54 protein-coding genes (2 of these 54 cut by a window edge) are annotated in these 56,291 nt (G+C 71.5%); 24 read left to right on the top strand and 30 right to left on the bottom strand.

Annotated features, from left to right (window positions below):
* The 8 genes from AB0I59_RS21010 to AB0I59_RS21045 all read left to right on the top strand — a co-directional run.
* Positions 1-743 carry the 3' portion of an LLM class flavin-dependent oxidoreductase gene (locus tag AB0I59_RS21010; protein WP_061258940.1) on the top strand. It extends 178 nt beyond the left edge of the window, so only the last 743 of its 921 coding nucleotides appear in the window; its start codon lies off the left edge, out of view; its stop codon occupies positions 741-743.
* A 321-nt stretch (positions 744-1,064) separates the two neighbouring features.
* Positions 1,065-2,006: an ABC transporter permease gene (locus AB0I59_RS21015; protein ID WP_061258939.1), complete on the top strand. Its 942-nt coding sequence runs from the start codon at positions 1,065-1,067 to the stop codon at positions 2,004-2,006.
* Complete coding sequence (locus AB0I59_RS21020) at positions 2,003-2,917, top strand: ABC transporter permease (RefSeq protein ID WP_082777326.1); 915 nt, start codon at positions 2,003-2,005, stop codon at positions 2,915-2,917. Before AB0I59_RS21015 ends, AB0I59_RS21020 begins: the two co-directional genes overlap by 4 nt.
* 1 nt (position 2,918) lies before the next feature.
* On the top strand, positions 2,919-3,950 hold the full coding sequence (locus AB0I59_RS21025; RefSeq protein ID WP_358135090.1) for an ABC transporter ATP-binding protein: 1,032 nt from the start codon (positions 2,919-2,921) through the stop codon (positions 3,948-3,950).
* The gene (locus AB0I59_RS21030) at positions 3,947-4,810 is read left to right on the top strand and encodes an ATP-binding cassette domain-containing protein (protein WP_358135092.1); all 864 of its coding nucleotides are present in this window, start codon (positions 3,947-3,949) and stop codon (positions 4,808-4,810) included. Before AB0I59_RS21025 ends, AB0I59_RS21030 begins: the two co-directional genes overlap by 4 nt.
* Positions 4,807-5,649, top strand: a complete 843-nt coding sequence (locus AB0I59_RS21035; RefSeq protein WP_061258936.1) for a hypothetical protein — start codon at positions 4,807-4,809, stop codon at positions 5,647-5,649. The genes AB0I59_RS21030 and AB0I59_RS21035 overlap by 4 nt, the downstream gene beginning before the upstream one ends.
* Positions 5,650-5,710: 61 nt before the next feature.
* Positions 5,711-6,346: a TetR/AcrR family transcriptional regulator gene (locus AB0I59_RS21040; protein ID WP_061258935.1), complete on the top strand. Its 636-nt coding sequence runs from the start codon at positions 5,711-5,713 to the stop codon at positions 6,344-6,346.
* 60 nt (positions 6,347-6,406) lie between these two features.
* The gene (locus AB0I59_RS21045) at positions 6,407-7,198 is read left to right on the top strand and encodes a dienelactone hydrolase family protein (protein ID WP_358135096.1); all 792 of its coding nucleotides are present in this window, start codon (positions 6,407-6,409) and stop codon (positions 7,196-7,198) included.
* A 44-nt stretch (positions 7,199-7,242) separates the two neighbouring features.
* On the opposite strand, the gene AB0I59_RS21050 is transcribed toward AB0I59_RS21045, so the two are convergent.
* Positions 7,243-7,959 (bottom strand): DUF4328 domain-containing protein, encoded by a 717-nt coding sequence (locus tag AB0I59_RS21050; RefSeq protein WP_358135099.1) that lies wholly within the window; start codon positions 7,957-7,959, stop codon positions 7,243-7,245.
* Positions 7,960-8,287: 328 nt separating this feature from the next.
* Between AB0I59_RS21050 and AB0I59_RS21055 the strand changes: the two genes are divergently transcribed.
* Positions 8,288-9,475: an alpha/beta fold hydrolase gene (locus AB0I59_RS21055; protein WP_358135102.1), complete on the top strand. Its 1,188-nt coding sequence runs from the start codon at positions 8,288-8,290 to the stop codon at positions 9,473-9,475.
* A gap of 241 nt (positions 9,476-9,716) precedes the next feature.
* Positions 9,717-10,388 (top strand): sensor histidine kinase, encoded by a 672-nt coding sequence (locus AB0I59_RS21060; protein ID WP_061258931.1) that lies wholly within the window; start codon positions 9,717-9,719, stop codon positions 10,386-10,388.
* Between the two features lie 57 nt (positions 10,389-10,445).
* Here AB0I59_RS21060 and AB0I59_RS21065 read toward each other — a convergent pair whose 3' ends face one another.
* A complete protein-coding gene (locus AB0I59_RS21065) occupies positions 10,446-12,314 on the bottom strand; it encodes a sensor histidine kinase (protein WP_358135106.1) in 1,869 nt (622 codons plus the stop codon).
* Between the two features lie 183 nt (positions 12,315-12,497).
* On the opposite strand from AB0I59_RS21065, the gene AB0I59_RS21070 reads away from it, so the two are divergent.
* Positions 12,498-13,157, top strand: coding sequence for a response regulator (locus AB0I59_RS21070; protein WP_061258930.1), 660 nt, complete (start codon positions 12,498-12,500; stop codon positions 13,155-13,157).
* Positions 13,158-13,170: 13 nt separating this feature from the next.
* Here the strand turns inward: AB0I59_RS21070 and AB0I59_RS21075 are convergent, their stop codons facing one another.
* The gene (locus AB0I59_RS21075; protein WP_358135108.1) at positions 13,171-13,581 is read right to left on the bottom strand and encodes a response regulator; all 411 of its coding nucleotides are present in this window, start codon (positions 13,579-13,581) and stop codon (positions 13,171-13,173) included.
* Between the two features lie 214 nt (positions 13,582-13,795).
* Here AB0I59_RS21075 and AB0I59_RS21080 point away from each other — a divergent pair, with 214 nt between their 5' ends.
* The 3 genes from AB0I59_RS21080 (at position 13,796) to AB0I59_RS21090 (ending at position 16,061) form a co-directional block, all read left to right on the top strand.
* The gene (locus AB0I59_RS21080) at positions 13,796-13,990 is read left to right on the top strand and encodes a DUF5999 family protein (RefSeq protein WP_061258996.1); all 195 of its coding nucleotides are present in this window, start codon (positions 13,796-13,798) and stop codon (positions 13,988-13,990) included.
* 185 nt (positions 13,991-14,175) lie between these two features.
* Positions 14,176-15,249, top strand: a complete 1,074-nt coding sequence (locus AB0I59_RS21085; RefSeq protein ID WP_061258928.1) for a Dyp-type peroxidase — start codon at positions 14,176-14,178, stop codon at positions 15,247-15,249.
* Positions 15,246-16,061, top strand: coding sequence for a family 1 encapsulin nanocompartment shell protein (locus tag AB0I59_RS21090; protein ID WP_358135112.1), 816 nt, complete (start codon positions 15,246-15,248; stop codon positions 16,059-16,061). The genes AB0I59_RS21085 and AB0I59_RS21090 overlap by 4 nt, the downstream gene beginning before the upstream one ends.
* On the opposite strand, the gene AB0I59_RS21095 is transcribed toward AB0I59_RS21090, so the two are convergent.
* The 3 genes from AB0I59_RS21095 to AB0I59_RS21105 form a co-directional block, all read right to left on the bottom strand.
* Positions 16,033-17,235: a PP2C family protein-serine/threonine phosphatase gene (locus AB0I59_RS21095; protein WP_358135114.1), complete on the bottom strand. Its 1,203-nt coding sequence runs from the start codon at positions 17,233-17,235 to the stop codon at positions 16,033-16,035. The genes AB0I59_RS21090 and AB0I59_RS21095 overlap by 29 nt on opposite strands.
* Positions 17,236-17,381: 146 nt before the next feature.
* Positions 17,382-18,668 (bottom strand): MFS transporter, encoded by a 1,287-nt coding sequence (locus AB0I59_RS21100; RefSeq protein ID WP_358135116.1) that lies wholly within the window; start codon positions 18,666-18,668, stop codon positions 17,382-17,384.
* 45 nt (positions 18,669-18,713) lie between these two features.
* Positions 18,714-19,391 carry a GntR family transcriptional regulator gene (locus tag AB0I59_RS21105; RefSeq protein ID WP_358135119.1) on the bottom strand — a complete coding sequence of 226 codons (678 nt, stop codon included), beginning with the start codon at positions 19,389-19,391 and terminating at the stop codon, positions 18,714-18,716.
* 110 nt (positions 19,392-19,501) lie between these two features.
* Here AB0I59_RS21105 and AB0I59_RS21110 point away from each other — a divergent pair, with 110 nt between their 5' ends.
* Positions 19,502-20,233, top strand: coding sequence for a FadR/GntR family transcriptional regulator (locus AB0I59_RS21110; protein WP_358135122.1), 732 nt, complete (start codon positions 19,502-19,504; stop codon positions 20,231-20,233).
* The gene (locus AB0I59_RS21115; protein WP_358135125.1) at positions 20,230-21,531 is read left to right on the top strand and encodes a CynX/NimT family MFS transporter; all 1,302 of its coding nucleotides are present in this window, start codon (positions 20,230-20,232) and stop codon (positions 21,529-21,531) included. The genes AB0I59_RS21110 and AB0I59_RS21115 overlap by 4 nt, the downstream gene beginning before the upstream one ends.
* A 180-nt stretch (positions 21,532-21,711) precedes the next feature.
* On the opposite strand, the gene AB0I59_RS21120 is transcribed toward AB0I59_RS21115, so the two are convergent.
* On the bottom strand, positions 21,712-22,761 hold the full coding sequence (locus tag AB0I59_RS21120) for a DNA alkylation repair protein (RefSeq protein WP_358135127.1): 1,050 nt from the start codon (positions 22,759-22,761) through the stop codon (positions 21,712-21,714).
* A 309-nt stretch (positions 22,762-23,070) separates the two neighbouring features.
* On the opposite strand from AB0I59_RS21120, the gene AB0I59_RS21125 reads away from it, so the two are divergent.
* From AB0I59_RS21125 to AB0I59_RS21135, 3 genes are all read left to right on the top strand, one after another.
* Positions 23,071-24,837: a sensor histidine kinase gene (locus AB0I59_RS21125; protein ID WP_358135130.1), complete on the top strand. Its 1,767-nt coding sequence runs from the start codon at positions 23,071-23,073 to the stop codon at positions 24,835-24,837.
* A 101-nt stretch (positions 24,838-24,938) separates the two neighbouring features.
* Positions 24,939-25,409 (top strand): ribonuclease E activity regulator RraA, encoded by a 471-nt coding sequence (rraA, locus tag AB0I59_RS21130; protein ID WP_061258993.1) that lies wholly within the window; start codon positions 24,939-24,941, stop codon positions 25,407-25,409.
* 547 nt (positions 25,410-25,956) lie between these two features.
* Positions 25,957-28,131, top strand: coding sequence for a M4 family metallopeptidase (locus AB0I59_RS21135; RefSeq protein WP_061258922.1), 2,175 nt, complete (start codon positions 25,957-25,959; stop codon positions 28,129-28,131).
* A 105-nt stretch (positions 28,132-28,236) separates the two neighbouring features.
* Here AB0I59_RS21135 and AB0I59_RS21140 read toward each other — a convergent pair whose 3' ends face one another.
* The 3 genes from AB0I59_RS21140 to AB0I59_RS21150 are packed head-to-tail and all read right to left on the bottom strand — an operon-like array spanning position 28,237 to position 31,372.
* A complete protein-coding gene (locus tag AB0I59_RS21140; protein WP_061258921.1) occupies positions 28,237-29,397 on the bottom strand; it encodes a sulfotransferase family protein in 1,161 nt (386 codons plus the stop codon).
* 20 nt (positions 29,398-29,417) lie between these two features.
* Positions 29,418-30,194, bottom strand: coding sequence for an SDR family oxidoreductase (locus tag AB0I59_RS21145; RefSeq protein WP_061258920.1), 777 nt, complete (start codon positions 30,192-30,194; stop codon positions 29,418-29,420).
* Complete coding sequence (locus AB0I59_RS21150; protein WP_061258919.1) at positions 30,194-31,372, bottom strand: hypothetical protein; 1,179 nt, start codon at positions 31,370-31,372, stop codon at positions 30,194-30,196. The genes AB0I59_RS21145 and AB0I59_RS21150 overlap by 1 nt, the downstream gene beginning before the upstream one ends.
* An 88-nt stretch (positions 31,373-31,460) precedes the next feature.
* Between AB0I59_RS21150 and AB0I59_RS21155 the strand changes: the two genes are divergently transcribed.
* The gene (locus tag AB0I59_RS21155) at positions 31,461-32,390 is read left to right on the top strand and encodes an IclR family transcriptional regulator (protein ID WP_358135133.1); all 930 of its coding nucleotides are present in this window, start codon (positions 31,461-31,463) and stop codon (positions 32,388-32,390) included.
* Here the strand turns inward: AB0I59_RS21155 and AB0I59_RS21160 are convergent.
* The gene (locus AB0I59_RS21160) at positions 32,347-32,829 is read right to left on the bottom strand and encodes a nuclear transport factor 2 family protein (RefSeq protein WP_358135136.1); all 483 of its coding nucleotides are present in this window, start codon (positions 32,827-32,829) and stop codon (positions 32,347-32,349) included. The genes AB0I59_RS21155 and AB0I59_RS21160 overlap by 44 nt on opposite strands.
* Positions 32,830-32,996: 167 nt before the next feature.
* Between AB0I59_RS21160 and AB0I59_RS21165 the strand changes: the two genes are divergently transcribed.
* The gene (locus AB0I59_RS21165) at positions 32,997-33,410 is read left to right on the top strand and encodes an SDR family NAD(P)-dependent oxidoreductase (RefSeq protein ID WP_435831026.1); all 414 of its coding nucleotides are present in this window, start codon (positions 32,997-32,999) and stop codon (positions 33,408-33,410) included.
* A 33-nt stretch (positions 33,411-33,443) separates the two neighbouring features.
* Here the strand turns inward: AB0I59_RS21165 and AB0I59_RS21170 are convergent, their stop codons facing one another.
* The 6 genes from AB0I59_RS21170 to AB0I59_RS21195 form a co-directional block, all read right to left on the bottom strand.
* A complete protein-coding gene (locus tag AB0I59_RS21170) occupies positions 33,444-34,448 on the bottom strand; it encodes a sporulation protein (RefSeq protein ID WP_358135137.1) in 1,005 nt (334 codons plus the stop codon).
* Between the two features lie 116 nt (positions 34,449-34,564).
* On the bottom strand, positions 34,565-35,221 hold the full coding sequence (locus tag AB0I59_RS21175) for a response regulator (RefSeq protein WP_358135139.1): 657 nt from the start codon (positions 35,219-35,221) through the stop codon (positions 34,565-34,567).
* Positions 35,218-36,582 (bottom strand): sensor histidine kinase, encoded by a 1,365-nt coding sequence (locus AB0I59_RS21180; protein ID WP_358135142.1) that lies wholly within the window; start codon positions 36,580-36,582, stop codon positions 35,218-35,220. Before AB0I59_RS21180 ends, AB0I59_RS21175 begins: the two co-directional genes overlap by 4 nt.
* Positions 36,583-36,770: 188 nt before the next feature.
* The gene (locus tag AB0I59_RS21185) at positions 36,771-38,189 is read right to left on the bottom strand and encodes a S41 family peptidase (protein ID WP_358135145.1); all 1,419 of its coding nucleotides are present in this window, start codon (positions 38,187-38,189) and stop codon (positions 36,771-36,773) included.
* A gap of 149 nt (positions 38,190-38,338) precedes the next feature.
* Positions 38,339-38,980, bottom strand: coding sequence for a response regulator (locus AB0I59_RS21190; RefSeq protein WP_061258913.1), 642 nt, complete (start codon positions 38,978-38,980; stop codon positions 38,339-38,341).
* Entirely contained in the window at positions 38,968-40,950 is a 1,983-nt protein-coding gene (locus tag AB0I59_RS21195; protein ID WP_358135148.1) for a sensor histidine kinase, read from the bottom strand. Before AB0I59_RS21195 ends, AB0I59_RS21190 begins: the two co-directional genes overlap by 13 nt.
* A 141-nt stretch (positions 40,951-41,091) precedes the next feature.
* Between AB0I59_RS21195 and AB0I59_RS21200 the strand changes: the two genes are divergently transcribed.
* A complete protein-coding gene (locus AB0I59_RS21200) occupies positions 41,092-41,454 on the top strand; it encodes a hypothetical protein (protein ID WP_061258911.1) in 363 nt (120 codons plus the stop codon).
* A gap of 60 nt (positions 41,455-41,514) precedes the next feature.
* Here AB0I59_RS21200 and AB0I59_RS21205 read toward each other — a convergent pair whose 3' ends face one another.
* From AB0I59_RS21205 to AB0I59_RS21240, 8 genes are all read right to left on the bottom strand, one after another.
* Entirely contained in the window at positions 41,515-41,928 is a 414-nt protein-coding gene (locus AB0I59_RS21205) for an aconitase X swivel domain-containing protein (protein ID WP_061258910.1), read from the bottom strand.
* Positions 41,925-43,223 (bottom strand): aconitase X, encoded by a 1,299-nt coding sequence (locus AB0I59_RS21210; RefSeq protein ID WP_061258909.1) that lies wholly within the window; start codon positions 43,221-43,223, stop codon positions 41,925-41,927. Before AB0I59_RS21210 ends, AB0I59_RS21205 begins: the two co-directional genes overlap by 4 nt.
* A gap of 15 nt (positions 43,224-43,238) precedes the next feature.
* Entirely contained in the window at positions 43,239-44,528 is a 1,290-nt protein-coding gene (locus tag AB0I59_RS21215; protein WP_061258908.1) for an FAD-dependent oxidoreductase, read from the bottom strand.
* Positions 44,529-44,552: 24 nt separating this feature from the next.
* Positions 44,553-46,235, bottom strand: a complete 1,683-nt coding sequence (locus tag AB0I59_RS21220) for a dihydroxy-acid dehydratase domain-containing protein (RefSeq protein WP_358135153.1) — start codon at positions 46,233-46,235, stop codon at positions 44,553-44,555.
* A 6-nt stretch (positions 46,236-46,241) separates the two neighbouring features.
* Entirely contained in the window at positions 46,242-47,033 is a 792-nt protein-coding gene (locus tag AB0I59_RS21225; RefSeq protein WP_061258906.1) for an ABC transporter permease, read from the bottom strand.
* A 3-nt stretch (positions 47,034-47,036) separates the two neighbouring features.
* On the bottom strand, positions 47,037-47,885 hold the full coding sequence (locus AB0I59_RS21230) for an ABC transporter ATP-binding protein (protein ID WP_358135156.1): 849 nt from the start codon (positions 47,883-47,885) through the stop codon (positions 47,037-47,039).
* 26 nt (positions 47,886-47,911) lie between these two features.
* Complete coding sequence (locus AB0I59_RS21235; RefSeq protein ID WP_358135159.1) at positions 47,912-48,997, bottom strand: ABC transporter substrate-binding protein; 1,086 nt, start codon at positions 48,995-48,997, stop codon at positions 47,912-47,914.
* Positions 48,998-49,176: 179 nt separating this feature from the next.
* Entirely contained in the window at positions 49,177-49,962 is a 786-nt protein-coding gene (locus tag AB0I59_RS21240; RefSeq protein WP_061258905.1) for an IclR family transcriptional regulator, read from the bottom strand.
* Positions 49,963-50,149: 187 nt separating this feature from the next.
* Here AB0I59_RS21240 and AB0I59_RS21245 point away from each other — a divergent pair, with 187 nt between their 5' ends.
* A complete protein-coding gene (locus AB0I59_RS21245) occupies positions 50,150-51,262 on the top strand; it encodes a CapA family protein (RefSeq protein WP_061258904.1) in 1,113 nt (370 codons plus the stop codon).
* 2 nt (positions 51,263-51,264) lie between these two features.
* Complete coding sequence (locus AB0I59_RS21250; RefSeq protein WP_358135164.1) at positions 51,265-51,900, top strand: protein-L-isoaspartate(D-aspartate) O-methyltransferase; 636 nt, start codon at positions 51,265-51,267, stop codon at positions 51,898-51,900.
* Here AB0I59_RS21250 and AB0I59_RS21255 read toward each other — a convergent pair.
* The 5 genes from AB0I59_RS21255 to AB0I59_RS21275 form a co-directional block, all read right to left on the bottom strand.
* On the bottom strand, positions 51,888-53,255 hold the full coding sequence (locus AB0I59_RS21255) for an acyltransferase family protein (protein WP_358135167.1): 1,368 nt from the start codon (positions 53,253-53,255) through the stop codon (positions 51,888-51,890). The genes AB0I59_RS21250 and AB0I59_RS21255 overlap by 13 nt on opposite strands.
* Positions 53,256-53,377: 122 nt before the next feature.
* A complete protein-coding gene (locus AB0I59_RS21260) occupies positions 53,378-54,223 on the bottom strand; it encodes an acyl-ACP desaturase (protein ID WP_358135170.1) in 846 nt (281 codons plus the stop codon).
* The gene (locus AB0I59_RS21265) at positions 54,220-55,005 is read right to left on the bottom strand and encodes a ferritin-like domain-containing protein (protein WP_358135173.1); all 786 of its coding nucleotides are present in this window, start codon (positions 55,003-55,005) and stop codon (positions 54,220-54,222) included. Before AB0I59_RS21265 ends, AB0I59_RS21260 begins: the two co-directional genes overlap by 4 nt.
* On the bottom strand, positions 55,002-55,481 hold the full coding sequence (locus AB0I59_RS21270; protein WP_358135176.1) for an acyl-CoA thioesterase: 480 nt from the start codon (positions 55,479-55,481) through the stop codon (positions 55,002-55,004). The genes AB0I59_RS21265 and AB0I59_RS21270 overlap by 4 nt, the downstream gene beginning before the upstream one ends.
* On the bottom strand, positions 55,474-56,291 hold the 3' portion of the coding sequence (locus AB0I59_RS21275; RefSeq protein ID WP_358135179.1) for an acyl-CoA dehydrogenase family protein. 910 nt of this gene lie beyond the right edge of the window; the window shows 818 of its 1,728 coding nt (coding positions 911-1,728); the start codon falls outside the window, past its right edge; the stop codon is at positions 55,474-55,476. The genes AB0I59_RS21270 and AB0I59_RS21275 overlap by 8 nt, the downstream gene beginning before the upstream one ends.

The following is a 56,291-nucleotide window of genomic DNA, read 5'->3' on the forward strand; positions in this document are numbered from 1 at the left end:
TCAGCTCGATCACGCTGCTCCCGCTCTACCCCGCCGCGCTCGCGGCGAAGCTCGCCGCCACGCTGGACCGGGTGTCCGGCGGGCGGTTCGAGCTCGGCGTCGGCGCGGGCGGGGAGTACCCGGCGGAGTTCGCCGCCGTCGGGGTGGACCCGGCGTCCCGCTTCCGCCGGCTGGACGAGGGGCTGCGGGTGATCCGGGCCCTGTTCAGCGGCGAGCGGGTCAGCATCGAGGGAGAGTCCTTCGCGCTGCGCGACGTGGCGCTGCGGCCCCCGCCGGTCCAGCCGGGAGGCCCGCCGATCTGGCTGGGCGGCCGCAAGGACGGAGCGATCCGCAGGGCCGGGCGGTACGCCGACGTGTGGATGCCGTACATGGTCGATCCGCGGATGTTGCGGGAGAGCCTGGCGCGGGTGCGGGACGCGGCCGACGCCGCCGGACGGCCCCGCGACGCGGTCTCGGGCGCCGTCTTCGCGTGGACGTGCGTCGACCCGGACGGCGAGTGGGCTCGTGAGACGGGGATCGCCGCGGTCAGCGCCACCTACGCGCAGGACTTCTCCCCGCTCGCTGATCGTTATCTGGTGCTCGGCACTCCGGATGACGTGGTGCGCAGGCTTCGGGAGTTCGCCGACGCCGGCGCTGAGCGCGTCCTCGTCCAGATCGCCGCCCCGGTGGCCGAACGCGAGCGCGTCATCGCCTCGCTCGCCCGTGACGTGTTACCCCGGCTGCGCTCCGGCTCCCCGGTGTGACGGCACGAACGGCGGCCATCGGCCGGGGGGCCGGGACCGTGCCCGCCGGTGTCGACCGGTGGGAGGGCTGGAGGGATCGTTTCGCGGGGGTTCCCGGCGAAAGGGTCTATTGACCAGCCATGGCCTCGCCTATATGGTTTTTCGACCAAGCTATTGCTTGTTTAAGTTCTGACCGAAATCCTCTCCGCGGCCGAGCGTCGTGACGCCGTGGCCGGGCCGACGGTCCAGGCGGAGGCGCGCGCCGGCCCCACGCCGAAGCCTCCCGAAGCCTCCCCGAACCCGCCCGGCAACCCGCTCCGTAACTCGTCGAAGGGACACAGCATGCTGCGCCACGCAGGCAAGCGACTGCTCGCAGCGATCCCACTGCTGCTCGTGGTGCCGCTCCTGGTCTTCCTCCTCATCGACCTCGCCCCCGGTGACCCGGCGGTCGTGCTGGCCGGTGAGGATCCGACCCCGGATCGCATCGCGGCGATCAGGGGAGAGCTGGGCCTGTCCGATCCGGTCGTGGAACGCTACCTGCGGTGGGTGGGCGCCGTGCTGCACGGAGACCTCGGCCAGTCGCTCATGTCCGACCAGTCGGTGACGGACATGATCGTCCGGCGGATGGGCACCACGATGTCCCTGGTGCTGTTCGCGATGGTGATGGCGGTCGTGCTGGGCACCCTCATGGCGATCCTGGCGTCGCTGCGGCCGGGCGGTGTCGTCGACCGCCTGGTGAACTGGCTGGCCTCGGTCGCGATCGCCATCCCGGCGTTCTGGTTCGGACTCGTCCTGGCATCGCTGTTCGCGGTGACCTTCCAGGTCTTCCCCGCCTTCGGGTTCGTGCCGCTGTCGGAGGGGCTGTGGCCGTGGATGTCCCACCTCGTCCTGCCCGGCATTGCCCTCGGCCTGCTTCCCGCCGCCGAGGTGACGCTGCAGCTGCGGTCGGCGCTCGGGCAGGAGCTGAAGTCGGACTACATCCTCAACGCGCAGGCGAAGGGGCTGAGCCGAAGCGCGGTCCTGTTCAAGCACGCGCTGAAGAACGCCTGCGTCCCCGTGGTGACGGTGCTCGGTTTCCGGGTCGCCGAGGTGCTCGCCGGCTCGGTCACCATCGAGATCATCTACAACATGCCCGGTCTCGGAAGCCTGGCGGTCGACAGCGTGCTCAGCAGGGACATCCCGGTCCTGCTCGGCTTCGTCCTCTTCTCCACCAGCGTGGTCGTAGTGGTGAACCTCCTGGTCGACATCTCCTACGGCTACTTCAATCCGAAGGTGCGCGCATGAAGAACGTCACCACCCCGCTGGACGACCCCGTCGACGCGCCCGGCGAGCCGTACGAGGAACCCGCGCAGGCGGGCATCGTGCGCGGCATCCTGCGCCGCAAGTCCACGATCGTGGCGGGCGGATTCCTGGCCCTGCTCGTCCTGGGCGCCGTCCTGGCCCCGCTGATCGCGCCGTACGACCCGAACGTCCAGAACGTGTTGCAGCGCCTGCGCCCGCCGAGCGCCGACCACCTGCTCGGCACCGACGACTACGGCAGGGACGTGCTGAGCCGCCTGATCTACAGCGCCAGGGTGTCGTTGCAGGCCTCGGCGCAGGCGGTGGCCGTGGCGCTGGTGATCGGCCTCCCGCCCGGCGTCGCCGCCGGATACCGGGGCGGCTGGCTGGACACGGTGCTGACCAGGATCATGGACACGCTGATGAGCGCGCCGTCGCTCGTGCTGGCCATCACCATCGTGGCGGTGCTCGGCCCCGGCATCACCAACGCGATGCTGGCCATCGGTGTGATCATGGCCCCCCGGTTCTTCCGGGTGGCCCGCGCCACCACGATGGACGTGCGGCACGAGACGTACATCGAGGCGTCCATCGCCCTCGGCTGCGGGAACCTGCGGACCGCGGTGCGGCACATCCTGCCCAACGTGATGCCGCCCATCGTGCTGGTGATCTCCGTGTCGCTGGGCGCCGCGGTCGCGGCGGAGGCGAGCCTGAGCTTCCTGGGCCTCGGCGTCCGGGCGCCGGCGTCGAGCTGGGGATCGATGCTGTCCACGGCGTCCTCGAACATGGGCCTGGCGCCGTATCTCGTGTGGCCACCCGGTGTGATGATCTTCCTCACCGTTCTGGCCTTCACCTACCTGGGAGACGGCGTGCGCAAGGGCATGACGCGCAGCCGGTCGGCACGTGGCAAGGGAGAGTGACGTGACGGAGCGACAGCAGGAGACGGAGGCCCCGCCGCTGCTCGAGACACGGGACCTGACGGTGGAGTTCCCGAACCCGGCGGGCGGATGGACACCGGTGGTGCAACAGGTGTCGTTCACCGTGGGCCAGGGCGAATCCGTCGCGCTGGTCGGCGAGTCGGGCTCGGGCAAGACGGTCACCTCGCTCGCGGTGATGGGACTGACCGGTGTCATGGGCGGGCGCGTCGCGGGCGGGTCGGTGCACTTCGACGGACGGGAGCTGACGGCGCTCCCCGAACGCGAGTGGCGCGGCCTCCGCGGCCCCGGCATGGGGATGATCTTCCAGCAGCCGATCCGCAGCCTCAATCCCGCCTTCACCGTCGGCGACCAGATCGCGGAGTCGGTCCGCCGGCACCTCGGGTTCAACCGCAAGGCCGCCAGGACGCGGGCGATCGAGATGCTCGACCTCGTCCAGATCCCGCGCGCGGCGGAACGGGTCGACGACTACCCCCACGCGTTCAGCGGCGGCATGTGCCAGCGCGTGATGATCGCCATGGTCATGGCGTGCAACCCCCGGCTGCTGATCGCCGACGAGCCCACCACCGCGCTCGACGTCACGGTGCAGGAACGGATCCTGCAGTTGCTGCGGGAACTGCAGGAGCAGACGGGGGTGTCGCTGCTCTTCGTCAGCCACGATCTCGCGGTGGTCGCCGAGCTGTGCCAGAAGGTCATCGTCATGTACGCCGGCGAAGTCGCCGAGCAGGGCACCGCGGCGGACATCTTCCTGCGGCCACGGCACCCGTACACCTCGGGCCTGCTGGCCGCGATCCCCAAGCCCGGCCTCCGGTCGGACCGCCGGCTGGAGGCCATCCCCGGCAGCATCCCCGCCCCCGGCTCCTGGCCCGCGGGGTGCCGGTTCCACGATCGGTGCCCGCACCGCGAACCCGGCCGGTGCGACTCCCGGCACCCGGACCTGACCCCGGCCGGGCCGGCGAACGAGGCCCGGTGCCTCCGGACGAGCGAGATCGAACTGCAGGGAGTGACGGTCGCGTGAGCCTGCTCGAAGTATCGGGAGTGTCCAAGACCTTCACGACCGGCCGCGGCCTGCTCGGCCGGCGCCCCCCTCGGCCTCCCGCCGTCCAGGACATCGACTTCACCCTGGAGAAGGGGGAGTGCCTGGCCGTGGTCGGGGAGTCCGGGGCGGGCAAGTCGACCCTGGGCCGGATCGTCCTGCGCCTGATCGAACCGGACACCGGGAAGATCACGTTCGACGGGATCGACGTGCGCGCGGCCTCCTACCGCGAGATGCGCCGGCTGCGGCGCCGCATGCAGATGATCTTCCAGGACCCGTACAGCTCCCTGGACCCCCGGATGAGCATCGCCGAGGCCGTCGCCGAGCCGCTGCTCGTACACACCGACCTCGACCGCGCCGCCCGGCTGCGGCGCGGCGCCGAACTGCTCGACCGGGTGGGCATCGGCCGCCGGTACCTCGCCAGATACCCCTCCGAACTCTCCGGAGGGCAGTTGCAGCGGGTCGCCATCGCCCGCGCGCTGACGCTCAATCCGAGCCTCATCGTGTGCGACGAACCCGTCGCCGCGCTCGACGTCTCCGTCCGGGCCCAGGTGCTCAACCTCCTGCGTGACCTGCAGGAGGAACTCGGGCTGTCCTATCTGTTCGTCAGCCACGATCTGGCCCTGGTGGAGGTCATCGCCGACCGCGTGCTGGTGATGGCCTCGGGACGCATCGTCGAGCAGGGCGATGTCACGCAGATCTTCCGTTCCCCCACCCACGAGTACACCCAGCGGCTGCTGTCCGCCATCCCCGTGCCGGTGCCGCGCGATGCCACCGGACGGCGGATGGTCGCGGGGGACCTCGATCCCTCGACGCGGCCGATGGAGGAGGCGAGCCAATGACCACGCCGCTGACCGCCACACGCGTCTTCTTCGCGTTCCCCCGGTTGTCGGACCCATCCCGGCACCGTGACTACAACGAGTGGCACCAGCTCGACCACCGCCCGGAGAACCTCGCCCTGCCCGGCGTCGTGCACGGCGACCGCTGGGTGCGGTCGCCGGACTGCCGCACGGCCGGTACGGGCGACGGATGGCTGCGGGACGTCGACTACATGGCGATGTACTGGTTCGCCGAGCCGGCCAAGCAGAGCATCCGGCAGTGGAAGGAGCTGGGTGACACGACCCTCCAACAGGGCCGGCGACCCGACCTCCGATGGACCGCCCGCCCGCTGATGGGGATCTTCCAGCCGGTCAGGGGGTACGTGCATCCGAGGGTGCGCATCTCGGCGGCCGCGCTTCCCTTCCGGCCGCACACCGGGATCCAGGTGCTCGTCAGCGAGGTCGAGGACGCGGGCGGACCGGAAGCCGAGGCGCTGTTCGACTGGTACGACCGCGTCCGCATCCCGCGGATGCTCGAACTGCCCGGGGTGGCCGGTGTCTGGTCGTTCCGCAGCGAGGCGGTGACGGTGGAGGGCGCCGACGGCTCGCTGAAGCCGCTGTCCGGCTCCACGATCCGCGTCACCCTCGCCTACCTGGACGCCGACCCGCTCGGCGTCGCCGCCGAGCTCGCCGCGCGTGAACCCGGGTGGACGGCCGCCGAGCCGCCGCCCGATCTCGCCTGCGGGGAACGTGTCCTGCTGTCCGGTCCGTTGCGCACCATCCAGCCCTGGCAATGGGACTGGTTCGACCAGCAGGACTCCCGGGACGAGGTCGGCTTCGATGAACCACGGACGAGGGAGTAGATTAGAGACAAGATCAAACAAGTGCTTGCTGGGTAAGGCACTGCCGGAAGGACGGACACTAATGGCGGCTACGCGATCGGGTGCGGGCTCGGCAAGGAATGCCGCCGGTGGTACCCGCGGTTCCGACCGCAGGGCCGAGTTGCTCGGAATAGCCGCGCGTCTCTTCGCGACCCAGGGATACGCGCGCACGACCGTGCGCGACATCGCGGAGGACGCGGGCATTCTCTCCGGGAGCCTCTACCACCACTTCAGCTCCAAGGAGGCCATGCTCGACGAGATCCTGCGGGACTTCCTCGGCCGGCTCCTGGTGAGGTTCACCGAGATCGAGAAGCGCGAGGGCGTGACGCCGAAGGAGAAGCTCGACGAGCTCGTGCTCCACGCGTTCGTCACCATCCATGACAGTCCGCACGCCGTGGCGCTGTACCAGAAGGAATCCGGCGCCCTCAGCCACCAGGCCGCGTTCGAGTACGTCAACAAGTACAGCCACGAGAACGACGAGGTCTGGCTGCGGGTACTCGCCGCCGGGCAGGAGTCGGGCGCGTTCCGGGCCGACATCGACGTCGACCTGCTGTACCGGTCCATGCGCGACAGCATCTGGGCCACGGTCCGCTGGTACCAGCCGGGAGGCGGGTACGACCCCGCGGAGCTCGCCGATCACTTCCTCAGCATCCTGTACGGCGGCCTGCTCGCCCGCTGACGCCGAGCGCCCCCGGCTCCTCGCCGTCGACGGCGTGCCCGGCCGTCAGGAGAGGGGGCGATGGAGAACCGCCGTGGCGGGCATCGCACAGTGGGAACCATGTGCCACTCCATGGACAGCCGCCCGCCGGCCCCGCCGGATCCTCGACCGGTCGCCGAGAACGCGCCCGTCACTCTGAGGTCCACCGACGGCAGCCGCCTCGCCGCGCACGTCGCACTGCCCGCCGGGCCGCCACGGGGCCGGATGATCGTGCTGCCCGACGTGCGCGGGCTGCATCCCTACTACCGTGACCTCGCCGTACGGTTCGCCGAGGCCGGATTCGCGACCGCGGCGATCGACTGGTTCGGCCGCACCACCGATGACGACGAGCGCGGTGCCGATTTCGTGTTCCAGCCACACATCGCCCAGGTGGACCCGCGGGACGTGGCCGCCGACGTCTCGGTGGCGATGACGCACCTGGCCGAGCGCGGGGCGTCCGGGCCCGCCTTCACCGTGGGCTTCTGCTTCGGCGGCAGCCAGTCGTGGCGGCTGTCCGCCGGCCCGGTGGATCTGGCCGGTGTGATCGGCTTCTACGGCAGGCCGGTGCTGGTCCGCGACGTGGTTCCCGAGATGCGGCGGCCGTCGCTGCTGCTCATCGCGGGAGACGACGCGGTGACCCCGGCCCGGGAGTTCGAACGGTTCACGGCCGAACTCGCCGCGGCCGAGGTGCCGTACGAGGCGCACACCTATCCGGGCGCTCCGCACTCCTTCTTCGACCGCGCGTACGCCCAGTGGGGCGAGGCGTGCGCGGACGCCTGGCGGCGGATCCTCGACTTCACCGATCGTCACGGCGCCACGCCCCCGCCCGCCTGAACCGCCCGGCCGGGCACGCCGTGGACTACGGGGACCCCGGCGGGTCATCCGTGGACGAACCCGGACCCGTCCATCGACGGAGGTGCCGGCATGGCCCGCCGCCGGTCCTCCTGGAGCCGGCTGATCGTCAGGATGACCAGCGCGGCCAGGACCGCTGTGACGACGAACATGCCGCTGGTCACGATGTCGAACCGGGCCGCGTCCCGCATGGACGGCAGGTCGTCGGCCGATGCCAGTCTCCTGCTCACCAGTTTCGAACCCCAGGTACTGATCAACCAGGCCAGCCACCAGGCCGAGACCAGGCCGGAACGGCGGGCGGTCGCGAGCGGCGACACGTGGGCGTCGGGCTTGGAGGAGTTCCAGATGTCGTCCACGATCTGCTTGGGGAACCACCAGCAGACGATGGGGACGAACCAGCCGAGGACCACCCACGGCTTGGTGTGCCGCTGCGGCCACGGGCTCAGCAGCTCGGCGTTCGCCCGCGCGCGGAACAACCAGACCAGGAACATGACGACGGTGCCGACGTAGACGACGATCTCCACCACCCCGGACAGGGGATAGAGCCAGTCGCTGAACTCGACCTCGGCGGGATCGACGGAATCGTAGTCGGTGATGATCCGGTCGATGAGGGCGGCGCGGTGCGCGTCGACGACGATCACGATCAGGCTCATGAGGGAGTCGACGGCCAGCATGACGACGGCCGCCATCGCCAGGCCGCGGACAGGTCGCAGGGGCGGACGAGGCGCTGCTGGCGGATACATCGGCGACTCCTGTGGGAAGGCGGGGGGACAATGTTCCGGCACCTTCCGGAATCCCCGTGACCCCGTCTCTGACATGCAACGCTTCTGTGATCTTGCCGGGATCCTCGGTCTCGGTCCGCTCTCCGCGGGCGTCAGAGGGCGGCTCATTGCAGCTAGCAGGAAGGCGGGGAGTGCCGGAGGCATACCCGGAAGATGGAGGCTGCCGGTGCAGACGGCAGGCGTCGCCGACGGGATCGTGGAGAGCGAAAGCAGGTCACCGGACCGGCCTTGAGGACACGGGCCGGTGGCATCGCCCAGGAACGTGATCGGCGAGCGGAGGGACGCGGCAATGCTCAGCAATCGCCTGTACGGACCGTCGCCTGACGTGTCCGGCCCCGCCGTCATCCGAGGGTTCGACCCTCGCGTGATCAGTGGCATCGACCTCAGGCGCCGGGAGCTCCTCGAGGCGGAGTCGGACGCGGACGAGGAGTCGGACATCTTGTCGAACACCTTGTCGAACGGCTTGCCGGACGCGCTGCCGGATGCTTCATGCGATTCGGCCCGGATGCTCCAGCCCGAAGACGCGGAGCTGCCCGCCGGAACGGCACGCGCCGTCGTGGCCGATGACGGCCTCGAGCTCTACGTCGAGGTGGGCGGTTCCAGCGACGCCGAGCTGACCATGGTCTTCTGCCACGGTCTGGCGCTCCACCTGGGCTGCTGGAACGGCCAGCGGACGGCGTTCGCCGATCGGGCCCGGTTGGTCCTGTACGACCAGCGCGGTCACGGCCGGTCGGGGCGTGGCGCGCCGGGGTCGGCCACGATCGCGCAGCTCGGCCGGGACCTGTACCGGGTCCTGGAAGAGGTCGTCCCGTCCGGCCCGGTGGTGCTGGTCGGGCACTCGATGGGCGGCATGGCGATCATGGCGCTGGCGGAGGCGCACCCGGATCTGTTCCACGACAGGGTCGTGGGGGTCGCGCTGCTCTCGACCTCGGCGGGCGGGCTGGGCCACATCACGCTCGGACTGCCGGCGTACGGTGCCAAGCTGCTGCAGCCGCTCGTTCCCGGACTTCTCAAGGTGCTGGGTGGACGGTCGATCATCAGGGGTTACGGGCACCTCGCTTTCGCGGAGCTTCTGCACCTGCTCGTGCGGCGGTACTCGTTCGCGTCGGACGTGCCGTCGGCCGTGCGGCAGGCCGCTGATCGGATCATCGATTCCACTCCCATCGAGGTGATCGGCGACTACTACGCGACCTTGATGGCGCATGACAGGCTGGCGGCGCTGGACGCGCTGCGCGACGTGGCCACGCTGATCCTGGTCGGCAAGAACGATCTCGTCACTCCGGTCGAGCACAGCGAGACGATCGCGGGCACGTTGCCGGCGGCCGACTTCGTCGTGCTCCCGAGCACCGGACACAACCTGATGCTCGAAAGGCCCCAGAATGTCAACTCCTCGCTGGAGGAGCTGCTGGGCCGGGTGTGCGGGCCGCAGCCGGTGGCTCTCGAAGCGCTCTCCGGCGTCGGAAGAGGAGCGAGGTGACGGTCATGTGCCGGCACATGGCACTCCAGCTAGCCGTAAGGCCGGGCGGAGGCTGGCATGGGGCCGGGATGGGGGCTGTCCGGGGAGACGGCGGGTCGGTCGTACGCCATCCTGGACGGCGAAGGTAGATCTCACTGGCCGCCGGCCGTCGAAGCGTGCGGGAAAGGCCCGTGAACGACGCGCCGCGGCGCCAGGCGCACCCACTCACCCGACAGACCTGCAGGAGAATCTCACGAGAGGGATGATTCGTTTGCTCTCCCAGCAGCGGCAGTTCGTGGCTGACGCCTCACACGAGTTGCTCACCCCGATCGCGGGGCTACGAGCGCAGCTGGAGGAGGCTCGGCTGCACCCGGGTGAGGGCGATCTGGACGAGGTTCTCGGCCGCGCGCTGCGGGACATCGACCGGCTTCAGACCATCGTGCACGACCTGCTCGTGCTGGCCAGGGTGGGGACGACTCCGCCGGAGGAGTGGTCGAGGGTCGATCTCGCCGAGTTGGTACGGGACGAGGTGTCCATGCGCGCGGACGGCATCCCCGTCCGGCTGCTGCTTTCGCCCGGGCTGGTGTTCCACGTCGTCGCCGACGAGTTCCGCCGCGTCGTCAGGAACCTTCTGGACAACGCGCAGCGGCACGCCAGCCGTACGGTGCGGGTCGAAGTGCGCAGGAACGGACGATACGCCGAGCTGATCGTGACGGATGACGGGCGGGGCATCGCGCCGGCCGACCGGGATCGGATCTTCGAGCGTTTCAGCCGGCTGGACACGGCTCGCTGCCGCGATCATGGAGGTTCCGGGCTGGGCCTCGCGATCGTCCGCGCCGTCGCGCACGCACACAGCGGAACCGTGGAGGTGGCGGACTCGGCGGCGGGAGCCTGCTTCGTCCTGCGCCTCCCGCTTCCCGGTGAAGGCAGGTAACGCTCGACGCGATGGACTCGGGTCCGGCGGCGCGCGGCCGTCAGGTGGTGTGGAGGATCAGGTGGTGAGGGGGATCGTGACCGACAGCGTGGTACCGGCGCCCGCGGGGCTGATGACGGTCACCGTCCCGTCGAGCGCCTCCACCCGGTCGCTGATGCCGAGAAGGCCGGAGCCGGAGCCGAGGTCGGCCCCGCCGACACCGTCGTCCTCGATCGTCAGATGCGCGGCGCCGCCGTCGGTCCAGAACGCGACGCGGGCCACGGAGGCGCGCGCGTGCTTGACCACGTTGGTCAGCGTCTCCGCGGTCACGTAGTACACGGCCACCTCCACGCGCTCCGGCAGGCGCAGCTCGCTCCGGATGTCGAGTTCGACGGGTATGGCCGAGCGGCGGGCGAGCATCCTCAGCGCGGGGCCGACACCACCGTTGGTGAGGATGGCCGGGTGAATGCCCCGGGAAAGCTCCTGCAGGTCCTCCATGACGCCCGTGAGACCGTTGAGCGCGTGCGTCAGCCGCTTCCTGGCGTCTGACTGCTCGGGCGGCATGCCGGCCTCCGCCGCGCGCAGCTCCAGCGCCAGCGAGACCAGCTGTTGCTGGGCTCCGTCGTGCAGGTTCCGCTCGATGCGACGCCGGCTCTCGTCGGCGGCCGCGACGACACGGGCGCGGGACGCCGCGAGGTCCGCGCGGACCTGGGCGTTGGAGATCGCCGTGGCGACCAGGTCGGTGAAGTCCCGCATGCGTTCCTCGGCGCATCGGAGCGTCGGCTCCGGATCGACGGAGAACGCGATCACCACGCCCCAGAGCCGGGCCTCGACGAGGATGGGACAGCCCACGGAAACGGTGACCCCCTGATCGCGCGCCCACTCCGAGATCTTGCCCATGCCCGTGCCGTAGTCCGAGACGCGGGCCGGCCGCAAGATGCGGCGCACCCGGGCGGAGACGCTCGGTTCCTCCAGCGGCCACTGTGAGCCGATGGGCAGCCCGGACGCCGTGCCGTACCGGAGGCTCCATGAGCCCACCACCGTCATGCGGCCGGTGTCGTAGCGGCCGATCGCCACGCGGTCCGCGCCGAGGATCATGCAGACCTCCTGGGCGACCCTGTTGAACAGCTCGGTCGGCGAGATGCCGCGCGCGACCAGCGTCGCGACCCGTCGCAGCGCCGCCTGCTCCTCCGCGATCCTGCGGTTCTCGTCGCGGCTCGCCTGCAGCGCGCTCGCGATGGTCTCGCGGTCGCGCGCGGTCTGGAGCAGGGCCTCCAACGACGGGATGATCCGCTCGGAGAGGCGGCGCCGTACGGCCTCCGGAGCGTCGGCGGGAAGCGTGACCGTGGCGAGCGGTTCACCGTTCCCGCCCAGTGGCAGGGCGTGGCGATCGTCGCCGACCTCGACCGCCCCGCCTTCGATCGCCACGCCGTCCACTCTCAGGGCCCGCGCGAGGCGTTCGGAGGCCACGGGGAGCACGGCTCTCGAGTCCTCCGAGCGCAGAAGGAGGTGGGCCAGGTCGGCGGCGAGGTCGGCCTCGCGCCGGCGTTCGTCGGCCTCGCGTCGGCGTTCGTCGGCCTCGACGGCGAGCGATCGTGCCATCGACGCGATCCCGGCGACCAGCAGTCCGACGACGAGGAAGATCGGGAGAGGCGACACGGCCCAGGCCGCGGGGAGAGTGAAACTTTCCTTGGGCGGAAAGTCGAAATATTCGAAGGCGACGCCGCTGGCGAGCACGGTGAGTATTCCGAGCGGCAGGCCCCACAGGGTCGAAACCAGCAGAATACCGAGCAGGTAAACTACGCCGAGAGAACCGCTGGGGGCTATCTGCCAGAGCATACGGGCGATGAGGATCTCCACTGCCAGGCATGCGGCGGCGACGATGATTCCCTGTCCCAGGGACGGGCGCGTTGGATGCGCCAGAAGCGACAACAGTCGCGCACGCATGAACTCAAATATACTCGTTTCATGTGCGGAAGTATTGGAAATCCGTTCTTGACAGAGATTTGGCAGGGCGATCGGAATTAACCTGGAGAATCGCCCGCGAGGTCGATTCTCCTTGCCTTTCTTCATCCGTTCTCGTAACGCGTGCCGGATGAGGCGGCCGGGAGCCGAAGGGACGACGGAGCCGTGAACGGTGGGCCGACGCGGATAGCGGTGGCGGATGACGACGTGCTGCTCCGCGAGGGGATAGCCAGCCTGCTGGAGCGATCGGGCTTCGAGATCGCGGGCCAGGCGGGCGACGCCCGGGAACTCCTCACGCTCGCCCGCGACCGCCGTCCGGACCTGGTCATCGTCGACATCCGGATGCCGCCCAGCCACACGACCGAGGGCCTCGACGCGGCCCGGACGATCCGCGAGGAGTTCCCCGACATGGGGATCCTCCTGCTCTCCGCGCACATCGAGGTGGAGCAGGCGATGGAACTGCTGGCCGCCGGGCACCGGGTCGGCTACCTGCTCAAGAGCCGGGTGACCGACGTGGCGGACTTCGTCGAGACGATCGAGCGGATCGTGCACGGCGGTTCGGTCGTGGACCCGAGCCTCGTCAAGGAGCTGTTCGCGGCGCGCCGCCGGGACGACCCGCTCGACCTTCTCACCCAGCGCGAGCGCGAGGTGCTCGCCCTGATGGCGGAGGGACGCTCCAACGCGGGCATCGGCCGCCAGCTCTGGGTCACCGAGGGCACCGTCGAAAAGCACGTGCACAGCATCTTCTCGAGGATGCGGCTACCCGAGACCGAGGACGACCACCGGCGTGTGCTCGCCGTCCTGGCCTTCCTCGAAGCGCGCTAGAACGCCCGGCGGGTCACGGCGACCCGCCGTCGCGGTCCTGTCCGGTCGGCCCGTCCAGCGGCCCCGGCGGGTGGCCCAGGAGCTCGCGGATCGCCGTCCCGGAAAGGGCGGACTTCGGCAGGAATCCGATGGCCGGGCTGTCCGCGATCATCTCCATGAAGTCCTTCTCGGCGTAGGCGGAGATCAGGATGATCTGCGGCGGATGGGAGGACTCGGTAAGCCGCCTCGCGACGTCGAAGCCGCTTTCCTGGCCGAGGTCGATGTCCACGAGTGCCACATCGGGGCGGGCCTCGTCGACCCGCAGGACGGCGTCGGCGGCGGTCGCGGCCACGCCGACGACGGCGAATCCCTCCCGTTGGAGCAATTCGCGCGCGATCACCAGGAAGTGATCGCTGTCGTCGATGATGAGGCAGCGTGTCGCCATGGCTCCAGGATCCCAGTTCAACGCCGCCGTGGCATTGCAGCTAACCCGAATGCCCGGGGGGCCGCTGGCAGGGGTCCGGAATGCATGCTGCCTGCGCAGACGGCGGGTCCGGCGGGTGCCAGGGTTGAACCGTCAGCGGCTCTCCAGGCGGTGGCCGACGCGTCGGCGCCGGAGAGCGGACAGGGAACAACCGGCCAGAAGCGAAGTGACCATCATGTGCCTGCACATCCCCGCGTGCCCGTCCGCGGACGCCGTCGACCACGATGCCGCCTGCCTTGTCGCCTACCACCCGGAGCAGGGATGGGGCCTGCTCTGCAACGGTGTGATCGTCTTCGACGACACCGGAGAGCTGCTGCCCGACGGGCGCGTCGTTCCGGCCCACCAGCGCGACTACATCCAGGCGGCGTGAGCCGGATCCGCCTCTCGGACATCGCGACGGGGAGGCCGCGCGGAATGGAGCAAAGCCACGCAGAGTAGTCTCATGTGTACGGTCGGCGAGTGGTGGTCCTTTCCGGACCCGCGGAACCTCGGGGCGGCGCCACGCGGTTTCGGCGCACGGCCGGCCCCGAAGGCGACGCGTGAGGAGGGGCGGCGATGGCGGAGCCCGACCAGGGTGCGATCCCGCAGCCGGTGCTGAGCCCGCTGACGAGGGCGGCGATCTTCCTCGTGGTCACGGTCGACCCCGGCGGCGAGTCGGTCGCGCGGGAGGTGTTGGCCGATGTGCCGGCGTTGCAGCGGGCCGTCGGTTTCCGGGCGCCGGAGGGCGCGCTGAGCTGTGTCGCCGCGATCGGGTCGCAGGCGTGGGACCGGCTGTTCGGCGGGCCGCGCCCGGCCGGGCTGCATCCCTTCCGCGAGCTCGCCGGCCCCGTCCACCACGCGGTGCGCACCCCCGGCGACCTGCTGTTCCACATCCGGGCCCAGCGGCTGGACCTGTGCTTCGGACTGGCGTCCCAGATCATGGATCGGCTGCGCGGCGCGGTGACCGTCCAGGACGAGGTCCATGGATTCAAGTACTTCGACGTACGCGACCTGCTCGGTTTCGTCGACGGGACCGAGAACCCGGTCGGCCCGGCGGCGGGCGCGGCGGTTCTGATCGGTGACGAGGACCCGGACTTCGCGGGCGGGAGCTACGTGATCGTACAGAAGTACCTGCACGATCTGCGGGCGTGGAACGCGCTGCCCGTCGAGGCCCAGGAAAGGGTGATCGGCCGCACGAAGTTGTCCGACATCGAGCTGGACGACGCCGTCAAACCGGCCGACTCCCATGTCGCGCTGACCACGATCGTCGACCCTGACGGCACCGAGCGGCAGATCCTGCGGGACAACATGCCCTTCGGCGCCGTAGGGCCCGGCGAGTTCGGCACGTACTTCATCGGCTACTCCCGCACGCCGGAGGTCACCGAGCGGATGCTGGAGCGGATGTTCCTGGGCGCCCCGCCGGCGAGCCACGATCGGATCCTGGACTTCTCCACCGCGGTGACCGGCACCCTGTTCTTCGTCCCGAGCGCCGACCTGCTCGACGACCTGCCCGACGCGCCCTGCGGTACGGCCGTGACCGACGCCGTGACCGACGCGGGGGCGGAAGCCACCGAGTCCGCGTCTGATGTCCGGCCCCCGTCCGAGGGGTCCCTGGGGATCGGCGATCTGAAAGGGAGCGGCGCCCGATGAACAATCTGCACCGTGAACTGGCCCCGATCTCAGCCGCGGCCTGGGCCGACCTGGAGGACGAGGCGCGGCGCACGTTCGAGCGCCACGTGGCCGGCCGCCGCGTCGTCGACGTCCCCGGCCCCGGCGGTGTCCAGCTGTCGGCGGTCGCCACCGGGCATCTGGAAGCGATCGGCCCTCCCGCCGAGGGCGTCGTCGCTCACGCGCGCGGCTCTCGGTCCCTCGTCGAACTGCGGGTGCCGTTCTCGGTCGAACGGCAGCAGGTGGACGACGTCGAGCGCGGAGCCAAGGACGCGGACTGGCAGCCCGTCAAGGACGCGGCCCGCAAGATCGCCTTCGCCGAGGACCGCGTGATCTTCGAGGGGTACGCCGCGGCCGGCGTCACCGGCATCCGCGACGGCTCCTCCAACCCGGCGATCACCTTGCCGTCCGAGGCGCGCGACTATCCCGAGGCCGTCAGCCGGGCGGTGACCGCTCTCCGGCTGGCGGGCGTCGGCGGCCCGTACACCCTGGCTCTCAGCGCCGACGCCTACACCGCGGTGAGCGAGACCTCCGACCACGGCTATCCGATCCACGAGCACATCGCCCGGCTGCTGGACGGCCGGATCGTCTGGGCGCCCGCCATCGACGGGGCTTTCCTGCTGTCCACCCGCGGCGGCGACTTCGAGCTGCGCATCGGCCAGGACGTCTCGATCGGCTACCTGTCCCACGACGCCACGAACATCCGGCTGTACTTCCAGGAAACGCTGACCTTCCTCCTGTACACCGGAGAGGCCGCGGTGGCGCTCACGGGGTCGTCCCGGCCCGCCGGTTGACACGTCCGCGCGGCACCGCTCGGTCGGCCGCTCTGACGACGGACTGGCGCGCGGACTCGCGGTGCAGGACCAGCACGGCGATGTCGTCTCGGGGGTTGCCCCCGGTGAAACGGGCCAGATCGGCGCGGAGCGTCGCGGCGAGCCGGTCCGGCGGCACGTCGGCCCACCGGCGCAGCCGCGCCCCGAGGGGATAGAAGTCGCCGTTCCCGTCCCGGGCCTCGGTGACGCCGTCGGTGCACAGCAGGAGCGTCGCCTCGTGCGGGAAGGCGAACCGCTCCACGACGTGGGGCTCCCGCGAGAGCCGCCCGAGCCCGAGAGGCACCCCGGTGCCGGGCAGGGCCACCGGCTCCGCGTGGCCGGCGCGCAGCAGGTACGGGGGGATGTGGCCGCAGTTGACGGTCTGCACCTTCGTCCCGCTGTCGATGTCGATGATGAGTGCGGTCACGAACCGTTCCGGCTCGCCCGTCTGCATGGCGAAGTAGTTGTGCCGCGTGACCGCGCTCTCCAGCGTGTCCACGATCATGGTGAGCGCGGGTTCGCGGTGGGCCACCTCCCGGAAGGCGCCGAGGACGGCGAAGGCGGTGCCGATCGCGGGCAGTCCCTTGCCCTGGACGTCGGCGATCAGCACTCGGGTTCCGTACGGCGACGCCGCCACCTCGTAGATGTCACCGCCGACCATGCTGTCCTCCTCGACCGGCTGGTAGGCGCCGTCGACCACGACCTGTTCCGTGCGTACGGGGAGTGGGCGGAGCAGTTGCCGTTGCAGGGCCGCGGCGGCGGAGCGCAGCCGGGTGACCTCCTCGTCCCGGTGTATCCGGTACCGGCAGCCGATGACGCTCAGCGCGCCGAAGCCCGCGGTGAAGACCATCGCGATCAGGCTGTCGGTGAAACTCCCGCCGATGTAGAAGGCGGAGCCCAAGACCACGAGGCTCACCCACACCGACGCCGCCACGGTCTGCCGCACCGTGCCGACGCCCGCGATGAAGGCGGGAAGGAAGATGAGCACCGGGGCCAGCCGTATGCCGGCTCCTGTGGCGATGTCGAGCACGACGATGACCGCGGTGAGTCCCAGGAGCCAGGCCACGAGCATTGGGGTCGAGAGGAAGGCCCGTGCTCCCCGCTCGCCCGCGCGCGGCGCGCCGGTCACGCCGCCGAGGCCGTCCTCGTCGCGCATGTCGGCTCCCTTCCATCCCACTCGTGGGCGGCGGGCGAGCCACTGTCCGCCCGCTTCCCCGGGTTCGTTCCCCTCCTGTCAGGATGCGCCGCCGGGAGGCGGCGCGGTAGGGCGGCCCGGCCCCGGAGCCGCCCACTCGCCGGACGTCAACCGGTACGGGACACCCGCTCCCGACTCGATCCGGGGCCGAGGACTCGCAGCGCCACCGCGATCAACGCGAGGCAACCCGACGCCAGGAGGGCGACGGCCGCGAGCATCGCCGTGTACGAGGTCACCGCGGACAGCGCCGCCAGAACAGCGGGCACGAGGAAGCCCGTGTAGGTGATGGCGTAGTAGACGCCGGTCAGCCCGGCCAGATCCTCAGGGGTGGCGATGCGCTGCACCTCCAGCAGGCCGGAGACGACGGCGATGCCGTAGGCCGCGCCCAGCACCACCGCTCCGGCCGACCCCAGCCATGGCGACCGCGCGGCGGCGGTCGAGGCGGCCACCGCCATACCGGCCGTCATGAGCGCCATCGCCGTCAGGACGGGCCGGGCGGTGGAGCGCCCGGCCAGCTTCTTGGCCAGTGGCTGGACCGCGACTCCCGCGCCGAGCGTGAGCACGGTCAGGAGTGTGGCGTAGGCGAGGCCCCAGTGGCCGACGCGGCCCGCGACCAGTTGTGGTGTCACCGCGTAGGCCACGCCCGCCGCGCCGAACACCCAGGGCGCCATCGGCACCACGACCCACAGGAACCGGCGGTGCCCGGCGGACGGCACCCGCAGGTCCGCCCGCAGGCTCCGGCGGCCTCCGGCCGGGTCCGCACGCGGGCGGGTCTCCGGCACCCGGGCCAGGCCGGCCAGCGCGGGCAGGGCGACCGCCATGTGCACCAGGTAGGGCGTCACCATGGGCCACGGTCCCCACTGCGCCAGCACACCCGCCACCCCGGCGCCGAGCCCGAAGCCCGCGGTGAGCGACAGCGAGGCGCGCCTGGCCCCTGCTCCGGCGTCCGCCATCGGATCGAACGGGGCCTGTGAGAGCTCCTTCACCCAGCTCGTGCCCACCGCCATGGCGACGCCGACGCCGACCCCGGTCAGCAGCCGCCCGGCGTAGATGAACGTCTCGCCCGCCGCCCCGGCCGTCAGGACGACGCTCGCCAGCACCGACAGCGCCGTCCCGGCCAGCATCAACGGCCTGCGCCCGTAGCGGTCGGACATCGCTCCTGCCACCAGCAGTCCCGGGACCAGGCCCACGACGTACGCCGCGAGGAAGGCGTCGACGGTCACCTCCGAATAGCCGCCGGCCCGCCGGTACATCAGCAGCAGCGGGGTGAACTGGTTGCCGCCCCATCCGCAGCCGAACATCGCCGCCGCCGCGAGCCACCAACGCCGGGCGGGCGCGCTCGCGGGGCCGGTCGCGGTCGCGATGCGCGCGCGGTCGTGGATCGTGCTCTTCATATCTCGTCGCCCGTCGTCTTCCCCGTCGCCTCGTGGTGGCGTCGCCTACGGCCGCCGGCCCGCCAACGCGCGGTGGGTGGCGTCGAGGTGGGCACGCAGCGACTCCTCGAACCGCGCGATGTCACGGCCGGCGATGGCGTCGACCAGCGCCCCGTGCTCCCTGACCAGCACCGCCAGCCGCTCGGGCCGGGGCTGCAGGGCCTGCGCCGCCATCCGCAGCTGGCGGTCGCCGAGAGAGGCGTAGAACCGCTCGGCCAGTCCGTTGCCGGACGCGGCGACGATCGCCAGGTGGAACGCCTGGTCGGCGCGGGCGAACGCCCCGGTGTCCAGACGCCTGGCCGGACCCGACTGCGCGCGCACGGTCTCCCGCAGCCGCTCGACCACCTGGCCGAGCGCGTCGTCGTCCAGCCGCAGCAGGCGGCGTGCCGCCGAGCACTCCAGCGCCTCGCGCAGTTCGAGGACGTCCTCGGCCTCGCCGGGGGCCAGTGGCACGACCACCGCCCCACGCTTCGGGAAGAGCCGGAGCAGTTCCTCGGCCTGGAGGCGCAGGAACGCCTCCCGCACCGGCGTACGGCTCACCCCCACCTGCTCGGCGATCTCACCCTCGCTGATGAGCGTTCCGCCCTGCAGCCGCCCGCTCACGATGAGCTCCTTGGTGAAGTCGTACGCCCGGTCCGCCGCCGGGAGCGGGGCCGTCGCCGCCCCGTGTCGCGCGTCCGCCATCGCCGCGCTCCTCCCACTCATAGATACAAGATAGATGCATGAAGGATACAGGCCGCCCCCCTTCATGGCCGCCGAGGGCTTGCTCGATTCGTCGGATACACTGCGTACAAATGTCGGACATCTATACGGAAGGGGGAGCGGCGTTGCCACGGATGACGGCACCGGTGCGGCAGGAGCCGCTGGTCATGCAGCTCTGCGAGCGGTTCCGGACCCTGATCGACGACGGAACCTGGCCGATCGGATCCAGGATCCCGGGCGAGAACCAGCTGGCATCCGACCTCGGCGTCAGCCGCGGGACCGTCCGTGAGGCCCTGCGGGCACTGAGCATGGCGGGCCTGCTGGAGCCGCGCGTCGGCGACGGCACCTACGTACGCGCCAAGGACGAACTCGCGGCCATCCTCACCCGCGATCAGCGAGGCGACGAGCTGGGGGACACCCTGGACGTGCGGTCCATCCTGGAGACCGCCGCCGCGGTCCGGGCCGCCCGCCATCGCACCGAAGAGGACATCCGCGCGTTGCGCCGCACGCTGGCCGACCGCGCCACGGCCGACGCCGCCCGGGACGTGGACGCCTACGTGGAGGCGGACGCCGCCTTCCACCGCACGCTGATGCGCGCCGGCGGCAACCCCCTGCTCTTGCGGCTGTACGAGGCGGTCAACGAGAGCATGGTCGCCTCCATCCGGCGGACCACGTCGCTTCCCGAGGACCCCCAGCTGGGCGCGCTCCACGAGGCGCTCGCGGACGCCGTCGAGGCGGGCAGCGCCGACCGGGCGGGCGCCTGCGCCGCCGAACTGTTCCGGGAGGTCGAGTTCCTCAGCGCCGTCTCCGGGGAGCCGTCGTGACCTCCCGCGTCTCCGCCGGCTCGACCGCTTCCGCGCCCGACCCCTCCGGCACGGGCCATCCCGACACGGGCCGCTCCGGCACGGGCCGCTCCGGCACCGGGCACGCGGCTCTGAAGCTCGTGGCCGTCCTGCTCGTGGCCGGTTGCCTGCGCCCGGCCCTGACCTCCGTCGGTCCGGTCCTCGACATGATCGGCGCCGACACGGGTCTGGGCACCACCGCGCTCGGCGTGCTCGGCGCGCTTCCGCTGTTGGCCTTCGCCGTCCTGTCCCCCCTCGTCCACGTACCCGGCCAGCGCTTCGGCGCGGAACGCGTGGTCCTGTGGGCGCTGGCCGCGCTGGCGGCCGGCATCGTCGTCCGCTCGCTCCCCGGCGCCGCCTGGCTGTGGGCCGGAACCGCCCTGGTCGGCGCGGCGATCGCCGTCGGCAACGTGCTCGTCCCCTCGATCGTCAAACGCGACCATCCCGGCGCCGTCTCGCGGGTCACCGGCGGCTACACGTCCGTCATGACCGGCTTCGCGGCCCTCGCGTCAGGCGTCGCCGTCCCGATCGCCGTGGCGACCGGGGACGGCTGGCGGTGGTCACTGGCCGTCTGGGCCGGCCCCGCGGTCGTGGCCGCGGCAGTCTGGGCGCTGCGCATGCGCGGTACGCGCGCCCGAGCGGCCGCCGCCACGGCCGCGGCGGCAGCTCCGGACGCTCCGGCCGCACGGGAAAGGCCGGTCTGGAGGTCGGCGATCGCGTGGCAGGTGACGTTGTTCATGGGCCTGCAGTCCACGGCCTTCTACCTCCTGGTCACCTGGCTGCCCACGATCGAGACGGCGCGAGGCGTGAACGCGGGCGCGGCCGGTTGGTACCTCTTCCTCTTCCAGGCCGTCGGCATCGTCTCGGGGCTGGCGGTGACCGCCGTCATGGGCCGCAGGGCGGACCAGCGCGCGGTCGGTGCGCTGGTCAGCGTCCCGATGGCGGCCGCGATGGCCGGCATGCTGTGGGCCCCCGGCTGGAGCCCGGTGTGGGCCGTCATCGCGGGGATCAGCTCTGGCGGCTCCATCGTCGTCGCCCTCGCCCTCATCGGCCTGCGCACCCGGACCTTCCTGCACACCGCGAAGCTGTCGGGCATGGCCCAGTCGGTGGGGTACCTGCTCGCCGCCACCGGCCCGATCGCCGCCGGATGGCTCGCCGACAGCAGCGGCTCCTGGACCCCCGTGCTCGTCCTCATCGCCGTGCTCGCGCTCGCGCAGGCGTGCGTCGCGCTCTGGGCGGGGCGGGACCGCTACACCCACCCCGAACCCGTGAACGCGTAGCCGACGGCGGCGCGGCGGGAGCGTTGTCGGCCCGGATGGCCGAGGCGATCCGCCCCTCGCCCGCGCCGCCGACGATCGCGCCGCGCTCGACGGCCGCCCGGACAAGCCGGCGGTGTAGTTCTCGGTGGACCAGCCGTTGCGGGTCCGCCCGGCCGCGCGTGTGGCCCGATGGCGGGGGAGTCAGCCTCCGATCAGGGTGAAGGGGATGCTCGCCCGGACGGCGCCGTTGATGACGATCTCCAGGAGGCGGGGTCCGGGAGGCTCGCTCCTGGTCGTGACGGGCCGGAACGAGTGGGATTTCGTCACCGTGAACGTCTGTCCGGAGCCGGTGGCCGTACGCTCGCCGAGGTGAAAGACCCGCCGGGAGCCGTCGCGACGCAACGCGTATCTGAGGACGAGCGGGCCGGAGGACTCGGCGACGAGGGTGGCGGTGAACCGCAGCAGCCCGCCCACGGCCACCTGCTCCGTCTCCAGGACGAGCGCGTCGACGGATCCGCTGCCGGGAGTGGCTCCCACCAGGTGCAGCGCGCCCGGATGTCCGGCGCGCAGCAGTCCGCGTACCGCGTGGCGCAGCACCCTCTCGACGTGTGAGCCGCCTTCGGCACGCCAGCGGTCGAGCAGCCGGACCGCGGTTTCGGGATGGTCCTTGGAGAGATCGTTGACGTGGTTGGCCACCGAGCGGCGCACGTACTCGCTGGGATCCTCGCGCAGCAGGTCGAGGATCGGCAGGGTCGGCCCCGGCTCCATCAGCCACCGCACGCGTGAGCCCCAGGGGAGCCGGGGACGCGACCCCTCGGAGGCGAGCCGCCGCAGGTGCTCGTCGGCGGACTCGGCCCAGCCGTGCATGATCTTCAAGGCGTCGTCCCGGTATCGGTCCAGGTAGGGCCGTACCGCGAACTCGCCGGTCGAATAGGGCGTCAGCACGGCGATCGTGGCCATCGCCTCGTCGAGATGGTCGAGCCCGTGCCTTCCCACGTAGTCGGTGGCCGGCCAGCCGCTCCACATGTCGAGCCGGACCCGGTTCACCGTCTCCCGCAGAACCTCGGCCGCCTGGGGGAACGGCAGCGCCAGCGCCTCGTGCAGCGCCGATGAGACATGGCGGACACGGTCCTTGAGCTCCAGCTCGTCGAGCCCCGCGGTCGCCGCCGACACGAAACGATCGTGCGGGAAGGACGCCCAGGACGCCGCCACGCCGTCGGCGAGCAGCGCCACGGACTCGTCATTGATCATCGCTTTCAATGGTTGGGCCACGGGCGGAACTCTGCCAGGCGGCACCGACATTCCGGGGCCGGTCCGTTCCCGCCCGGGAGAATCCCGCTCGCCGGGGTCATCCGACCGGCTTTCACGTTCTGACGATGGACGCGGGGTGATCCCGGCCGACCCGCGGCGTGCCTCGCGCCTCCGTTTCACGTCCATGCCGACGAGCCTCTGACATTCCACCGGCCGCGGTGCCGGAGGGAGGGTGCGGTCAGTGGGATGGCCTCGTCGATGTTCCGGAAATCGCATTATGATGTGACCGAAAAGGGATGTTCCCTCCGTGTGGATGATCCGGGCGAGTGCCTCGCCGGGCCTACCGGTCAGTGCGAGGTCGCGGCGAGCCTGGTCGGTGTCCTTGTGGTCTCGACTCTCTGGGGCCTGTGGCTGGGCACGGTGACCGCGATCGCCAGCGGCCTCGCCTTCGACTACTTCCACACGCCGCCGCTCGGGACCTTCACTTGGGAGGACACGCCGCTCCCGCTGTTCGTCCTCGTCTCACTGCTGACCAGCTGGCTCACCCTCACGCTGCGGTCACTCGCCGTCCAGGCCGAGGAACGACGCGGTGAGGCCGATCTCGCCGCCGAACTGGCGCGGCTCCTGCTCAGCGCCGACCACTTGCGCTCGGCGCTGCCGACGGCCTCACAGCGCCTCGCGGAGGCATTGGGCGTGCCCGGCCTTTCGATCAAGCAGGGAGCGGTCCCCGGCGAGGGCCACAAGGTGCTGCCCCTACGGGATGGCGCCACGCCGCTGGGCGGCCTCCTCGTCCCAGAGGGAGTCCCGGAGGAGACGGTGAAGCGGCTGAGTGACCGGGTGGCCCCCGCGTTGGAGGCGCTGCTACGCGCGGCGCTCGATCGTGAGGCGAGCCGCGACGAACTGGCCCGCGTCGCGACGGAGCAGGCCGCGCTCCGCCGGGTCGCGACGCTGGTCGCGCGCGGTGTCTCCGCGCCGGAGCTGTTCGGCTCGGTCGCCACCGAGATCGGCCTCATCCTCAAGGCCGACTGTACGGCGATCGCCCGCTACGAGCCTGACCGGACGGTGGTCGTGGTGGGCTCGTGGAGTGATCGCGGACCCGAGTTCATGCCGTCCGTCGGCTCGCGCTGGCCGATCGAGGAGGGGAGCGTCGCGGATCTGGTGCAGCGGACCAGGCGGACGGCGCGCGTGATGGACCACGACAGTGCTCGCGGAGAGATGTCCGAGTGGATCATGAGGCAGGGGATCACGTCGTCCGTAGGCACCCCCATCGTCGTCGAGGCGTCTCTCTGGGGCTTCATCGTGGCCTTCTTCCTGTGCCCGGAGCCGACGCCCGACGACACCTGCGGCCGCATGCTCGACTTCACCGAACTCGTCGCGACCGCTGTCTCCAACGCGGAGGCCCGGGACGAGCTGGCCGCCTCCCGCGCCCGCGTCATCGCCGCCGCCGACGACACCCGGCGCCGGATCGAGCGGGATCTCCATGACGGAGCCCAGCAGCGCCTCGTGTCGGTCGGGCTCGAACTGCGGGCCGCCGAGGCCGGCGTGCCGCCCGAACTGACGGGCCTCAGGGAGCAGTTGACCCATGCGCTTCACGGCATGACCGGCGTGCTCGAAGACCTGCAGGAGCTCTCCCGCGGTATCCACCCGGCGATCCTTTCCAAGGGCGGCCTCGGGTCGGCGCTGAAGATGCTCTCGCGCCGCGCCGCCGTACCGGTGGAGCTCAGCCTTCAGAGCGACCGGCGACTGCCGGAGCGCGTCGAGGTGGCCGTCTACTACGTGGTGGCCGAGGCGTTGACCAATGTGGCCAAACACGCCCGCGCCTCCGTCGTGTACGTGGACCTCAGCGTGAGCGACTCCAGTGTCCGGATCTCCGTCCGCGACGACGGCGTCGGAGGAGCCGATCCCGGCAAAGGTTCGGGGCTTGTCGGACTCAGCGACCGTGTCCATGCGCTCGGCGGCACGATCGAGGTCACGAGCCCGGCCGATGCCGGCACCTCGTTGGTGGCCACGGTGCCGATTTCCCCGGGCCGGCCGGCTGACCGGGGGAGGGAAGGCGGGGGTCGGTCTGGTGCATGATGCCCTCTACCGGGCGGCGCCACGCGGGGCCATGGCCCACCCATGGCGGCGCCGGCGCCCGCCCGCAGACGAGTGCCCGACCTTCCCCGAAAGGCTCCATGATGACCATCGCCACCGCGGACCTCTACGACGAGCGCGGCGCGGACCTCGACTCCTGCGACCTCCAGTTCCGGCAGTACGGGAAGCGCCGGGCCTTCCACGGCGTCATCGCCACCGTCCGCTGCCACCAGGACAATTTCCTGGTCAAGGCCACCTTGTCGGAGCCCGGCGACGGACGGGTCCTGGTGGTGGACGGCGGCGGTTCGCTGCACACCGCTCTGATGGGCGACGTCATCGCGGGCCTCGCCGTCGCCAACGGCTGGTCCGGGGTCGTGATCAACGGCGCCGTCCGGGACGTCGCCGCCCTGAGCCTGCTCGACGTCGGGATCAAGGCCCTCGGTTCCAATCCCCGTAAGAGCGCCAAGGAGGGGACCGGCGAGCGCGACGTCCCGGTGACGTTCGGCGGGGTCGTCTTCGTCCCGGGGGCCGAGTTGTTCAGCGACGACGACGGGATCCTCGTGACGAGGAAGTGACCCGCGCCGCGCGACCGTAATCCGCGTGACCCCTCCGGCCATAAATGCGGCCTTCTGTTACGGAACGCATTGACCGGGGTTTTAACACGTACATTTTCATCGTGTCGATTTCCGGCGCGGTGAAATGTCGTCGACCGGCGCCGAGGTCGCTTTGCCGCTTCCCTTTCCGCAGCGCCGGGGCGCTTGATCTACATCGTAAAGGCACCCGGCGGGACGGCTGCTCCGCGGGCGGCGGCGTACGCGCCGTCCCCGCGAGGTGACCTGACCACGCCGTCGAATCCGCCGCCGACCTGCGCGTTTCCGTACGCGTCGGCGGGTGGGGCGGGCGTGTCCGCAGGTCGGGGCGCCCGTGGGCAGAGATTCATACCGGCCGTCGGATGGCCGTAATCACCCGTAAACACTTCGGCGCCAACGGCCTCCTTCCGCAAATTCCACTATTATTTGCCAGCTTATTGACAGCTTTGTCAAGGCCGGGTCAAACTTCGCTCGTCCCAGTCACCTCACAGGTGATGCACCCCCCATGTGTCGCACAGCGAAGGAGCGTCGTGTGAAACGCACTGCCGCGTTCGCGCTCGTCACCACTGCCGCGGGTCTGCTCGTGGCCCTGTCCCCCACCGCCCCGGCGGGCGCGGCTCCGGCCGCCGACCCCGCCCAGGCCGCACGCGGCGCCGACCGACTGGTCGACGCCAAGCCGCCCGCCCTCCGCCCCTCGGCCAAGGACGGGTTCCACCGCGACAAGGTCCTCGCGGGTCAGGGCGGCCTCAACTACGTCTCCTACTCACGCACCTACAGCGGACTGCCGGTGTACGGCGGAGACTTCGTCGTGGTCACCGACGCCAAGGGCGGCGTGCTGAGCACGTCGGTCGCCCAGGAGAAGGCGCTCAGCGTCGGCACCACTCCCAAGCTCACCGCCGACCAGGCGACGGAGGTGGCCCGCGCCCAGCTGTCCGAGGTCACCACGACCTCGGCGCCGCAGCTGACCGTGATGGCGCAGGGCGCCGGACGGCTGGCCTACGAGGTCGTCGCCGAGGGCACGCGCGACGGCCGCGAGAGCAAGCTGCACGTCTTCGTCGACGCGCTGACCGGCGAGGTCGTGGAGAAGTCGGACGAGGTCATGGCCGGCCAGGGCAACAGCTACTACAACGGCAACCCGGTCACGATCGGCACCACGTCAGGCACCACGTTCTCGATGGCCGACCCCGGCCGCTCCGGCGTCCGCTGCGGCGGACAGAACGGCTCCACCTACACCGGCAGCGACGACGCCTGGGGCAACGGCTCCGGCACCGACCTGGAGACCGGCTGCGTCGACGCGCTCTTCGCGGTCGGCAAGGAATGGGACATGCTGCGCGACTGGCTCTCGCGCGACGGTATCGACGGCACCGGCGGCGGCTTCCCCGCCAGGGTCGGCCTCGCCGACGTCAACGCGTACTGGAACGGCAGCTACACCAACTTCGGCCACTCCCAGGACAACCAGCGTCAGGCCACGCCGATCGACGTGGTGGCCCACGAGTACGGCCACGCCATCTTCCAGTACACCCCCGGCGGTTCGACCGGCAGCAACGAGAAGGGCATCCTCAACGAGTCCACCGGCGACATCTTCGGCGCCCTGACCGAGCACTACGCCAACGAGCCCGCGGGCCTCGACACCCCGGACTACAGCGTGGGCGAGGGAGTCAACCTCGTCGGCTCCGGGCCGATCAGGTACATGCACAAGCCGTCCCTGATCTCCGGCAACCCCGACTGCTACTCCGCCTCGGTCCCCCCGATGGAGGTCCACGCCGGAGCGGCCATCCAGAACCACTGGTTCTACCTGCTGGCCGAGGGATCGAACCCGACCAACGGAAACCCGGTCAGCCCGACCTGCAACAGCTCCACGGTCACCGGGCTCGGCATCCAGAAGGCCGGCCAGATCTTCATGGGCGTGCTGAACCGCAAGACCTCCACCTGGACCCACACGCTGGCGCGCAAGGCGTCCCTGGAGGCCGCGCTCCAGCTGTTCCCCGGATCCTGCACCGAGTTCAACACGACCAAGGCGGCGTGGAACGCGGTTAGCGTGCCGGCGCACGCGAACGAGCCCGCGAGCTGCAGCGTCGGGGGCAACGACTTCTCCATGACGCTCACCCCGGCCTCAGCCACCGTCCAGGCCGGACAGCAGACGACCGCGACGGTCGGCACGCAGACCACATCCGGCACCGCGCAGGGCATCACCTTCACGGCGAGTGGCCTGCCGACCGGCGCGACGGCCTCCTTCTCTCCGTCGTCGGTGACCTCGGGCAGCTCGTCGACGATGACCATCGCGACGACGGCGTCCACCGCGACGGGCGCCTACCCGGTCACGGTGACCGGCACCGGCGGATCGGCCACCCACACCGCGACCTTCACCCTGACCGTCACCGGCGGCACCAGCGCGTGTGGCGGGAAGCAGCACACCGCCACCGGCACCCTGAGCTCGGGGTCCAGCGTCTACCAGCCGAGCAGCTCCGGTTTCCAGGTCACCACCTCGGGGACGCACACGGCCTGCCTGGACGGGCCGACCGGCGCCGACTTCGACCTGTACCTGCAGAAGCGGAACAGCCTGGGCCTCTGGACGAACGTGGCCAGCGGCACCACGTCGGGACCGGATGAGTCCTTCACCTACAGCGGCACCGCCGGCTACTACCGCTACCGCGTCTACGCGTACAGCGGCAGCGGCGCCTACACCCTGGGGTACGACGCCCCGTAACACGAGAGGATGATGTCCCACCGGGCCCCGGCGGCGCGAGCCGCCGGGGCCCTCCGGGCTGTCCGGGAGGGCCCCGGCGAGGGGAACGGCCGGTGTGTCCCCCGATCAGCGCGCGATGCTCGTCAGATAGTCGGCGAACCGCTCGTCGATCTCCTCGCCGGTCAGGCCGAAGTCCGACAGCTCGTACCGATGCGCCGGCCGGCCCGCGCCCGAGCGGCTCTCGTCGTGCAGCCGTGCCATGGCCGTACGCGCGGCCGCGTCGAGGGGCAGCCCGAAATGGGCGTAGACGGCGTCGATAGTGCCGAACGGGTCGCGGACGAAGTCGTCGTAGTCGACGTCGAAGAACCGCGCGGGGTCGTGCTTCGCCCGCTCGGCGCGGAACCGTTCGAGTCCGCGGCTCCACAGATCCAGTTGGTCGCGCCCGATCACCGCTCCGGTGAACACCTCCGACCAGCCCTCGGTCGCGTGGGCGGCGAGGCTGCACATCGAGGCCATCGCCGTACGCGGGGAACGGTGGGTCTGGATGACCAGCGCGTCGGGATAGACCGCCATCAGCGCGTCGAGCGCGAAGAGGTGGCTGGGGTTCTTCAGCACCCAGCGCCGCCCGGCGTCGTGGAGCCCGATCAGCCGCAGGTTCCGCCGGTGCCGCCGGTAGGCCGGCGTCCAGTCCCGCGTCTCCAGCCAGGCGGAGTACGTCGGCAGGTGGGCGAGGCATTCGAAGGAGATCGACCGCATCGACTGGCGCAGCAGTTGCCAGCACTCCTCGACCATGTCGGCCGACATGTAGTGCACGCCCATGAACTCGGGGTTCTTCACGTGGTGCCGCTCGTAGCCGGACTGGACGGCCTGGAACAGCGGGTTGTCCGCCCACGTCTCGCGTGGCGGGCGCGGCTGCGGCATCTCGGTCAGCCACACCTCCAGCCCCTGATGCGCCGGGTCGGCCGTGAGGAGCCGGTGCAGCGCGGTGGTGCCGGTCCTGGGCAGGCCGGTGACGAAGATGGGCCGCTCGACGCGCACGTCCGCGTGCTGCGGGTACCGCTTCCACGCCGCCTCCGACAGCAGCCGGGCGGCCAGCGCGCCGCGCAGGATCGCGCGCTGCGCCTTGGCGCCCCGCGGTGTGAGCGCCGCCTCCTCGGCGTAGGAGCGCAGCAGCACCTCGAGGCCGTCGAGGTAGGCGTCCTCGCCGAAGTCGGTCAGTCCGGTGATCTTCGCGGCCGAGGCGTGCAGGTCCTCGATCGTGCCGACACCGTCGCGTCCTGTGGTCATCGCCGCGGATCCTCCCGGGGTCAGTGGTGCCACTCGCCGCAGTTGACGTCGAGGCACTGCCCGGTGACCGCCCGGGCGAGCGGGGACAGCAGGAACACCGCGGCGTCGGCGATCTCGTCGGGTTCTGGCAGCTTGCGCAGATCCGTCGTGGCGGCGGTCTCGTCGTACACCTGCTGCGCCGTGACGCCGCGTTCCTTGGCGAGGAAGTCGAAGTACCACTTCAGGTTGTCCGCCCAGATGTAGCCGGGCGCGACGGAGTTGACCCGGACGCCCCGCGGCCCGAGCTCGGTGGCCAGACTCTGCGCGAGCGCGAGCAGGCTGGCCTTGGCCATCTTGTACGCGCCGAAGGTGCGCCGCGAGTGTCGCAGCACCGCCGAGTTGATCATTACGACGGAGCCGCCCCGCTCGGCGAGCGCGGGCGTGAGGAGCCGGGTCAGCCGCAGCGCGGCGAGCACGTTGGTCTCGAAACCGGCGCGTACCGCGTCGAGGTCGACGGTGCTCAGATCGGTCAGCGGCGGGATCGCGAAGGCGTTGTTGACGAGGCCGTCGACCCGGCCGTACGACTCCAGCGCCGCCTCGACCAGCCGCAGGCAGGACGCCTCGTCGTTGACGTCGGTCGGTACCCGCAGCGCGCGGCGGCCGAGCTCCGCGACCTCCGCGGCCACCTCGGCCAGCCGCGACTCGGTCCGCGACGCCAGCACCACGTCGGCGCCGGCCCCGGCGCACCGGAGCGCCAGGCCGCGGCCGAGGCCCGGCCCTACGCCCGAGATGACGATGACCTTGTTCTCCAGCAACATCAGCCCAGCATCCTTCTGGCGACGGCGACCTGGCGTGCGGCGATCCGGTCCGCCCACTCCCGCGGGTTCACCCGTTGCCGCTCGTAGTGGGGCAACCGCTCCGGCAACTCGTCGAACGGGACGACCTCCACCTCGGGGCCGTCGTCCGGCTTGAGTTCGCGCGCGAGCCGCTGCCAGCGGATCTGCAGATATCCGCGGCGGTGCCCGGTGCGCTCGATCCAGTTGGCCAGGCCGGGATCGCGCTCGCTCACGACGTAGCGGATCCTGCCGTCCGGGTCGACGCGCGCCTGATCGGCGGTGAGGCTGGTCTGGTGGTTGATGTAGTCCAGGGAGATGTACCACATGCTGCCGAGCTGGAAGCCCTGGTACGGCGCCTGCGCGCGAACGGCGGCCGGCACCGTGATCACCATGACCTGGTCGTCGTCGAGGTCGTAGTGGCCGACCGATGAGTACTGCGTCGCGAGGCCGCCCGGGGTGAGCCGCGGCTCCGTCATCGTGTTGACCGGCAGTGTGAGGTAGTGCCACTCCGGGAAGGCGAGGAAGGTGCGCAGCCGCGAGACCAGCATCTTGCCGGCCACGTCGTACCGCCTGGCCATCTTCTCCGCCGGCATCGGCGGGGGAGCGGATCCGAGCGTGCCGGCGCGGTGGATGCGGATCTCGCCGGGCCGTTCTGTCCCCCAGTCGCTGAAGACCTCGCGTACCACCAGCATCGCCGAGCCCGGTCCGAGCGTGAAATGGTTCGGGCCCGCGTCCGGTCGCGCGGGTCCGAAGCGCAGCTCGTAGGAGCCGTCCGCGGCGATCTCGATGTCCCGGTCGTCGAACGCCGTGAGGCTGTCGGGCGACCGCGACGGTGAGTAGTCCCCGTTGAGTACCTGGAAGCTCAGGTCGGCGGTGGTGCCGCGACGGCCCGTGACGACGTACTCGGCGTCGTCCCGGATGTAGGCGTGGAAGTAGAGGGTGTCGGGATTGTCCAGACCGAGCTTGGTGTACGGCCCGGTGGAGGCGGCGAAGAACGGGAAGTCGCGCTCGTAGGCCCAGACCATGTGCAGCGATGCCTTGATGCTGCCGGCGAGGTAGTCCAGGCCCTCGGCCAGGTCCTGCTCGGTCCGCACGTGTGGCGCCGAGCGGATGATCTGCTCGGCTTCGGCGATCGCCTGGGCGAATGACTGGGTGGCCACCGGACCCCCTCGGATCGCGGTACAAATTTGTACCGATGCGGTAGGTTCTCTTCCAGGTGAGAGTAGAACTCGTTCTAAGGAGTGGTCAATGGCGATGGCCCGGCGCTCGCCGCCGACCAACCGCGTGGTCGCCGTCCTCGACCACCTCGTCGCGGCCCGCGGCCGCCGCCTCGGCCTGTCCGCGCTCGCCCGCGAGCTCGGCATCAGCAAGCCGACGTGTCTCGGCATCGTCACCGAACTGGTCGCGGCCGGCTATCTGGTGCGCGACCCGAGGACGCTGACGTACGGCCTCGGCCCCGCTCTCGTCGCGGCGGGCCGGGCCGCCCAGCGGAGCTTCGTCGCCGGTGACGTCGCGCGGCGGCACCTGGCGCCGCTGGCCGAGCGGTATCACGCCACATGCACCGCGTCGGCCGTCGTCGGCGACGAGATCATGGTCCTGGAGGCGGTCGCCCCGCCGGATGCCGCGCCCGTCAAGGTGGGCGAGCGCTACCCGTTCGCCCCGCCGGTCGGCCTGATGTACGTGCTGTGGGGTCCCGACGCCGAGCTCGACCGCTGGCTGGCCAAGGAGCCGACGCTGCCGGTGCGGATGGATCGCGAACACCTGCGCGCGGTCGTCGAGCGGTGCCGTACGTCGGGGTACCTCGTGGAGAGCCTCACGCCGGCCGGCATGCGGCTGCACTCGCTGATGGCCGGCGTCGCCGCGTACGAGCTGCCGCGGGAGGTGCGCGCCCTGGTGGGCGAGATGGTGTCGAGCCTGGGAGAGCGCGTCTACCTCGGCGCCGACCTCAATCCGAGGAGGAGGCACCCGGTCAACCTGATCGCGGCACCCACGTACGACGCCGACGGCGGGCAGGAGTTGGTGCTGACCCTGCATGTCGGCGCCTCTGTCACCGGGGCCGCGATCGCCCGGCGCGGTGCCGAGCTCGTCGCGGCCGCCGACGCCGTCACCGCCGAGCTCGGCGGCGCGGCGCCGGTCAGGTCGCGGTGGGCGTCGCCCAGCGGTTCCCCGTCAGCCTGAGACTGGGCAGGTCGTCGAAGGACACGGTGAGTTCGTACGTCCGCCGGTGGCCGGTGCCGCTGATCCGCCACCGGCCGTCGGGGCAGCGCCGGTAGGTGTCCGAGTAGTAGGCGGACCCACGGATCAGCAGGCGGTGCGCCGTGACGATGACGGTGTCGTCGAGGCACCAGGTGCCCGTGGCGTGGTCGCCGTCCACCTCGATCTCGGGGTGGCTGACGAGGTGTGACGTGATCATCCCCGGCCCGAGGTTGGCGCGCATGTAGCCGACGATGGCGTCCCGCCCGACCAGGCGCAGGGTGTCGCGGAGCACGGGGGCGTCGTACTCCGCCACGGCGTCATCGGTGAAGGCGTCGGTGAAGTCGTCCCAGAGCTTGAGGTCCAGGCAGCGCAGGTAGCGGTACTTGGCCTGGCGGATCTCTTCGAGCGTGGTCAGATCCATGCGTCACAGCATGCTCGACCGACATCCGATTGGCAAGAACGTGTTCTATTTTCGCTGCCGCGACCTCGACGATCCAACGGCGACGATGATCGAGACGCCGTCAGAGGCCCTACACGTCCAGCAGGCGTAGCCGGCCCGCCGGGCGGGGGCCCACGAAGCGTCCCGGAATGCGCGACCGGGGCTGGGGCCGGGCGCTGTTCATGGCCAGCGACTCCGCCCTGGTGATCCCCGAGGAGATGGTCCACTACGGCGTGACGAAGACGGCGCTGCTCGGCGTTTCCCGGGGCTTCGCCAAGGCGATGGCCGGTACGGGCGTGACGGTCAACGCGGTGATCGCCGGGCCGACGCACACCGAGGGCGTGGAGGACTTCGTCCACGCCCTCGTCGGTGACGAGCTGCCCTGGGACCGGGCCCAGGCCGAGTTCATGAAGCGGTACCGGCCGGCGTCGCTGATCCAGCGCCTGATCGAGCCGGACGAGATCGCCGCCATGGTGGTCTACCTCAGCTCGGACCACGCCTCGGCGACCACGGGCGGGGCGCTGCGCGTCGACGGCGGCTACGTGGACAACATCGTTCCCTGATCCGGCTGATCTCCGCGGGCCGGCCGGCGGCGGCTACCAGTCGCCGCCGCCGTCCTCTTCCTCGTCGTCCTCGAAGATCTCCTCGATGACCTCGCCGACGACGAGGCCGCCGACGACGCCGGCGACTCCGGCCGCGGCGACGGCGCCCCAACCGGGCCCGCTTCGGTGCTCCTGGTACTCGTGGTACTCGTGGTGACCGTGGTAGGGACTGTGGCCGTAAGGGCCCTGATGTTCGGTCTCGGCGTATCCGTGGTGGCCGTGGCCGCCGCCATAGTGGGCCAGGCCGGTCAGCCAGCGGTCGATCTCGCCGGCCCAGTCGGTGCGCAGCGCTTGGTCGTGGCTGACCTGGAAGCGGCCGATAACGTCCCCGGAGCCATAGCGGCCGGCGCGCTTGTCGGCCTCCAGGACGATCTCCAGCCCCGCCGGGTCGGCGACGAAGGTGACCTCGACCTCGCCGACGACCCCGGCGTGGTGGGCGGGCGGGTAGAACTCGATCTCCTGGTAGAAGGGCAGCTCCTGGTGCACGCCGTAGATGCGCCCGGCCTCCAGGTCGGCGGACTTGAAGTGGAAGCCCAGCTGCTGGAACGCCTGCAGAACGCGCAGTTGGGAGGGGAGCGGCTCCACCGCGACCGGGTCCAGGTCGCCCTTGTCGACGGACTTGGCGATGGCCAGCTCGGTGCGCACACCCAGCACCATGCCGGCGAGGTGCCGACCGGCGATCTCGCTGATCGGGGTCTCCCACGGCATCGGGATGCGGAAGTCGACGACGCGCTCCTCACCGGCGCGGAGTGTGAAGGGTCCCGACGCCTGGACGCGGAAGAACTCCCCGAGGCCGCTCTGCTCACCTTCGCCGTGTTCGATCTCGATCCGCGCCACCAGGCCCAGGGCGATGTGCTCGATGTCGGCGTCGAAGTCGCCACCCTTGAGCCGTACCTCACCGGTCAGCAGCCCGCCGGGCTGGATCCGCGGGGTGGAAAGAACGGTGTCCACCGAGGGCGCGCCGACGCCGAAGGCACCCAGCATCCGTTTGAAGACCACGGCTTCTCCTGTCGAGGTTGGTTGTTGTCCGCGCCTGCCTGAACGATCAAGGGTGGGGCGTGGTTCCACCGGCCGCGAGTGCCTGGCATGTCCTTCTCGCCACGAGGGAGCCACGATCACTCACCGGGGCGGACCAGGCCCGTCTCGTACGCGTGGACGACCGCCTGGGCGCGGTCGCGGAGGCTGAGCTTCGTCAGGATCCGGCGCACATGGGTCTTGACCGTCTGCTCGGACAGGACGAGCCGTTCGGCGATCTCCTGGTTGGACAGGCCGTGGGCGATCAGAGTGAGCACCTCCGTCTCGCGTTCGGTGATCCCGTCCAGGGTGGCGCGGGGACGGCGCGGGCCGAGGCGGGCGAACTCGGAGATCAGCCGCCGGGTGACGGAGGGCGCGAGCAGGGCGTCGCCGGCGGCGACCACCCGGACCGCCTCGGCCAGCTGCCGGGCGGAGGCGTCCTTCAGCAGGAAGCCGCTGGCGCCCGCCCGGAGAGCCTCGTAGACGTAGTCGTCGAGGTCGAACGTCGTCAGGATGAGCACCCTCGGAGGGCGGTCGGTCGAGGACAGGATCCGCCGGGTGGCCCGCAGGCCGTCCATCACCGGCATCCTGACGTCCATGAGCACGACGTCGGGCTGGAGTTCCGCGACGCGACGCACGGCCTCCTCGCCGTCGGCCGCCTCGCCCACCACGTCGATGTCCGGCTGCGTGCTCAGGAACGCGGTGAACCCGGTCCGTACCATGCCCTGGTCGTCGGCGACGAGAACCCTGATCGTCATCCGGCCTCCGTTCTGATCGGCACGGTCGCGGTCACCGTGAACTCCTCGCCGACACGATCCGCGTGGAAGGTGCCGCCGAGCAACGCCACCCGCTCCCGCATGCCGGCCAGCCCATGCCCGGCCGGCCCGTACCTCGCCGGCCCGTGCTCGGCCGGCCCATGCCCGGACGGTCCGCCGGGGAGGCCGGGCCGGCGGCCCACCGGGCCCCGCTCGACGTACGGAGTGGGGCCCGGCTCGCCGGGCAGGCTGCTCGCCACCCGGATCCGCAGCCCACCGTCATCGCGGGTCAGCTCCACGGTGACGTCCGATCTCGGCGCGTGCCGCATCGCGTTGCTCAGCGACTCCTGCACGATCCGGTACGCCGTCAGTCCCGCCGTGCCCGGCAGGTCGCCCAGCTCGCCGGAGACGGACACCGTCACGGTCAGCCCGGCGCCGCGCGCGGTGGCGACGAGGTCGTCGAGGAGGTGGAGTCCCGGCTGCGGAGAGGTGGCGGGGGCTCCCTCCGTGTCGCGCAGCACTCCGAGCACCTGGCGCATCTCGGCCATCGTCTTCAGCGACAGCGTGCGGATCTCGGCGAGCCCCTGCGCCAGCAGGCCCGCGTCGCCCCGGGCCTGCAGCGGGACCGCCTCGGCCTGGATGGCGATCACCGACATGTGGTGGGCGACGACGTCGTGCAGTTCGCGGGCGATCCTGGCCCGTTCGGCCAGCGCCGCCCGCTCGGCGAACGCGTCCTCGGCCCGCCGCTCCTGCTCGGCCAGCTTTCCCGCGGCCAGCCGCCGCGCCCGCACGTTGTAGCCGAACAGCACGGCGACGGTCACACCGATCACCGCGGGGACGGCGGTGCCGACGTCGATGACCACCGCCATCGCGCTCGAGACGAGCCACACTCCCACCGTGATGTCGCGGTCGCAGCGGACCGCGGCGGAGTAGGCCACGAGCAGGCAGGCGATCGCCGCGCCGGGCGTGTACGGCGGGCTGAGGAAATCGCCGGTGACCGACACGCCGACGGGAAGCGACAGCAGCGCGCACCGCCAGGCCGCCAGCGGCCACCGGTCGCGCAGCACCAGCGGCAGCGAGAAGGCCGCGGACACGATCACCAGGTAGCTCTTGTCGTACGGCCACCGGGCGGCGGCCGCGGGGCCCTCCATGAACGCGACCCCGCCGGCGAACAACACGAACGCCAGCACCCGGTCGCCCAGCCGGACAAGATCCACAGTAGGACGCCGCGGGCCCGGGAACCACGGCACCCGCACCCGCCTGCGCCATTGCCCTGGCGGCGGGTCGACCGTGCCGGTCACGACCGCCCGCACCAGCGCCCGCGTGAGCTGCGCCAGCTTCGCGACCACCTCCTTGTAGATCATCTTCTCAGCCTAGGGACGTGCCGGGCGGGCCGCATCGTACTCAGGGGCGAACTCCGCATCCACCGGTGACGACGGGTAGCGCGTCCGGCTCACCACCTGGGAGGAGGACTCTCCCGCCGCGGCCTCGAACGCCGCCAGGTTGTCTCGCGCCGCCGACGCCCGGCGCCCCGGCCGATGTACGGAGCGGGTCACCGGCTCCGTCCTGCGACCCCACGCAGGTAGGACAGGGCCTGGTCGAAGGCGGCGTCGCGGCCGGCCGCGAGCTCCTCGTCGCTGAGCGTTCCGGCGATCCTGACCTGCGGCGGGATGCCCGTGACATCGAACGTGGTCCCCTTCCGGGTCAGGAAGCGCTCGTTGGGCAGCGCGAAGGACCAGCCGTTGGGCAGCGTGCGCCAGAGGAAGTCGGAGAAGGCGCCCTGGGTGGCGTCGCCGATCCGCCGGGGGGCGGGGGTGCGGGCCGTCATGGCCTGGCTGAACGTCTCCCCGGCGCTGATGGTCAACGGGCTGGTCAGCAGGGCGATCGGCCCGGTGTGGCGAGAACCCGCGGCCGGACGCACCCAGGTCGCTCGCGCGCGCGTGAACCGGGTGGGGTCGGAGGGGTCGTTGCGCGCCTGCTTGGCATAGGCGACATAGGGCCGGCCGGTGAGGCGGGAGGCGAGCTGGATGCCGAGGGCGTCGTACCCGCCGAAGTTGAGGCGGACGTCGAGGACGAGACCCTTCAGGCGCGCCGTCCGGGCGGGGGTGAAGATCTCGTCCAGCGCGCGGTCAAGCTCCGCCGCGTTGGCCGCGAAGCCGCCGTCGGCGTACCCGTCGAACGCGGCCAGCCGCAGGTAGCCGAACCCGCCCGGCAGGTCGGCGTACCCGATCACGCCCCGGCCCCACGTCGTCAGCGGCTTCTGGACGTCATGCTTCTCCACGAGATCGAGGACCCGCTTGTTCAGGGCCATGAAGGCCGGCAGGCCGTCCAGCGGCCTTGTGCCGGGGCGCAGCGGCCGGGCGAACTCGTCCTTTCCGGCGCGCAGCGCGGTGTGGGCGTCACCGAGATCCTTCAGGATGTCGCGCAGCACGCCGAACAGCTCGGCGTCGGTGGTGTTCGGGCCGATCCGAGGACGGTACCGGTCGCGCACCGCCTGCCAGTCGACGGACTTCGTCGCGAAGAACGGGTAGTTCTCCGTGAACGTGGTCCAGAAGACGTCGAACACCCTGACCGGGTCCTTGGCGGGGGCCTTCACCGAGCAGCGGGCGGGAAGGGCGGGCAGCCGGCGCAGGCCGATCTCCCCGACGGCGCCCACGTAGCGCAGCCGCGCCCGCTGCCGCCCCTGGAGCCTGATCATCAGCTGGCGGGAGCCGTCGTCGGTGGTGAACGATCCCGGCGATCCCTGCTGTCCGGCCGAGATGACGCCGGGCAGGCAGGTGATCGCTGTCGTGTCGAAGTACCGGAGCCGGTCCCCGTCGACGGTGATGATCGTGCCGTAGCCCTCGGTCTGCCATACGCCGTTCAGGGTGGGGGCCCCGGTGCTGTCGGCCGCCGTCGCGGCGGGCGCCGCCGTCATGACCGTGACTGCCGCCAGAGCCGCGACCGTGATCCGTGTTCCGCTCTTTTTCATGGCGCCGACGTTATGAACGGGGTCCTGTAACCGACGTCACTCCGCAGAGCCATCCTGGGGACTACCTCCAGCGGGTGAGATCCGCGGGATGCCGCTCGCCCTCCGTCCTCGCCGCCCGGCGGCGGGAGGCGGAACGCCCGCCGTGCGACTCAACGCCGGTTGAGGTAGAGGAGAACGGCCATCACCCGGCGATGGTCCTCAACGGAGCTGGCCAGGCCGAGCTTGGTCAGGATCGAGCTGACGTGCGTCTCCACCGTACGGTCCGTGAGCCAGAGCCGCCGGGCGATGCCGACGTTGGTGCGGCCCTCCGCCATCAGCGCCAGCACCTCGCGCTCGCGTACGGTCAGCGCCGCGAGGGGATCGGCCGCACGGTGCCCGCCGATCAGCCGGGCGACGACCTCGGGATCGAGGGCCGAGCCGCCGGACGCCACGCGGCGCAGCGCGTCGAGGAAGTCGTCCACGTCGAAGACCCGGTCCTTGAGCAGGTAGCCGAACCTCCCCTGTGACACCAGGTCGACGGAGTGCCGGGTCTCGACGTGCTGGGAGAGCAGGACGATCCCGAGCCGTGGATGGGTGTCACGGATCCTGCGGGCCGCGCGGGCGCCGTCGTCGGTGAGATCAGGCGGCATCCGGATGTCGATGATCGCCAGATCGGGGTCCGCGGACGCGACGGCGGCGATCAGCCCGGGGGCGTCCTGCGCCTTGGCCACCACGTCGTGTCCCGCGTCCTCGAGCAGGCGCGCCAGCCCCTCGCGGAACAGGGCGGAGTCCTCACCGATCACGATGCGCACGGCAGCACCGCCTCCACGAGAGTGCCCCCGCCCGCCGGACTGGACAACCGCAGCGCGCCTCCGGCGGCCTTGACCCGGTCGGACAGCCCGGCCAGCCCGGCGCCGGGACGTATCGTGGCCCCGCCGGGGCCGTCGTCGCTGATCTGCACGGTGACCCGATCTCCGCGCCGGTCGACGTGGACGCCGATCGCCACCGGACCGGCGTGCTTGACCGCGTTGGTCATCGCCTCGCTCGCCACGTAGTAGGCGGTCATGGCGACGTCCTCCGGCAGGTCGTCGGCGGAGACGTCGAGCGTCACCGGCACCGGTGCCTTGCCGGCCAGCATGGCGAGCGCGTTGCCGAGCCCGTCGTCGAGGCTGCTCGGCCGCAGCCCGTGGGCGATCTGCCGCAACTCCGATACGGCCAGGGCCAGTTCGGCGACGGAGCGGTCCAGCAGGTCGTCGACGTCGACCGTGCCGTCGGAGAGGTGGCGTTGCGCCAGCCGGATCGCCATGCCCAGGGAGACCAGGCGCTGCTGTGCTCCGTCGTGCAGGTCGCGTTCGAGCCGCCGCCGCTCCTCGTATCCGGCGTGCAGCAGCCGGGTGCGGCTGGCCTCGGCCTCGTCGAGCGCGCGGGTGACCTCGATCCGCAGCCGGACCACCTCGACGAGCAACGCGCTGACCGAGGCCAGCTCGCGCAGCAACTCCCTGCTGCCGGTGGTCCCGCGCACGATCGCGCCGATGTCGCGCCCTCCGAGGCGTACGGGGGCCACGTGCGCCGCGCCCGGGTCGATCGGGTCGCCCACGGCGTCGACCAGCACGGACGTGCCGGGTAGCCGATAGCCGACACGGAGCATCGGGTCGCGCAACGCGGTGCGCAGCGACGCCTCCAGCTGCTCCGGCCGCGCCTGACCGGTGTGCGTACGGTGGCGCAGTTCCTCGATGGCGCTGAGCGCCGCCTGCCGCGCGGGATAGAACCGCCGGTCGACCCATCGCTGGAGCCGGGTGCGGAGCGGGGACAGCGCGGCGGCGCAGGCGGCGGTGGCCGCGGCCGCCGCGGCCGGTGAGGTCCGGCCGGCGCCGAGGCCGACGAGGAAGGAGGCGGCGGTGTAGAAGCCCAGCAGGATCGTGGTCACCACGCCGTAGGTGACGGCGGTGCTGATCGCCCGGTCGATGTCGTAGAGGTCGTGCCGCAGCACGGCGATCGCGGTCGCCGCCGGGATCGCCAGTGCGGTCGCGGCCAGGCCGGCGATCACCAGGTCGGGCACGCCGAAGAACAGGTAGCCGGCCCAGCACAGCAGCAACGTCAGCGGCAGGAAGCCGGCGCCGAGCGCGAACCACTTCAGCTGCGCCCGCCCGACCTCGTCGGCCGCCCGCCGGTAGCGGATCACGATGGCCGTCGTGGAGGCGATCAGCAGCCCGAGGAAGACCGGCAACAGGGCGAGGCCCGCCACGAGCAACACCGGCGCATAGGCCTCGGGAAGCCGCAGGAGGTGGGGCGTGTCCTGGAACGGCGCCGGGTACGGGCCGGGGTCGAACGCCGAGATGAGCGTGAACAGGACCGGTACGACCAGGAGCCCGGCGGCGGCCCGGCGCCAGCGCCGTCCCGGCAGCCGCCCGTCGGGGAAGAGCAGCATGAGCAGCCCCGCCGGGACGTACAGGAACATCCAGCCGCCCTGCGACAGGGCCGAGTACAGCGCGGTGAACGGCAGGCCCGGCCGCCGGGCGACCGCCTGGTGGTACAGCTCCTCGACGGTGAGCCACACCGCCGTCCCGCCGACCAGCACCAGCAGCAGGCCGACCACGCTGTCCGGCCGACGGGTGGCGACCAGCACGCCGAGCCCCACGGACGGCAGCCCGATCGCCACTCCGGCCGCGAGCACCAGGGCGGCGCCCCCGCCGCCGGCGAGGACGGCGAAGACCGCTCCGGCGCCCGCGAGGACGCACAGCGCACCCGTTACGGCGTACGCGTACAGGCGAGGAGTCAGCACGCCCTCACGTTAGGGCCGCGCGGGCGCGCAGTGAATACGTGCCAGCACGGAGACCGGTCCCGAGGCAGCCCCGATTCGCGGAGCGGGCGGGCGGCCGAGACTGCGGGCAGCACGACTTCCCCACCTCACAGGAGGACCCGCATGAACCGCTCCAGAACGCTCGTCGCCGGATTGGTCGTGGCCGCGCTGCTCGGCCTCGGCGACGTGGTCACGCTGCCGTTCGGCGACGGTGAGCACCCCCCGTTCGCGATAGCCGTCGCGGGTGCCGTACTCGGACTGATCACCCTGGGCGGCGTGGTGCTCGCCTGGCGCGGCAGCCGCGTCGGCGCGGTCGCCGTGATCGTCAGCAGGCTGCTGTCGGGGCTCACCGCCGTTCCCGCCTTCTTCGCCGACGACGTGCCCGCCCCGGCGATCGGCATGGCCGCCTTCGGGGTCCTGGTCACCCTCGCCTCCATCGCGATGATCGCGCCCGCGCTGCGATCCCGAGCCGGTACGGAGGTCTGACCATGGTCACCGCGGACGCCTCACGCGCGGGCGGGCGGAGGCGACTCCCGGACATGGGAGTCAGGAGGACGGAGTCACGGTGAGAAGGCCCTGATCCGCGGCGACGACCACCCAGTCACCGGTCCTGATCACATCCACCGGGTCGCGGTCGAACTCGGACATGGCCGGCACGCGGGTGACGACCGCGCCCAGTGCGGCCTTGGTCGTCATGGTGGTGAACACCATCGCCAGCGGTGCCGTCCCGAGCAGCCGGGTGCTCTGGAAGAACCCCGACCATCCGGACGATCCCTTGGCGCCGGGGAACACGAGCACCTTGCCGGTGAAGCAGACACCGAACAGCTCGTGGCGGCGCTCGATGATCGTCCCGGTGGCCGGATCGATGCCGCCCCAGCCCGAGATCGTCTCGTGGGACACGAGGGCCTCGCCCTCGGCGTATCCGGGGACGATTCCCCTGCCCCTGAGCTGGATCGTCATCGCGCGGCCTCCACGGTCCGAAGGTCGCCGCGCCACCGGCCGGTGACGGCGGCGTCGACGCACTCCTCCAGGGTGCCGAACCACGCCTCGATGCCGAGGATGGCCGGGAGGTAGTGCGCCTGCTTCGCGGAGTCGGTCGCGAAGACCCGGGTGCCGGCGGGAGCCGACCTGGACATCGCGGGGCAGGAGTCGGTGAGGACCCTGCCGCCGGCCTCCTCGATCACCCGCGTGTAGCCGCTGCGGTCCGCCACGCCGCGGAGCGCGCGCGGGGTCATGATCCACAGCTCCGTCCCCGGGTTGAGCTTCCTTCCTTCGAGCGCCCGGGCCGCCCGCGCGATCTGGTCGAGGGAGGCGTGGGGGCAGCCGAGGAGGACGAAGTCCACGTCGGTGCTCGTGCCCTGGTTGTTCAGCGTCTCGTAGACCCGCCGGCGTTCACGCTCGCCGTACACCACGGGTTCGGGGACGCGTCCGCCGCCGAACGCGGCCTCCGGCGTCGGGGCCTCGGGGGTCGTGCCGGGCAGGTGATAGATCTCCACTCCGCCCGACGACGCCGCGGCGGCGCCGAAGTGCTTCAGGTCGCCCAGGTCGGGGCGGCGCAGATCGCCGACGACGACGGGCCTGGCCTCCTGCACGAGGTCGCCGACGAAGTAGCCGAACATGCCCCAGTCGAGGAAGCCGTCGACGGGCACCCTGGACTCGATCAGATGGGTGCCGTGGCGGTTCCCGGGCAGGTGGTTGCCCCAGTAGGGGATCCTGCCGGTCAGGGCGGCGGCCCCCGTCGAGGCGGTCCCCTCGCAGTTCGTACGGGCGCCCAGCACCGAGTTGCAGTACACCACGGCCGAGGACTCCATCCACGCGCAGTGCTCGCCACGCACCGGAAGGTTGCCCACCTGGTACGGCGTGCAGGTCGCGAGGATGTTCACCCCGCGGCCTCCGAAGAAGGACTCCGCGTCGCCCTGCAACTCGACCATCTGCGGGGGATAGGGGACGACGCCGAGCGCGTCGTCACCGAACCCGTGCTGGAGCTGGCAGGTGGGGACGCGCATCGGCGGGATCTCGATGTCGTCGTCGCAGTCGAGGTTGATCACCGAGAACGACTTCGCCCAGCCGCCCTCGCGCACCAGCTTCGCCTTGACGGGCGAGGGTTGCGTCATCGTCCCCGCGACGTTCCGGGTCTCGCAGAGCCGTTCCGCGCCCAGCGCGTCGCCGTAGCGCACCAGCAGGTCCATCGCCGCGGCGACCGCGGGGCCCTCCGCCCCGTCGAGCATCGCCTTCTCCTCGTCGGTCAGTCTCACGACGTGCCCGCCTCCTCATCCCTCGACGTTGTCGTGGACCCGCTCGCGAAGTTCGGCGGGTTTGATCTCCTGGACGCTGCCGCCCCTGGCCAGGTCGAGGGCGTGCGCGGCCCCGACTCCCATGGCGGCGCACGGGCCCATCACGCGAACGCTCGACAGCGCCGCCGCGTCGCCGTCCACGCAACGGCCGGCGGCGACGAGGTTGTGCGCCCCGATGGGGACCAGGCTGCGCAGCGGCACGTAGTGCACGTGGTCCGGGCCGAACGTCTCCCACACGTAGCCCTCCACGCGGTCGTGCAGCTCGATCGGCCAGGCGGTGCGGGCGACGGCGTCGTCGAAGAACGTGCCCTGCCGTACCTCCTCGACGCCGAGCTGGTGCACGGCCGCGATCCACCGGGTCTGGCGGCGTCCCGGGAAGCCGTAGCTGCGCACCTTGGCGTCGCCGAAGGCGCCGGGGAACTCGCCGCGCAGGAACTCGACCACCCGGTCGGCCTGGGCGCGCCCTTCGAGTTGCGCCTCCGCCGCCCGGACGGCTTCCAGCGGCGCCTCCACGTGGGTCATGTTCATGACCGCGGTGTTGCGGCCGGGGAAGAAGAAGGCGAGCCCGTCACGGCGCACCAGACCGTACTGCTCCGCCTTCTCGTCCACCCGCGCCACGAGTTCGGCGGGGTCGGGCCGGTGGGTCTCGTCCAGGTTCTCCAGCCGGATCTGCTGCGACCCCCACACCGTACGCTCCGGGATCCGGCACGGCAGCCCGGCCTCCCACGTCAGGGCGGCGTCCCCTGTCGCGTCGACGAACCCCCCGGCCGCCACCCGTACGTCGCCGTGGCGGGTGGCGAAGTCCACCGCGCGGACGTGGCCGTCGGCGACGTCGACTCCGTGCACGGACGCCCCAAGGACGACCTGGATGCCGAGCCGCTGGACCAGGTTCTCGAACCAGCGGCCGAGCACGACCTCGTCGTAGCTGACGGTGATCGTGTGCGACTTGTTGAAGTAGATGTCGTCGGTCTTGCCCAGGTCGGCGAACATCTCGTCGAAGACGCCGTGCGTGAGCTGGCGGTACTCGGGCCCGTTGCCGAAGATCCCGCAGAAGAGCCCGATGAGCGAGTTCACGCACTGCCCGCCGAGGACGGGCAGGGCGTCGACGAGGGCGACGGAGCGGCCGAGCCGGCGCGCCTCGACGGCGGCGGACAGACCGGAGATCCCGGCGCCGACGACGCAGACGTCCGCGGCGAGTTGTTCGACGACCCGGCCCGAGGGCTTGGTCACCGTATTGATCTTCAGTTCGGTCAGAGGGTGAGGCATGCTTCTCCTGTCAGGAGTGTCGGTTCAACGTCCGCGGCCGCGGAGCGTCGCGCCCCGGTGCAGCGGTTCGACGTTGCGTGCGTAGATCGACAGCCATCCGGACGCGTCGGCCGGCGGCTCGTGCTCGCTCCGCCCGGCCAGCCGGCGATCGGCCTCGTCGGGCTCGATCAGCAGGTCGACGGTCCTGCGGGTCAGGTCGATCGCGATCTCGTCGCCGTCCTCGACGATGCTCAACGGCCCGGTGACCGCCCCCTCGGGGCTGGCCTCGCCGACGACGATGCCCTTGTTGACCAGCCCGGACAGCTGCCCGTCCGTGACGACGGCGACGCTCTCGGTCAGGCCGGCGCCGTCGAGAGCGAACACGGGCTGGGAGGCCATGCCCATGCCGGGGGTGCCGACCGGCCCGAGCCCTCTCAGCACGAGCACCTCGCCCGCGCGGACGTCGCCCCGCTCGATGGCCGCGACGCAGGAGAGGGCGTCCTCGAAGACCCGGGCCGGCCCGCGGAACGTCCTCGTCCGCCGCTCGGAGACGGAGAGCTTCACGATCGCCGAGTCGGGTGCGAGCGAGCCGCGGACCACGACGATCGTCGCCTCCCGCCCGCGCGGGTCGCCGGCGGGCCTGATGATCCGGTCGTCGCGCACCACGGCGGAGGCGGTGCGCTCCGCCATGGTCTCCCCGGTGACCGTACGCGCCGATCCGTCCACCTGCTCGCCGAGCTGGGCGAGGACGGCGAGGGTCCCGCCGGCGTCCTCGAACTCCTCGATGCTGTCGTCGCCGTTGGGCCGGACCGCCGACAGAGGGCGTACGGACTCCGCCCGCCGCTCGAACAACCGGTAGACGTCGACGTCGGATCCCGCCTCGCGCGCGATCGCCTGGAGGTGCTTGACCGCGTTGATGGACCCGCTGACCGCGAGGGTCGCCGACACCGCGTTGGCGAACGCCTCGGCGGTCATGATGTCGCGGGGGAGCCGGGCGTGCTCGACGGCCTCCATGATGACGCGCCCGGACTCCTTCACCGTCGCCCACATGCGGTCGCCGTTGGCGCGGACCGGGGTCGAGCCCGCGATCGTCATGCCCAGCGCCTCGGCCACGACGTGCATGGTGTTGGCCGTGCCCATGCCCGTGCAGACGCCGGGGCTCGTGATGGCCCGCGCGCTCATGTCGCAGAGCCCCTCGAACGAGACCCGTCCTGACGCGAGGTGACCGGCCTTGACGAACACCTCCTCGATGTCGACGCGCGCGCCGTCGTCCAGCGTTCCGCAGCTCTGGTAGCCGCACGAGACGATCAGCGTCGGGACGTTGATCCGCGCGGCGGCCATCAGCTGTCCGGGGGTGGTCTTGTCGCAGGACGCGAGGCAGACCATCCCGTCGAGCCGCGCGCCTTCGACGACCGCCTCGATGTCGTTGGCGATCAGGTCCCGACCGGAGAGGACATAGCCGCCTCGGGCGCCCGCGCTCATGATGAAGTCCGTGGGCGCGACCGTCCTGATCTCGAAACCCACGCCTCCCGCGTCCCTGATCGAGCGCCGCACCTCGGCCGCGATGGGATCGAGGTGGCTGAAGCAGGGGGAGAGCCCGGACGACGAGTTCACGATCGCGATCTTGGGCTTCCTGATGTCCTCGTCGTCGAGGCCGAGCGCGCGCCACTGGGTGCGGGTGGTGGCCCAGCGCGGGCTGCCGACGGGGTGGTTGCTGCGCGGTTCCATGGCCGCTCACACCCCGTTCTGGCCGTAGACGGACTCGTGCCAGGGGATGAGGACCCGCTTGAGCGTGTTCACCACGAAGTACATGGCGAGTCCGATGACCGACAACAGGATGATGACCGCGAAGAGCTGCGGCGCGTCGAGCGCGTTGAGCGTCACCACCACGAGGTAGCCGAGCCCCTCGCTGCCGCCGAGGTACTCGCCGACGATCGTGCCGATGATCGCGAAGACGATGCCCACCTCCATGCCCGCCAGGACGTACGGCATGGTGCTCTTCAGTTCGAGGTGCAGGAACGTCTGCCAGCGACCGGCGTTCAGGCTGCGCATCACCTCGCGCTGCCCGGACTCGACCGACCGCACGCCGAGCTGGACGTTCAGCATGATCGGGAAGAAGGCGAGCATCGCGGCCATGATGACCTTCGAGGTGATGCCGAACCCGAACCAGATGACGAACAGCGGGATGAGGGCGACCTTGGGCACCACCTGCGAGGCCACGATCATCGGGCGCAGGCTCCGCTCGATCCACGGCACCTTCCCGAGGACGACTCCCGCGACGACGCCGAACACGAGAGCGGCCAGGAAGCCGGTCGTGGTCTCCAGGACGGTGACACGAGCGTGGTCCCACGTGACCGGGTCGCGGACGACCGTGCCCAGGCTCTCGAACACGGCGCCGGGCCGGGGCAGGACCAGTTCGTTGACGTCGAAGGCGCGGACGAACACGTCCCAGGCGACGAAGAAGGCGATCAGCAGGAGAGGCGTGGTGATCCAGGGCAGCAGCCTCATCGATCTTCCGCGGGTCATGGCCTACTCCTCCTCGTCGAGCGCGTGCCTGAGGTCGCGCACGATGGCGCCGAACTCCGGCTCCGTCTGAACGTCGATCCCGCGTGGGCGGGCGAACTCCACCGACCTGACCTGCCGGATGCGTCCGGGGCGCGGGGTCAGGTGGACGATCCGGTCACCGAGGAAGACCGCCTCGGTGATGTCATGGGTGACGAACACGACGGTGGCCTCCGTCGCGGCGGCGATCCGCTGGAGCTCGATGTTCATCCGCTCCCGGGTGAGGGCGTCGAGCGCCCCGAACGGTTCGTCCATGAGGAGCAGCTTGGGTTCGATGCTCAGCGCCCTGGCGATCGCGACCCGTTGCCGCATGCCGCCCGAGAGCTCGCGGGGATAGGACTTCTCGAACCCCTTCAGCCCGACCAGCTCGGCGAGCTCACCGGCCCGGGCCAGGCGCTCCGCCTTCTTCACACCGCGCAGCCGCAGGGGAAGCGCGATGTTGTCGGCCACCGAGTACCAGGGGAAGAGGTTGGCCTCCTGGAAGACCACGCCGAGCTGGTCGACCACGGCGGGGTCAACGTGCGACCCCTGCCACAGCGACCTGCCCTCGATGAGGACCTCCCCGGCGGTCGGGTTCACCAGCCCGGCGAGCGTGCGGAGCAGCGTCGTCTTGCCGCAGCCGGAACGGCCGATCAGCGAGACGAACTCCTTGTCGTGGATGGTCAGGTTGATGTCGGAGAGCGCCAGCGTGGTGCCGCGCTTGGTGTGGAACTCCTTGCTGATCCCCACCAGCTGGAGCTTCGGCACCGAGGGGGCCGGCGGCTCGGCCGGCGGGCCCGCCACGGGCACGGTCATCGTCTTCGCGTCTTTCGCCACGGCTTCGGTCCTTTCACGGCTCTCGGCTACGCGGACAGGAGGCTGTTGTCGAGCCAGACCCGGGGATCGAGGCCGGAGGAGACCATCCCGGCCTTGACCAGCTCCTCGTAGCCCGTCGACCAGGCCTTCTCACCGGTGACGAGGAACGGGTCGGCGGGCTTGCCGCCCGTCCAGGCGTCGCGGCTCTGCCGGAGGCTGGCCTTGGCGATCTCGTCGTCGTCGAGCGTCGCGAACGAGTACGCGCCGCGCAGCACCTTCAGGGTCTCGTCGAGCGACTCGTCGGCGACCATCGCGGCGACGGCGTCGTTGATCCCGGCCAGGAACGCCTTGAGGTCGGCGGCCTGGGTCCGCACGTTCTCCTTCGTCGAGACGTACACCTGCGTGTCCGCGTTCACGTACTCGCCGGGATCGAAGACCGCCGCGTCGCTGTTCTGCGAGACCACGATGTTGGCGGTGTCCAGGCTGACCACGTAGCCGGCGATCCGGCCCTGCTGCACGAGGTTGAAGGTTCCGGGCGTCAGGCCGACGACCTGCCGCTTGACGCTCGCGGCGTCGAGTCCGCTGTTGCTCATGACCAGGCTCACGAGCTTGTCGCTCGTGCCGCCCTCCGACGGGACGCCCATCGTCTTGCCGGTGAAGTCCTCCGGCCGGTTCAGCGGGTTCTTCTTGCTGTACAGGATGCGGACGGTGGAGGCCCTCGTCAGGCTGCCGACGTTGACCATCGGCTGGTTGGTCTTGCCGACGGCGGTCACGAGGTCGATCTGCCCGACGCGGGTGACCAGCCCGGCGCCTGCCAGCAGCGTCTGCATCGCCTGCGGGGAACCCTTCACCGGCTGCAGCTTCACGTCGAGGCCGTGCTTCGTGAAGTGTCCGCCGGCCACGGCGAGGAGCTCCGGCGCCAGTGACAGCGTCTCGAGCGGGAGATAGCTCAGAAACGTGACGCCGCGGGATCCCGAGGCCGAGCCCGAGCCGGCGGCGGAATCCGTACCGCACGCCGACAGCAGAGTGGGGCCGGCGGCGGCCGCCGCGAGGGCGAAGGCGGACCGCCGGAGGAAGGAACGGCGATCGAGGCTCGGGGTGGCAACTGGCGGCCTGGGGGTGATTGGACGCACCGTGAGTCTCCTTATTCCACGTCGCGGACCGATGGGGGGTGGCCGCGACGCTCATGAGACTCGCGTCACAGTGCATGGGCCGACAATCGAGCTTTCCGGATATCGGAAGACTTATGGGGCGATAATGGTCAGGGCGAAACGGTCAGGGCACCGGGTTTCAGGATTCTGCGTTTCCGGTTTCAGGGTGTCCGGGGCCGGGCGGCGACGGCGGAGGCGACCGTCGCGCCGAGGGCGTGGGAGATGCCCCGGGCCGTCGTCCGCACCAGATGCGCCAGGCGTACGCCGTGCGAGCCGGTGGGCGGCACGATCAGCGACAGCGCGGCGATGACGGTGTTGTCGGCACCGTGGATGGGGGCGGCGACGGACATGTACTCGGGGTCGATCTGGCGGTCGCTCACCGCGTATCCGGTCCGCCGGATGTCCGCGAGGACCTGCCGCAGCTCACGCTCGTTCGAGTAGGTGCGGGCCGTGAAGGCGCGCAGCGGACCGGAGATGACCTCCTCCTGCAGGTCGTCCGGCGCGTAGGCCAGCAGGACGAGCCCGACCGCCGTCGCGTGCATGGCGTACCTGCCGCCCACGCGCGGCCGGTCGTGTTTCCTGTCGGGACTGGTGAGCCGCTCGACGAAGACCACCTCGTCCTTCTCGCGCACGGCCAGATGGACGCTGCGCCGGGTGCTCTCGTAGAGGTCCTGCATGAACGGCATGGCGATGCGCTGCAGACCGACCGAGCGGGGGGCGTGCGCCGCGACCTCCCACAACCGCAGCCCGACCCGGTACTTCCCCGACGACTCGCGCTCCAGCGCGCCCCACTCGGTGAGCTCGCCGACGATGCGGTGCGTCGTGGTGAGCGGGATGTCGGTCTGGCGGCTGATCTCGGACAGGGTCATCCTGTCCGGACCGTGCTGGAACGCCTCAAGGATCCGCAGGGCACGGTCGAGGACCGAGCGTTGCTGGACGGTGGCCACCGGTGTTCCTCCTCACGCCGCCACCGGTCCGGTCGAGCGGATCTCCGATGGGAGCGGGGCGGCCATGGAGGATGTCCTAGCGACCCTCACTCCTCCACGTCAAGGCTGGTGAGACCCGGCCGCCGCACAACCGGTCTCCGGCCGACCGGCCGGGCGGGTGGCCCGGGGTGCTTCCTAGCATGGAGGTATGGGCGCGGGCCTGGTGACGCTCTTCCTCTGCGGGGATGTCATGCTCGGCCGTGGTGTGGACCAGATCCTGCCGCACCCCGGCGACCCGGTCCTGCACGAGCCGTGCGTCGCCGACGCCCGGACCTACGTCGAGCTCGCCGAGGCGGCGAACGGGCCGATTCCGCGCCCGGCCTCCTTCTCCTGGCCGTGGGGCGACGCCCTTGAGGTCCTCGACGAGGTCGCGCCCGACGTCCGGGTGGTGAACCTGGAGACGAGCGTCACGCGGAGCGGCGATTTCGCCCGGGGGAAGGGCATCCACTACCGGATGAACCCCGCCAACCTCCCCTGCCTGGTCGCCGCCCGGCCCGACGTGTGCGTGCTGGCGAACAACCACGTGCTGGACTTCGGCCGTTCCGGGCTCGCCGAGACCCTCGATTCGCTCGCCGCCGCCGGACTCCCGTACGCGGGGGCGGGGAGGAACGCGGACGAGGCACGTAGCCCGGTGATCGTGCCGGTGCGGGGAGGCGGGCGGGTGCTGGTGTTCTCGTTCGGCATGGAGTCCAGCGGCATCGGGCCGGACTGGGCGGCGGCCGAGGACCGCTCCGGCGTCGATTTCGTGTCCGAGCCGTCGCCGGCCGCCGCGGCCGAGATAGCCGATCGGGTACGGCGGGCGAAACGGCCGGGGGACATCGCGGTCACCTCCATCCACTGGGGCTCCAACTGGGGGTACCGGGTATCCGGAAAGCAGGTCCGGTTCGCGCACGCGCTCGTCGACGGCGGCGTCGACGTCGTGCACGGGCACTCCTCGCACCACCCGCGCCCGGTCGAGCTGTACCGCGGCAGGCTCATCCTGTACGGCTGCGGCGATCTGGTGGACGACTACGAGGGCATCACCGGGTACGAGGAGTTCCGCGACGACCTGCGGCCGCTGTACTTCGTCTCGCTCGAACCGGGCTCGGCGCGGCCGGTCGAGTTGCGCGTCTCGCCCATGTGCGCCCGGCGCATGCGGCTGTGCCGCGCCACGCCCGACGACGCCGAATGGCTGCGCGCGACCCTCGACGACGTCAGCCGCGACTACGGGGTACGGGTCCGCCGCGAGCCCGGCGGCATGCTCGCCGTACGGGAGCCCTGATCGTGGCGGGTTCACCGGAAACACTGGCGCGGGCCCTGCGGGCGGAGGGCGTCCGCGACGCGCGCCTGCTCGACGCCGTGCGGGTGACGCCGCGGGCGGACTTCGTCCCGGCGGACGCGGTGTGGGCCGCCTACGACGACGTCCCCCTGCCGATCGGGCACGGCCAGGTGACCACGCAGCCCTCGCTGTCGGCGCGGATGATCGAAGGGCTCGGCCTTTCCGGTGACGAGCACGTGCTCGAGATCGGTACGGGACTGGGCTTCCAGACGGCGCTGCTCGCGCGCCTGGCCGCCGACGTCGTGTCCATCGAGATGCGGCCCGGCTTCTCCGAGCAGGCCGGGCGCAACCTCGCCCGCCACGGGATCGGCAACGTCGAGTTGCTCACCGGGGACGGCAGCCGCGGCGTGCCCGGCCGGGCCCCCTACGACGCCATCCTCGTGTCGGCCGCCTACCCCGAGGTTCCGGCGCCGCTCGCCGAGCAGCTCCGGGCCGGCGGTCGCCTGGTGCAGCCGATCGGGACGGGCGGGGAGGAGGAGGTCGTGCTGTTCGAGCGCACCCCCGCCGGGCTGGAGCGCCGCCAGGTCCTGACCCTGGCCAGGTTCGTCCGCCTCCACGGCCGGTACGGCTATCCGCTCTGACGCCGTCGCCGATCTCCTGACCCGCGACGGGTACGGGCGAACCGGAGGAGGGCCGCCCCGGCGAGGTAGACCAGCAGCATCTGTACGGGCGGCGCGCCCTGGCCCGCCAGGGCGGTGCCGAGGAGCCCGCCGATCACGGCCGCCGCGCCGGTGACGGTGGTCGCCGTGCGCAGGGCGCCGATTCGGCCGGTTCGCGCGGAGTCCGTTCCGGGGGACGGTCTCGCGCGCCGTTCGGTCCGGCCGAACACGGCGACGAGCACGGCGAGGATCATGGCCAGGACGGCGAGCCAGGGAAGCCGGAGCAGGATCCATCCCGCCGAGCCCGTGGGCGGTTGCGGCAGCAGACCGGTGGGATAGAGGGCGAGCGCCGCGATCACGACCGCCGCCATGTGCCAGAGGAAGATCGTCATGATCGCGGAATTGACCGCCACCACGACCAGCCATGGGCGCGGCCGTTCGAGCCACCGGTTGCCACGGTCGTGCAGGAGAAGGGCGAGCCCGGTCTGCGTGACGGCCAGGGCGAGCAGCGCGACCGTCGGCGGCGAGGTGTTCTGCAGCCGCTCGCCCGGGATCGCGACCATGCTGATCGGGTAGGGACCGGCGACGGTGAGCGCCACGAGAGCCGCGAGGCCGCCTGCCGCCATCGGCAGTGCCACCGCGGGGCGGGCGGCCAGGCGTCCCTCCCGCCAGGCGATGCCGAGCTGGTGGACGGCCAGCCAGGCGAGGAGGAAGTTGGCCTGGCCGAGCACGGGCCGGCCGAGCAGCCGGGCGGCGTCGCCGAGACCGACCAGCGCCACCAGCGCCACGGGTACGGCGAGGCCCGCGCGGCGGTCGAGCGCGAGCATCAGGGGCGTGAGGAAGACCGCGGCGAGATACACGACCAGGAACCACAGCGGCACGCAGGCGAGCCACACGGCCATCCCCACCGTCCTCGGGTCGGCGCCGAGCATCCGGGCCAGGAGGGCCGCCGCGCCCACGGCGACGACGAGCGTCGTCGTGGGGGCGACCAGCCGGCCGGTCCGGCCGAGGAGCCAGCCCACGGCGGTGCCGCCCCGGCCGCGATACGCGTCCAGGGAGGCGGCGTTCGAGAACCCGCCCACCAGGAAGAAGATCGGCATGACCTGGAACAGCCAGGTCAGCGGGCGCGCCCACGGCAGCACGTCCAGGGCGCTCCCGCCCCCGATCCGGTCGCGGTACGTCACCGAGACCAGCAGCCAGTGGCCGAGCACGACCATCGAGATCGCCACCGCGCGCAGCAGGTCCATGAGGCGGTCCCGCCGCGGCGGGGTGCCCTCGGCTGACCGCCTGAGCGCGCGAACGGCGCCGCGCGCGCGGCGAAGGAGCGCCTCGAACACGCGACCCCCCATCATTCGCCCTCAGAGACCTGACCTGCCCCGAATCGTCAGGGTCTAGTGCCCCGGCAGGGCAGGTCCGCCCGGAGTTCGACGGGAGCGGTTACAGGGGGAGACGGCGTCGCTCAGCCGGACCAGCGGTCCCGCGCGGCCCGATCGTCCAGCCCCCAGTACCTGAGCAGCGGCTCGACGACCTCGGTGCGGAAGACCTTCAGGTTGCTGATCCCGGTGTCCCAGATCACCGCCTTGCGCTCCTCGTAGTCGGGCAGCACGGTCACGGGCTCGCGGAATCCCATGAGCCCGCGGTGCACGACCTTCGCCAGCTCGGGCCGCTGGTGCAGCGCGAGCCTGACCGCGTCCCGGTAGAAGGCCAGGTGGAGCGACTCGTCGGCCTGGACGCGGCGCAGCAGGTCGGCCAGCAACGGGTCGGCGACCACGCGGGCGAGCCGCGCGTAGAACACCCGCGTCGACAGCTCCTGGATGGAGGTGTAGACCATGATCTCGAACGGGTCCGTGGCCGGCGCGGGGCGTCCGGCGCGCAGCATCGTCGTCTTGGCGTCGAGCATCGGTCCCGGCGGGACGGCCTGGTCCATCAGCAGATAGATCTCGAAGGCCCGGCCGTGCTGGTCCTCCTCCGCCACCCACCGCCGGAAGAAGTCGGCCAGCAGGGGATGCCCCCGTCCGAGGTGGCCGTGGAGGTTCTCGGCGTACCAGGGCAGGTTGGTCTCGCCGAGGTAGGCGGTCTCCAGGGCCCTGGCATGGTCGGGGTGCAGCGGTCCCGCGCCCGCGGCCCAGGCGGCGCGCACGGACGTGAGATCCACCGGCCCGTCACCCAGCCGGCGGGCCATCCCGTCCAGCCGGCGCTCCTGCATCCGCTGGACGAGGTCCTCGTACGTCCACGGGGAGCGCGCCTGGTCGTGCCGTTCCAGGAGCCGGGCGAGGTGCTTCTCCAGGGGGTCGAAGTCGATCACGCTCGGACCTGCTTTCTCAGGATCGCGAAATCGGCGGGCGTGGAGATGGGAAGGCCGGCGATGTCGCCGAAGAGCGAGCAGACGGCGCGGGCCTCGCGCTCGGGGTCCACCCAGCGGCGGTGCAGCTCCGCCATCGCCTCCGCGGTCTCGGCCTCCTGGTAGTTCTCCGCGGCCGGGTTCGCGTCCGCGAGGCCGCCGTCGGGGTCGCACCACAACTGCCCGACGCGCAGGAGCACGGGCACCGCGGTGCCGGGATCGGTCGCGGCGAGCTTGCGCGCGTAGTGCGCGAAGCCCTGGGCGTGTCGTCCCTCGTCGCCCGCGATCTTCTTGAGCAGCGCGGCGAGCACCGGCTCCTCACAGGCCGCGGCCATGGCCCCGTACAGGCGGCAGGTCCGGACCTCGCCGAGCACGTTGACCGCGAGCGTCGCCATGGCCGGAGGATCTCCCAGCTCCGGTCGCGTCAGCTCGGGGATCATGCCCTCCGCGTCCCTGCCCGCGGCCTCGGCCCACTGCCGCAGGAGAAGATGGTGGCGGACCTCCTCGGCGAACCAGATCGACAACCAGGCGGTCAGATCCGCGTCGTGCCGGAAGATCCGGACCAGGTCGAGGATCGCGGGGATGGAGGAGAACTCGGTGCGGGCCAGCACGACGAGGCCGTCCACCATGTCACCGTCGATCTTCCCGCGGTCGATCTCGCTGAACGGCGGAAGGTCCCGGGTGGGAGACCACCGGACCCGCTCGTGCTTGTAGAAGAGCTCGTCGAAGTCGAGGACGCCCGTCATCCCGCACCTCCGTCTCCGGCGGCGACGCCGAGGGCGCCGAGGGCGTCGAGAGGGCCGAACGCGTCGTGGGCGGCCGGCGACAGGCCGGCGAGATAGGCGCGCGGGTCGGGGATGAGCTTGCGGGAGCGCAGGTCGAGCAGGCCGCACACGCTCTCCATCTCGGCCGCGAGCGTGCCGTCCTCGGACAGGAACGCCTGGCGCAGCACGAAGGTGCGCCGGTGCGGTTCCGCCCACTCATACGCGACGGTGGTCCGGACCGTCTCGCCCGCTCGCACCTCCCGGTGGTATCTGATGGTCGACTCCAGCAGGACCGGCCCGACCCCGCCCGCGCGCAGGTCCTCGGGCAGTACGCCGAGCGAGCGCAGATGGCACCACCGCGCGTGCTCGGCGTACGAGTGGTAGACCGCCGAGTTGAGGTGCCCCTGCCCGTCGATGTCGTGGAACCGCACGTCGATCGGCACGGCGTACTCATCCATGCAGGGCCTCCGCTTCGAGCGCGGAGGCGTCGACCGCCGCTCCGCTGACCAACCCGGGGAACGCGGTCAGCAGCGCCAGATCCGGCGGCTCCGGCTCCGCCGCCCACGTCCTGCCGTGGCGCCGGGCGAGTACGGCGAGGCGGGCGTCACCGCCTCGCAGGTCCTCGTCGGCGTCGACGGCGAGCAGTCCCGCCGCCAGGACGTGCAGGCACCTCTCGGCGAGCCCGCGCAGCGCCAGCTGGGCCTCGTCGGGCGGAAGCGCCTCCCAGAGTGCCAGCTCCCGCGCCCATGCCTCGGCCTTCTCGCGTACGGCCGCCCCGAGCGGCCCGGAGACCGCGGCCGACGGCTCCGTCAGCGCCTCGACCAGCGCCGGACCCGATCCCGTACGGCGAAGCGCCCGCGCGAAGTCGAGCAGCATGATGTTGCCGCTGCCCTCCCAGATGGACAGCAGGTGGGCGTCCCTGACCATCCGCGCGTTGGGCCAGTCCTCGATGTAGCCGTTGCCGCCCCGCACCTCCATCGCCTCGTGGCAGGCCCACTGCGCCTGCCGCGCCGTGTGGTACTTGATCAGGGGAGTGAGGGTGCGGAGCAGCACCCCGGCCACCGGGTCGCCGGCGTCGGAGCGCTGCAGGAGCCCGGCCGCGTAGAAGGCCAGCCGGGTGGACGTCTCGGCCGCGAGCGTGAGCTCGGCGAGCACCTCGCGCATCAGCGGGTGATCGGAGAGCCGCCTGCCGAACGCCGCCCGGCCCGTCGCGTGCTCGCGCGCCTCCAGATAGGCGCGATGGACGAGCGCCGCGGCGACCACCGCGT

The organism is Microtetraspora glauca, assembly GCF_040656155.1.
Classification (GTDB): Bacteria; Actinomycetota; Actinomycetes; order Streptosporangiales; family Streptosporangiaceae; genus Microtetraspora; species Microtetraspora glauca.

Excerpts from the sequence above, each read along its gene's own strand:
- AB0I59_RS21015 (WP_061258939.1), top strand. The coding sequence starts at position 1,065 with ATGCTGCGCCACGCAGGCAAGCGACTGCTCGCAGCGATCCCACTGCTG.
- AB0I59_RS21020 (WP_082777326.1), top strand. The coding sequence starts at position 2,003 with ATGAAGAACGTCACCACCCCGCTGGACGACCCCGTCGACGCGCCCGGC.
- AB0I59_RS21035 (WP_061258936.1), top strand. The coding sequence starts at position 4,807 with ATGACCACGCCGCTGACCGCCACACGCGTCTTCTTCGCGTTCCCCCGG.
- AB0I59_RS21040 (WP_061258935.1), top strand. The coding sequence starts at position 5,711 with ATGGCGGCTACGCGATCGGGTGCGGGCTCGGCAAGGAATGCCGCCGGT.
- AB0I59_RS21045 (WP_358135096.1), top strand. The coding sequence starts at position 6,407 with ATGGAGAACCGCCGTGGCGGGCATCGCACAGTGGGAACCATGTGCCAC.
- AB0I59_RS21050 (WP_358135099.1), bottom strand. The coding sequence starts at position 7,959 with ATGTATCCGCCAGCAGCGCCTCGTCCGCCCCTGCGACCTGTCCGCGGC.
- AB0I59_RS21055 (WP_358135102.1), top strand. The coding sequence starts at position 8,288 with ATGCTCAGCAATCGCCTGTACGGACCGTCGCCTGACGTGTCCGGCCCC.
- AB0I59_RS21060 (WP_061258931.1), top strand. The coding sequence starts at position 9,717 with ATGATTCGTTTGCTCTCCCAGCAGCGGCAGTTCGTGGCTGACGCCTCA.
- AB0I59_RS21065 (WP_358135106.1), bottom strand. The coding sequence starts at position 12,314 with ATGCGTGCGCGACTGTTGTCGCTTCTGGCGCATCCAACGCGCCCGTCC.
- AB0I59_RS21075 (WP_358135108.1), bottom strand. The coding sequence starts at position 13,581 with ATGGCGACACGCTGCCTCATCATCGACGACAGCGATCACTTCCTGGTG.
- AB0I59_RS21080 (WP_061258996.1), top strand. The coding sequence starts at position 13,796 with ATGTGCCTGCACATCCCCGCGTGCCCGTCCGCGGACGCCGTCGACCAC.
- AB0I59_RS21085 (WP_061258928.1), top strand. The coding sequence starts at position 14,176 with ATGGCGGAGCCCGACCAGGGTGCGATCCCGCAGCCGGTGCTGAGCCCG.
- AB0I59_RS21090 (WP_358135112.1), top strand. The coding sequence starts at position 15,246 with ATGAACAATCTGCACCGTGAACTGGCCCCGATCTCAGCCGCGGCCTGG.
- AB0I59_RS21095 (WP_358135114.1), bottom strand. The coding sequence starts at position 17,235 with ATGCGCGACGAGGACGGCCTCGGCGGCGTGACCGGCGCGCCGCGCGCG.
- AB0I59_RS21100 (WP_358135116.1), bottom strand. The coding sequence starts at position 18,668 with ATGAAGAGCACGATCCACGACCGCGCGCGCATCGCGACCGCGACCGGC.
- AB0I59_RS21105 (WP_358135119.1), bottom strand. The coding sequence starts at position 19,391 with ATGGCGGACGCGCGACACGGGGCGGCGACGGCCCCGCTCCCGGCGGCG.
- AB0I59_RS21110 (WP_358135122.1), top strand. The coding sequence starts at position 19,502 with ATGTCGGACATCTATACGGAAGGGGGAGCGGCGTTGCCACGGATGACG.
- AB0I59_RS21120 (WP_358135127.1), bottom strand. The coding sequence starts at position 22,761 with ATGATCAATGACGAGTCCGTGGCGCTGCTCGCCGACGGCGTGGCGGCG.
- rraA (WP_061258993.1), top strand. The coding sequence starts at position 24,939 with ATGACCATCGCCACCGCGGACCTCTACGACGAGCGCGGCGCGGACCTC.
- AB0I59_RS21140 (WP_061258921.1), bottom strand. The coding sequence starts at position 29,397 with ATGACCACAGGACGCGACGGTGTCGGCACGATCGAGGACCTGCACGCC.
- AB0I59_RS21145 (WP_061258920.1), bottom strand. The coding sequence starts at position 30,194 with ATGTTGCTGGAGAACAAGGTCATCGTCATCTCGGGCGTAGGGCCGGGC.
- AB0I59_RS21155 (WP_358135133.1), top strand. The coding sequence starts at position 31,461 with ATGGCGATGGCCCGGCGCTCGCCGCCGACCAACCGCGTGGTCGCCGTC.
- AB0I59_RS21160 (WP_358135136.1), bottom strand. The coding sequence starts at position 32,829 with ATGGATCTGACCACGCTCGAAGAGATCCGCCAGGCCAAGTACCGCTAC.
- AB0I59_RS21165 (WP_435831026.1), top strand. The coding sequence starts at position 32,997 with ATGCGCGACCGGGGCTGGGGCCGGGCGCTGTTCATGGCCAGCGACTCC.
- AB0I59_RS21175 (WP_358135139.1), bottom strand. The coding sequence starts at position 35,221 with ATGACGATCAGGGTTCTCGTCGCCGACGACCAGGGCATGGTACGGACC.
- AB0I59_RS21180 (WP_358135142.1), bottom strand. The coding sequence starts at position 36,582 with ATGATCTACAAGGAGGTGGTCGCGAAGCTGGCGCAGCTCACGCGGGCG.
- AB0I59_RS21185 (WP_358135145.1), bottom strand. The coding sequence starts at position 38,189 with ATGAAAAAGAGCGGAACACGGATCACGGTCGCGGCTCTGGCGGCAGTC.
- AB0I59_RS21200 (WP_061258911.1), top strand. The coding sequence starts at position 41,092 with ATGAACCGCTCCAGAACGCTCGTCGCCGGATTGGTCGTGGCCGCGCTG.
- AB0I59_RS21205 (WP_061258910.1), bottom strand. The coding sequence starts at position 41,928 with ATGACGATCCAGCTCAGGGGCAGGGGAATCGTCCCCGGATACGCCGAG.
- AB0I59_RS21215 (WP_061258908.1), bottom strand. The coding sequence starts at position 44,528 with ATGCCTCACCCTCTGACCGAACTGAAGATCAATACGGTGACCAAGCCC.
- AB0I59_RS21220 (WP_358135153.1), bottom strand. The coding sequence starts at position 46,235 with ATGGAACCGCGCAGCAACCACCCCGTCGGCAGCCCGCGCTGGGCCACC.
- AB0I59_RS21225 (WP_061258906.1), bottom strand. The coding sequence starts at position 47,033 with ATGACCCGCGGAAGATCGATGAGGCTGCTGCCCTGGATCACCACGCCT.
- AB0I59_RS21245 (WP_061258904.1), top strand. The coding sequence starts at position 50,150 with ATGGGCGCGGGCCTGGTGACGCTCTTCCTCTGCGGGGATGTCATGCTC.
- AB0I59_RS21265 (WP_358135173.1), bottom strand. The coding sequence starts at position 55,005 with ATGACGGGCGTCCTCGACTTCGACGAGCTCTTCTACAAGCACGAGCGG.
- AB0I59_RS21270 (WP_358135176.1), bottom strand. The coding sequence starts at position 55,481 with ATGGATGAGTACGCCGTGCCGATCGACGTGCGGTTCCACGACATCGAC.